50 protein-coding genes (1 of these 50 running past the window's edge) are annotated in these 57080 nt (G+C 69.4%); 25 read left to right on the top strand and 25 right to left on the bottom strand.

Going from position 1 to position 57080, the window contains the following annotated elements; genetic code table 11:
• Positions 1-874 carry the final stretch of a DNA polymerase III subunit alpha gene (gene dnaE / locus K9U41_RS02235; protein WP_282639233.1) on the top strand. It extends 2573 nt beyond the left edge of the window, so the window shows 874 of its 3447 coding nt (coding positions 2574-3447); its start codon lies beyond the left edge, outside the window; its stop codon occupies positions 872-874.
• A gap of 310 nt (positions 875-1184) precedes the next feature.
• Positions 1185-2213 (top strand): AI-2E family transporter, encoded by a 1029-nt coding sequence (locus K9U41_RS02230; protein ID WP_282639232.1) that lies wholly within the window; start codon positions 1185-1187, stop codon positions 2211-2213.
• Here the strand turns inward: K9U41_RS02230 and K9U41_RS02225 are convergent.
• Positions 2200-3225, bottom strand: coding sequence for a DUF1835 domain-containing protein (locus K9U41_RS02225; RefSeq protein ID WP_282639231.1), 1026 nt, complete (start codon positions 3223-3225; stop codon positions 2200-2202). The two genes, K9U41_RS02230 and K9U41_RS02225, sit on opposite strands and share 14 nt — an antisense overlap.
• Positions 3226-3296: 71 nt before the next feature.
• On the bottom strand, positions 3297-3749 hold the full coding sequence (gene queF, locus K9U41_RS02220; protein ID WP_282639229.1) for a preQ(1) synthase: 453 nt from the start codon (positions 3747-3749) through the stop codon (positions 3297-3299).
• Positions 3750-3997: 248 nt separating this feature from the next.
• On the opposite strand from queF, the gene eno reads away from it, so the two are divergent.
• Positions 3998-5281 (top strand): phosphopyruvate hydratase, encoded by a 1284-nt coding sequence (eno, locus tag K9U41_RS02215; RefSeq protein WP_282639228.1) that lies wholly within the window; start codon positions 3998-4000, stop codon positions 5279-5281.
• Between the two features lie 51 nt (positions 5282-5332).
• Here the strand turns inward: eno and K9U41_RS02210 are convergent, their stop codons facing one another.
• From K9U41_RS02210 to hemB, 6 genes are all read right to left on the bottom strand, one after another.
• Entirely contained in the window at positions 5333-6370 is a 1038-nt protein-coding gene (locus tag K9U41_RS02210) for a 3-hydroxyacyl-CoA dehydrogenase NAD-binding domain-containing protein (protein WP_282639227.1), read from the bottom strand.
• A 119-nt stretch (positions 6371-6489) separates the two neighbouring features.
• Positions 6490-7173, bottom strand: coding sequence for a MarC family protein (locus K9U41_RS02205; RefSeq protein ID WP_282639226.1), 684 nt, complete (start codon positions 7171-7173; stop codon positions 6490-6492).
• 20 nt (positions 7174-7193) lie between these two features.
• Entirely contained in the window at positions 7194-7943 is a 750-nt protein-coding gene (locus K9U41_RS02200) for an arginyltransferase (protein ID WP_282639225.1), read from the bottom strand.
• Between the two features lie 80 nt (positions 7944-8023).
• On the bottom strand, positions 8024-8569 hold the full coding sequence (locus tag K9U41_RS02195; RefSeq protein ID WP_282639224.1) for an RDD family protein: 546 nt from the start codon (positions 8567-8569) through the stop codon (positions 8024-8026).
• 91 nt (positions 8570-8660) lie between these two features.
• Positions 8661-9926, bottom strand: coding sequence for a threonine ammonia-lyase (locus K9U41_RS02190; protein ID WP_282639223.1), 1266 nt, complete (start codon positions 9924-9926; stop codon positions 8661-8663).
• Between the two features lie 22 nt (positions 9927-9948).
• Positions 9949-10998 (bottom strand): porphobilinogen synthase, encoded by a 1050-nt coding sequence (hemB, locus tag K9U41_RS02185; protein WP_282639221.1) that lies wholly within the window; start codon positions 10996-10998, stop codon positions 9949-9951.
• 224 nt (positions 10999-11222) lie between these two features.
• Here hemB and K9U41_RS02180 point away from each other — a divergent pair, with 224 nt between their 5' ends.
• Genes K9U41_RS02180 through K9U41_RS02170 form a run of 3 tightly spaced genes read left to right on the top strand, consistent with a single transcriptional unit; the run spans position 11223 to position 13423 of the window.
• Positions 11223-12293: an enoyl-CoA hydratase/isomerase family protein gene (locus K9U41_RS02180; protein ID WP_282639220.1), complete on the top strand. Its 1071-nt coding sequence runs from the start codon at positions 11223-11225 to the stop codon at positions 12291-12293.
• Positions 12290-12721 (top strand): DUF6163 family protein, encoded by a 432-nt coding sequence (locus tag K9U41_RS02175; protein WP_282639219.1) that lies wholly within the window; start codon positions 12290-12292, stop codon positions 12719-12721. Before K9U41_RS02180 ends, K9U41_RS02175 begins: the two co-directional genes overlap by 4 nt.
• Positions 12722-12757: 36 nt before the next feature.
• The gene (locus K9U41_RS02170; protein ID WP_282639218.1) at positions 12758-13423 is read left to right on the top strand and encodes an O-methyltransferase; all 666 of its coding nucleotides are present in this window, start codon (positions 12758-12760) and stop codon (positions 13421-13423) included.
• A gap of 206 nt (positions 13424-13629) precedes the next feature.
• Here K9U41_RS02170 and K9U41_RS02165 read toward each other — a convergent pair whose 3' ends face one another.
• The 3 genes from K9U41_RS02165 to K9U41_RS02155 all read right to left on the bottom strand — a co-directional run bounded on the left by K9U41_RS02165 (position 13630) and on the right by K9U41_RS02155 (position 15224).
• Positions 13630-13917 (bottom strand): helix-turn-helix domain-containing protein, encoded by a 288-nt coding sequence (locus tag K9U41_RS02165; protein ID WP_282639217.1) that lies wholly within the window; start codon positions 13915-13917, stop codon positions 13630-13632.
• A 179-nt stretch (positions 13918-14096) separates the two neighbouring features.
• Positions 14097-14792, bottom strand: a complete 696-nt coding sequence (locus K9U41_RS02160; protein WP_282639216.1) for an SDR family NAD(P)-dependent oxidoreductase — start codon at positions 14790-14792, stop codon at positions 14097-14099.
• A 99-nt stretch (positions 14793-14891) separates the two neighbouring features.
• Positions 14892-15224, bottom strand: a complete 333-nt coding sequence (locus K9U41_RS02155) for a Rieske 2Fe-2S domain-containing protein (RefSeq protein ID WP_282639215.1) — start codon at positions 15222-15224, stop codon at positions 14892-14894.
• Positions 15225-15404: 180 nt separating this feature from the next.
• Here K9U41_RS02155 and K9U41_RS02150 point away from each other — a divergent pair, with 180 nt between their 5' ends.
• Together K9U41_RS02150 and K9U41_RS02145 are read left to right on the top strand one after the other, a co-directional pair.
• Positions 15405-16229, top strand: a complete 825-nt coding sequence (locus K9U41_RS02150) for an indole-3-glycerol phosphate synthase TrpC (protein ID WP_282639214.1) — start codon at positions 15405-15407, stop codon at positions 16227-16229.
• Positions 16230-16383: 154 nt separating this feature from the next.
• Positions 16384-16611, top strand: a complete 228-nt coding sequence (locus tag K9U41_RS02145; RefSeq protein WP_282639213.1) for an FmdB family zinc ribbon protein — start codon at positions 16384-16386, stop codon at positions 16609-16611.
• Positions 16612-16703: 92 nt separating this feature from the next.
• Here K9U41_RS02145 and K9U41_RS02140 read toward each other — a convergent pair whose 3' ends face one another.
• Positions 16704-18341: a PEP/pyruvate-binding domain-containing protein gene (locus K9U41_RS02140; RefSeq protein ID WP_282639212.1), complete on the bottom strand. Its 1638-nt coding sequence runs from the start codon at positions 18339-18341 to the stop codon at positions 16704-16706.
• Positions 18338-20278 (bottom strand): hypothetical protein, encoded by a 1941-nt coding sequence (locus tag K9U41_RS02135; protein WP_282639211.1) that lies wholly within the window; start codon positions 20276-20278, stop codon positions 18338-18340. The genes K9U41_RS02140 and K9U41_RS02135 overlap by 4 nt, the downstream gene beginning before the upstream one ends.
• A 238-nt stretch (positions 20279-20516) precedes the next feature.
• Between K9U41_RS02135 and recQ the strand changes: the two genes are divergently transcribed.
• Positions 20517-22340 (top strand): DNA helicase RecQ, encoded by a 1824-nt coding sequence (gene recQ / locus K9U41_RS02130; RefSeq protein ID WP_282639209.1) that lies wholly within the window; start codon positions 20517-20519, stop codon positions 22338-22340.
• 29 nt (positions 22341-22369) lie between these two features.
• Here recQ and K9U41_RS02125 read toward each other — a convergent pair whose 3' ends face one another.
• On the bottom strand, positions 22370-22858 hold the full coding sequence (locus K9U41_RS02125; protein WP_282639208.1) for a CinA family protein: 489 nt from the start codon (positions 22856-22858) through the stop codon (positions 22370-22372).
• 235 nt (positions 22859-23093) lie between these two features.
• Here K9U41_RS02125 and yajC point away from each other — a divergent pair, with 235 nt between their 5' ends.
• Genes yajC through K9U41_RS02100 form a run of 5 tightly spaced genes read left to right on the top strand, consistent with a single transcriptional unit; the run spans position 23094 to position 27492 of the window.
• Positions 23094-23441 carry a preprotein translocase subunit YajC gene (yajC, locus tag K9U41_RS02120; RefSeq protein ID WP_138398576.1) on the top strand — a complete coding sequence of 116 codons (348 nt, stop codon included), beginning with the start codon at positions 23094-23096 and terminating at the stop codon, positions 23439-23441.
• Between the two features lie 37 nt (positions 23442-23478).
• Positions 23479-25086 (top strand): protein translocase subunit SecD, encoded by a 1608-nt coding sequence (gene secD, locus K9U41_RS02115; RefSeq protein WP_282639207.1) that lies wholly within the window; start codon positions 23479-23481, stop codon positions 25084-25086.
• A 13-nt stretch (positions 25087-25099) separates the two neighbouring features.
• Positions 25100-26188: a protein translocase subunit SecF gene (gene secF / locus K9U41_RS02110; protein ID WP_282639206.1), complete on the top strand. Its 1089-nt coding sequence runs from the start codon at positions 25100-25102 to the stop codon at positions 26186-26188.
• A gap of 4 nt (positions 26189-26192) precedes the next feature.
• On the top strand, positions 26193-26573 hold the full coding sequence (locus K9U41_RS02105) for an Mth938-like domain-containing protein (protein WP_282639205.1): 381 nt from the start codon (positions 26193-26195) through the stop codon (positions 26571-26573).
• A gap of 7 nt (positions 26574-26580) precedes the next feature.
• Positions 26581-27492, top strand: a complete 912-nt coding sequence (locus K9U41_RS02100; protein ID WP_282639204.1) for a phytoene/squalene synthase family protein — start codon at positions 26581-26583, stop codon at positions 27490-27492.
• A gap of 47 nt (positions 27493-27539) precedes the next feature.
• On the opposite strand, the gene K9U41_RS02095 is transcribed toward K9U41_RS02100, so the two are convergent.
• From K9U41_RS02095 to uvrA, 4 genes are all read right to left on the bottom strand, one after another.
• Positions 27540-28643 carry a serine/threonine protein kinase gene (locus K9U41_RS02095; protein WP_282639203.1) on the bottom strand — a complete coding sequence of 368 codons (1104 nt, stop codon included), beginning with the start codon at positions 28641-28643 and terminating at the stop codon, positions 27540-27542.
• 9 nt (positions 28644-28652) lie between these two features.
• A complete protein-coding gene (trmFO, locus tag K9U41_RS02090; RefSeq protein ID WP_282639202.1) occupies positions 28653-30068 on the bottom strand; it encodes a methylenetetrahydrofolate--tRNA-(uracil(54)-C(5))-methyltransferase (FADH(2)-oxidizing) TrmFO in 1416 nt (471 codons plus the stop codon).
• Positions 30069-30281: 213 nt separating this feature from the next.
• Complete coding sequence (locus tag K9U41_RS02085) at positions 30282-30443, bottom strand: DUF1127 domain-containing protein (RefSeq protein WP_081437109.1); 162 nt, start codon at positions 30441-30443, stop codon at positions 30282-30284.
• A 511-nt stretch (positions 30444-30954) separates the two neighbouring features.
• The gene (gene uvrA, locus K9U41_RS02080) at positions 30955-34110 is read right to left on the bottom strand and encodes an excinuclease ABC subunit UvrA (RefSeq protein ID WP_282639200.1); all 3156 of its coding nucleotides are present in this window, start codon (positions 34108-34110) and stop codon (positions 30955-30957) included.
• A gap of 550 nt (positions 34111-34660) precedes the next feature.
• Here uvrA and ssb point away from each other — a divergent pair.
• From ssb to K9U41_RS02065, 3 genes are all read left to right on the top strand, one after another.
• Positions 34661-35212 carry a single-stranded DNA-binding protein gene (gene ssb, locus K9U41_RS02075; RefSeq protein ID WP_282639199.1) on the top strand — a complete coding sequence of 184 codons (552 nt, stop codon included), beginning with the start codon at positions 34661-34663 and terminating at the stop codon, positions 35210-35212.
• Positions 35213-35532: 320 nt separating this feature from the next.
• Positions 35533-38277 carry a DNA gyrase subunit A gene (gene gyrA / locus K9U41_RS02070; RefSeq protein ID WP_282639198.1) on the top strand — a complete coding sequence of 915 codons (2745 nt, stop codon included), beginning with the start codon at positions 35533-35535 and terminating at the stop codon, positions 38275-38277.
• Between the two features lie 210 nt (positions 38278-38487).
• Positions 38488-39099 (top strand): LysE family translocator, encoded by a 612-nt coding sequence (locus tag K9U41_RS02065; RefSeq protein ID WP_282639197.1) that lies wholly within the window; start codon positions 38488-38490, stop codon positions 39097-39099.
• 225 nt (positions 39100-39324) lie between these two features.
• On the opposite strand, the gene glk is transcribed toward K9U41_RS02065, so the two are convergent.
• A complete protein-coding gene (gene glk, locus K9U41_RS02060) occupies positions 39325-40293 on the bottom strand; it encodes a glucokinase (protein WP_282639196.1) in 969 nt (322 codons plus the stop codon).
• Positions 40294-40552: 259 nt separating this feature from the next.
• Here glk and K9U41_RS02055 point away from each other — a divergent pair, with 259 nt between their 5' ends.
• The 3 genes from K9U41_RS02055 (at position 40553) to K9U41_RS02045 (ending at position 41909) form a co-directional block, all read left to right on the top strand.
• Positions 40553-40801, top strand: coding sequence for a hypothetical protein (locus K9U41_RS02055; RefSeq protein ID WP_282639195.1), 249 nt, complete (start codon positions 40553-40555; stop codon positions 40799-40801).
• Positions 40802-41019: 218 nt separating this feature from the next.
• Positions 41020-41382, top strand: a complete 363-nt coding sequence (locus K9U41_RS02050; protein ID WP_282639194.1) for a hypothetical protein — start codon at positions 41020-41022, stop codon at positions 41380-41382.
• Positions 41379-41909, top strand: a complete 531-nt coding sequence (locus K9U41_RS02045; RefSeq protein ID WP_282639193.1) for a hypothetical protein — start codon at positions 41379-41381, stop codon at positions 41907-41909. Before K9U41_RS02050 ends, K9U41_RS02045 begins: the two co-directional genes overlap by 4 nt.
• A gap of 59 nt (positions 41910-41968) precedes the next feature.
• Here K9U41_RS02045 and K9U41_RS02040 read toward each other — a convergent pair whose 3' ends face one another.
• Genes K9U41_RS02040 through K9U41_RS02030 form a run of 3 tightly spaced genes read right to left on the bottom strand, consistent with a single transcriptional unit; the run spans position 41969 to position 44546 of the window.
• Positions 41969-42400, bottom strand: a complete 432-nt coding sequence (locus tag K9U41_RS02040) for a GDYXXLXY domain-containing protein (protein ID WP_282639192.1) — start codon at positions 42398-42400, stop codon at positions 41969-41971.
• Positions 42397-43524 (bottom strand): DUF4401 domain-containing protein, encoded by a 1128-nt coding sequence (locus tag K9U41_RS02035; protein ID WP_282639191.1) that lies wholly within the window; start codon positions 43522-43524, stop codon positions 42397-42399. The genes K9U41_RS02040 and K9U41_RS02035 overlap by 4 nt, the downstream gene beginning before the upstream one ends.
• The gene (locus K9U41_RS02030) at positions 43521-44546 is read right to left on the bottom strand and encodes a DUF2157 domain-containing protein (protein ID WP_282639190.1); all 1026 of its coding nucleotides are present in this window, start codon (positions 44544-44546) and stop codon (positions 43521-43523) included. The genes K9U41_RS02035 and K9U41_RS02030 overlap by 4 nt, the downstream gene beginning before the upstream one ends.
• Before the next feature lie 62 nt (positions 44547-44608).
• On the opposite strand from K9U41_RS02030, the gene K9U41_RS02025 reads away from it, so the two are divergent.
• From K9U41_RS02025 to K9U41_RS02005, 5 genes are all read left to right on the top strand, one after another.
• Positions 44609-45178 (top strand): hypothetical protein, encoded by a 570-nt coding sequence (locus tag K9U41_RS02025; protein ID WP_282639188.1) that lies wholly within the window; start codon positions 44609-44611, stop codon positions 45176-45178.
• A gap of 182 nt (positions 45179-45360) precedes the next feature.
• Positions 45361-47631, top strand: a complete 2271-nt coding sequence (locus K9U41_RS02020) for a caspase family protein (protein WP_282639187.1) — start codon at positions 45361-45363, stop codon at positions 47629-47631.
• Positions 47631-49331, top strand: coding sequence for a CHAT domain-containing protein (locus K9U41_RS02015; protein ID WP_282639186.1), 1701 nt, complete (start codon positions 47631-47633; stop codon positions 49329-49331). Before K9U41_RS02020 ends, K9U41_RS02015 begins: the two co-directional genes overlap by 1 nt.
• Positions 49328-51775 (top strand): hypothetical protein, encoded by a 2448-nt coding sequence (locus tag K9U41_RS02010; RefSeq protein ID WP_282639185.1) that lies wholly within the window; start codon positions 49328-49330, stop codon positions 51773-51775. The genes K9U41_RS02015 and K9U41_RS02010 overlap by 4 nt, the downstream gene beginning before the upstream one ends.
• 282 nt (positions 51776-52057) lie before the next feature.
• Positions 52058-53359 carry a serine protease gene (locus tag K9U41_RS02005; protein ID WP_282639184.1) on the top strand — a complete coding sequence of 434 codons (1302 nt, stop codon included), beginning with the start codon at positions 52058-52060 and terminating at the stop codon, positions 53357-53359.
• Positions 53360-53377: 18 nt separating this feature from the next.
• On the opposite strand, the gene K9U41_RS02000 is transcribed toward K9U41_RS02005, so the two are convergent.
• From K9U41_RS02000 to K9U41_RS01990, 3 genes are all read right to left on the bottom strand, one after another.
• A complete protein-coding gene (locus tag K9U41_RS02000; RefSeq protein WP_282639183.1) occupies positions 53378-55519 on the bottom strand; it encodes a caspase family protein in 2142 nt (713 codons plus the stop codon).
• Positions 55516-56406, bottom strand: coding sequence for a hypothetical protein (locus tag K9U41_RS01995; RefSeq protein ID WP_282639182.1), 891 nt, complete (start codon positions 56404-56406; stop codon positions 55516-55518). The genes K9U41_RS02000 and K9U41_RS01995 overlap by 4 nt, the downstream gene beginning before the upstream one ends.
• Positions 56407-56417: 11 nt before the next feature.
• Positions 56418-57080: CHASE2 domain-containing protein (locus K9U41_RS01990; protein WP_282639181.1), on the bottom strand; the 663-nt coding region annotated here is incomplete at its 5' end.

Here is a 57080-nt window from a genome sequence, read left to right as displayed (position 1 = left end):
CGATTTCGCGTCGCGCCTGCCCGTGAAGCTGGTGAACAAGCGCACGCTGGAAAGCCTGATGGCCGCCGGCTGCTTCGACGTGCTGGAGAAGAACCGCGCCCGGGCGTTTGCCGCCATCGAATCCATCGTGGCCGAGGCGCAACGGGTGGAGGCGAACGCCCAGTCGGGACAGAACGACATGTTCGGCTCCGGCCCCACGGCGGCCTCCCTCCCGATTCCGGAGGTGGCGCCCTGGCTACCCTCGGAGCGGCTGCAGAGGGAATATGATTCCATCGGCTTCTTCCTCACCGGCCATCCGCTGGATGACTATGCCGATGCGCTGAAGAAGATGCGGGTGCAGTCCTTCGTCGATTTCTCCCGCGCCGTGCGCTCCGGGGCGGCGGCGGGACGGCTCGCGGCCACCGTGGTGTCCAAGCAGGAGCGGCGGACCAAGTCCGGCACCCGCATGGGCATCGTGGGCCTCTCCGACCCCTCGGGCCATTATGAGGCGGTGATCTTCTCCGAGGGCCTCGCCCACTATCGCGACCTGCTGGAGCCCGGCACGCCCCTGCTGATGATGGTCGCGGCCGAGCTGAACGGCGAGGATGTACGCGTGCGCATCAATTCCTGCGAGAAGCTCGATCCCGTCACCACCCGCCACCAGAAGGGCCTGCGCATCTTCCTGCGCTCCCCCGAGCCCATCGAGGGCATCGCCCGCCGCCTGGCGGACGGCAGGGCCGGGGATGCGGGAGCGGGCGAGATCAGCCTCATCCTGCTGGTGGAGGATGCGCGGGCCGAGGTGGAAGTGAGCCTGCCCGGCAAATATCCCATCTCCCCCCAGATCGCCGGGGCCATCAAGGCCATTCCGGGCGTCGTTTCGGTGGAGGCGGCGTAGGAACGCGCGGCCCTGCCGGTTCGACTGGGCACGCTCCGAATCCTCTCCCGCGTGCAAGAACTCTACGAAAGTCCCCCTCTCCCCTTGCGGGAGAGGGCCGGGGTGAGGGGTGTGCCGCGATCCTGGGCAGACAGGCGTTTTCTCGCGGTGGGAACCCCTCACCCCCAACCCCTCTCCCGCAAGGGGAGAGGGGGCAGGGACGTGCGGCAGACACGCCACGGTCGACCCCGGCGTTCACCCGCCCATGTGCGGCGCCGTGCATTCGGGCTATACAGGCCGCACGGCGCTACCCCCCGGCGAGAGAGACAACATGGCTTCCGACTGGCTCGTGGCGCGGCGCGTCGCCGTCGCCTGCATCGTCCTTGCCCTCGCCTATTTCTCTTTCAAGATCACCGACGTGATCCTGCAGGTGTTCGCGGCCGTGCTGGTGTCCCTGGCCCTGCACGCGCTGGCGGAGCCGTTCGCCCGCCTCACCCGCTTTCCCGAGCGCTATGCGGTGTTCCCGGTGGCGCTGCTGGTGTTCGGCGGCATCGGGCTCACCCTCTATCTGTTCGGCTCCACCATCCAGGTGCAGGTCGCCGAGCTGATCAACGAGCTGCCCGCCGCCTGGAAGGCCTTCGAGCAACGCTTTCATCTGGAAGGCATGAGCGACGACCTGCTGCGCCGGGCCGAGGCATCGGCACCCTCCGGCGAGACGGTCATCTCGGCGGTGCAGGGCCTGACCTCCAACGTCTTCCAGGTGGTGCTCGGCAGCTTCCTGGTGATCGTCGGCGGCATCTATTTCGCCGCCGCGCCGGACCTTTACCGGCGCATGTTCCTGTCGCTGTGGGCCGAGCCGGAGCGGCCGGCGGTGGCGCGACGGCTCGCCTCCGTCTCCGAGGACCTGCGGCACTTCCTGAAGGCGCAGCTCATCGCCATGGTGGTGGTGGGCGTGCTCACCTTCATCGGCCTCACCATCGTGGGGGTGCCCTCGGCCCTGGCGCTCGCCCTGTTCGCCGGGCTCGCCGAGTTTGTGCCCATGATCGGCCCGGTGGTGGCGGCGGCGCCGGCCGTGCTCATCGCCCTGACGCTGGGGGTGGATTCGGGGCTGTGGACACTGCTGGTCTTCGTCATCGTCCAGCAGTCGGAGAGCAACGTGATCACCCCGCTGCTCCAGCAGCGCATGGTGTCGCTGCCGCCGGCGGTGACGCTGTTTGCGGTGGTGGCGTTCGGCAATGTGTTCGGCGCCCTCGGTGTGGTGCTCGCCACGCCCCTCACCGTGCTCGCCTTTGCCGCCTTCAAGGCCCATGGCGAGATGGAGGCGAAGCCGGAGCCGGTTTCCGAACCTAGTTCGGCATGACCAGGGTGCCGGAGGTCCGGTCGAACCGCCACATGGCGCCGGGCATCAGATGGGTGCCGCCGATGGAGCGATCCACCGCATTCTGGCAGGCATGGTCGAAGCTGCCCTTCAGCGCCGCGGCCCCGGTGGGCGTGAGCGCGATCTCGGCCGTGGCATAGGCGCGATAGGAGCGCTCGGCCGCGCTTTCGTCGCCCGGGGAAAAGTGCATGCCCGCGGCCTCGCTGGAGCGGAAGGGCAGGCCGAAAATCAGCGGCTCATGGGCAAAGGCAAGCCCGTCGAGGCGCAGGAAGAAGGGCAGGTCGGCGAGGAACTGGGCCTCGTCCATGGAATGGACCGCGGCATAGAGGTGGGCCACCTTCATGGGCCCGTCCTGAAGATGCCGCAGGATGCGCTCTTCCGTGAGCGACAGCCCGCTCCTGGGCGCCGGAAGCTCGGCGATGAGCCGATGGAGCGCCGGCGCCAGATGGGGCAGCACCTCATAGACGCGGGACACCTGCGACCTGGAGAGGAAGGCCGCGAGCGGCCGCGGGGTGGGAGCGGTGAAGGCCGCCCAGGCCTCCCGTGCGGTTTCCAGCTGGAGGTGGGTGACCGGCGTGCGGTGCGCCTCCAGGGCGCGCATCTCGTCCGGCCCCATGACGCCGAGATAGTGGGAGGCCTGCACCAGGCTCAGCCCCATGCGCTCCGGCTCGTGGGCGAAATAGGACAGCAGCTGGATCAGCTGGAGCTGGTCGAACAGGTCATGCTCGAACCACAGTTCCACTTGCGCGTAGGCGACATGCACCTCCACCTGCGCGTCGCGGTGGGCAAAATCCGCCCGCACCTCGTCGAACGGCAGGCCCAGCGCCTGGGAGAGGAAATCGGCGCGCACGTCCGACACCTCCTCCAGGTCGGTGCCCGGCGGAACCGGCCCGTCGTGGAGCATGTCCTGCCAGGGCACGATATGGCCCCTGATTCCCGCCGCGCGCAGCTGCTCGGCGGCAGAATCGCCATTGGTGACAATGAGCTTCGGCATCACCCGTGCCCTCCGTCCTCCCCGGTCCGCTCTGGTGTCGTCTGGCGTCGGCGGCTCCGGACGGGACAGCTTCACCCGCGACCGCGGTAGGGCGCAACCCCCGTATCCGGCAACCACACGCCCTCGGCCAGTTTTCCGGTCTGCCAGAACACGTCGATGGGGATGCCGCCGCGCGGATACCAGTAGCCGGCGATGCGCAGGAAACGGGGCGTGAGCAGGTCCACCAGCCGCTTGCCCACCGCCACGGTGCAGTCCTCATGGAACGCGCCATGGTTGCGGAAGCTGCCGAGGTACAGCTTGAGCGACTTGGATTCCACCAGGAACTGGTCGGGCACGTAGTCGATGACGATATGGGCGAAATCCGGCTGCCCCGTCACCGGGCACAGCGAGGTGAATTCCGGGCAGGTGAAGCGCGCCACATAATCCACGTCCGGGTGCGGGTTCGGCACGCGGTCGAGCACCGCCTCCTCCGGCGAGGCGGGCAGGGCGGCACTGACGCCGAGCTGGAGCGGGCGATCGGTCATATCTCTTGATCCTGCGTCGGAAGAGCGGGTGCTCTACCCGCGCCGGCCGCACTGTTCAACTGCCGTCCGGCCGATTTGCGGCGGCGTGCGCCTTCGCCCCCTTCGCAGGCGCAATAGATCGCGCTAGAAGCGGCACGCCCGCAAGGCTGGGGCTTTGGGCATCCCGGGTGCGGACGGGCAGGGGGCGAGGGCAATGCTTGCCCTTTGCTGCATTGCACCGCACGGCACGACGCAGGGAAGGAGTCTTCATGACCGCCATCGTGGACATCATCGGACGCGAAATTCTGGACAGCCGCGGCAATCCCACCGTGGAAGTGGACGTGGTGCTGGAAGACGGCGCCCTCGGTCGCGCTGCCGTGCCCTCGGGCGCATCCACGGGCGCCCATGAGGCGGTGGAACTGCGCGACGGCGACGCCAGCCGCTATCTCGGCAAGGGCGTCGGCATGGCGGTGGACGCGGTCAACGGCGAGATCTTCGACGCCATCGGCGGCTATGAGGCCGAGGACCAGGCCCACATCGACGCCGCCCTCCTGGCGCTCGACGGCACCCCCAACAAGGGCCGCCTCGGCGCCAACGCCATCCTCGGCGTGTCCCTCGCTGTGGCCAAGGCCGCGGCCGAATCCAAGGGCCTGCCGCTCTACCGCTATGTGGGCGGCGTGAATGCCCGCGTGCTGCCGGTGCCCATGATGAACATCATCAATGGCGGCGCCCATGCGGACAACCCCATCGACTTCCAGGAATTCATGATCCTGCCCGCCGGTGCGCCCTCCTTCGCCGAGGGCCTGCGCTGGGGCGCGGAGATCTTCCACACCCTGAAGAAGGGCCTGAAGGACGCCGGCCACAACACCAATGTGGGCGACGAGGGCGGCTTCGCCCCCAATCTCGCCTCCGCCGAGGCGGCGCTGGAATTCGTGCTCAAGGCCATCGAGAAGGCCGGCTTCAAGCCCGGCGAGGACGTGTATCTCGGCCTCGACTGCGCCTCCACCGAGTTCTTCAAGAACGGCGTGTACAATTACGAGGGCGAAGGCACGGTGCGGGACATCGAGTCCCAGGTGGCCTACCTCGCCGAGCTGGTGGCCAAGTATCCCATCGTCACCATTGAGGACGGCATGGCCGAGGACGACTGGGTGGGCTGGAAGCTGCTCACCGACACCGTCGGCTCCAAGTGCCAGCTGGTGGGCGACGACCTGTTCGTCACCAATGTGGAGCGCCTGTCGCGCGGCATCAAGGACGGCGTGGGCAACGCCATCCTGGTGAAGGTGAACCAGATCGGCTCCCTCACCGAGACGCTGGACGCGGTGGAAATGGCCCACAAGGCCGGCTATCGCGCCGTCATGTCCCACCGCTCGGGCGAGACCGAGGACGCGACCATCGCCGACCTCGCGGTGGCCACCAATTGCGGGCAGATCAAGACCGGCTCGCTGGCCCGTTCCGACCGCACCGCCAAATACAACCAGCTGCTGCGTATCGAGCAGGAGCTGGGCGATAGCGCCCGCTACGCCGGCAAGGCCGCGCTGAAGGCGCTGGCCTGAGTCTCAAGCTGCAGCACCCCTCTTCCCTGCCCGGGAAGAGGGGTGCTGCCCTCAGTCCACCTTGTGCACCGCCACCGGATCGCTGGCGGGAAAGCTCTCTTCCAGCGCCTCATCGAGCCGCGCGTTCAGGTCCTGCTTCTCCTCGACCGCATCATGCGCGTGCTTCAACGCCACGATCTGCGTCAGCAGGGTATCGCGCCGCTGCGCCAGCTCGGCGATGGAGCGGCCGGCGGCTTCCGCCTTCACACCTTCAACCAGCGTGGCCTGAAGCTCCGGCGTCATGTTCGGCGCGCCGAGATCGTCCCACCAGGTCTCCACCGCCGGCAGCAGGTGGTGGATGAAATGGGCAAGGCCGCCTTCGCCGCCGCCCAGGTGGAAGGTCATGTGCTGGCCCATGAGCGCCCAGCGCAGGCCGGGGCCTTCGCAGACGGCCGCATCCACGTCCGCCACCGAGACCACGCCCTGCTCCACCAGGTGGATGGCCTCGCGCCACAGCGCCGCCTGGAGGCGGTTGGCCACGTGGCCGGCGACCTCCTTGTGGATCTCGATGGGGTGCTTGCCCATGGCGCGGTAGAAATCCATAGCGGTGTCGATGGCGGCGCGGCTGGCCTTCTCGCCGCCCACCACCTCCACCAGCGGAATGAGGTGCGGCGGATTGAAGGGGTGGCCGATGATGCAGCGCTCGGGATGGCGGCAGCCCTCGGCGATGCGGCTCACCAGCAGGCCGGAGGATGAGGAGGCGATCACCACCTCCGGCGGCAGCACCGCGTCGATGGCGGGGAACAGCTTCTGCTTCAGCTCGTAGCGCTCGGGCGCGTTCTCCTGAACGAAGTCGACGCCCGCCACCGCCGTCACCGGGTCGGGCTCGAAGCGCCAGCTGGTGGGGTCTATCCACGCCTCTCCGCCGAGTTCCATGAGGATCGGCCAGGCGGCGGAGATGAGGCGCTGGGTGGCCTCGGCCGCCCCGGGCGCGGGGTCGCTCACCACCACGTCGAGCCCGCGCGACAGGAACAGCGCGGCCCAGCTCGCGCCGATGGTCCCGGCTCCGATCACGGCGACGCGGCGGATGGGGTGGTTCGGTTGGGACATGGGGCACTCCTGCCTGAGGCTTCGGGGATTCCCGGTCTTCTAGCAGGGGGCGGGGCAGACCGGCATAGCTGCGACGGTATGACTGCCCTGTTCGGCGGGAGGCCTCAGCGCACCTGGCCTCAGCGTCCCGGGATCTCGCCAAGCAGGTCCCGCGCGCCGAGCCAGATGATCTGCACGCCGATGGCGAACAGGATGAAGGCGAACAGCCGCACCAGCACATTGGTGCCGTTCTTGCCCAGCACCCGCTCGATGGTGGGCGCCTCCCGGAAGGCGAAATAGACGGTGAGCGCCACCGCGATGAGCCCCGCCACAGCCCCGATGAGGGACGACAGGGACATGACCAGATCGGTCTCGAAGGTGGACTTGTGGCTGGCGGCCAGCGCGATGGTGGTGGCGATGGAGCCCGGCCCCACCGTGAGCGGCAGGGTGAGGGGATAGAAGGCCTGGTCCTTGGCGTGGGCCTCGTCCAGCGGCGTGCCGTCGGCGCGCTTGGCCGGCTCGTCGCCCTGATGCAGCAGGTTCCAGCCCACCGAGGTCACCACCACGCCGCCGGCCACCCGCAGCACCGGCAAGGTGATGCCGAAGAACAGCAGCACCTGCGCGCCCACGATCAGCGAGCCCAAAAGCAGCAGGAAGCCGTAGACGGCCACGCTGCGGGCCAGCAGCTCCCGCGTCTGCGCGGTGCAGCCGCGCACGAAATTGAGGAAGATCGGCGCCCCGCCGAGCGGGTTCACGATGGGGAAGAGGGCCGCGAAGACGGCAAGGAAGATGTTGACGGAATTGCTGAAATAGCCCACGCGCATGCCCCCGGCGCCCCGCAGGGCTATTTCTCCACCCGCTCCCAGCCGTGCGGCGTCAGGCGCTCCTGGGGCAGGTAGCGGCGCTTATAATCCATCTTGCGCGAGCCCTGAACCCAATAGCCGAGATAGACGTAGGGCAGGCCCATCTGCCGCGCCCGCGCGATGTGGTCGAGGATCAGGAAGGTGCCGAGGGAGCGGTCGTGCACCTGGGGGTTGTAGAAGGAATAGACCATGGACAGGCCGTCCGTGAGCACGTCCGTCAGCGCCACCGCCATGAGGTCACCGGTGCCGCGGGGGATGATACGGCTGTCCGGCCCGCGCTTGCGGTATTCCACAAGACGGGTGTGGACATGGGTGTCCTCCACCATCATGGCGTAGTCGAGCACGCTCATGTCGGCCATGCCGCCGGTGCCGTGGCGGCCGCTGACATAACTGCGGAACAGGGCGTATTGCTCGGACGAGGGAGTGGCCGGCTTGATCTGGCCGATGAGGTCCGCATTGTCCGCCAGGACCCGGCGGAAGCTGCGGCTTGGGGTGAAGTCGTCCACGCAGATCCGCACCGAGACGCAGGCCTTGCAGCCCTCGCACGCCGGGCGGTAGGCGATGGACTGGCTGCGCCGGAAGCCGCCCTGGGTGAGCACGTCGTTGAGGCTGGCGGCCTTGTCGCCCACAAGGTGCGTGAACACCTTCCGCTCCTCCCTGCCCGGAAGGTACGGGCATGGGGAAGGGGCCGTCAGATAGAATTGCGGTGTATCGCGCGGGTGCTCGCTCACGACGCTCGTGCCTCAGGAAAAGACAGCATCGCCGCTGCGCGGGACGAGGTCAAAGGCGAAGGTGTGCCTGCGGCTAAAAATCAAGGCCGGCGCCGCAGGGCGTCCGCGCGAAGGGTGTTGTTCACCACCACCGTTCCGACGAGGAAATCGTGCAGCAGCCGGCGCCGGTCGTTGAACAGGGCAACCAGCAGCACGAACGGAGTGAAGATGGAGACCGACACCCAGAAGCACACCGCATGCACCGCGGCCAGCACCGAATAGCAGGGCGCGCCGTACCAGGTGCGCATCTCCAGGTCCATGAGTCGCATGCCGAGGGTGGCCGAGGCCGGCGAGCCGAGGGTGATCGCGTTGTAGGCGAGCGCCGCGATGACGAAGGTCGGCCAGACGAACAGGAACGCGATCCAGCTCAGGCCGAAGGTGACCAGCCCCATCAGCAGGACGAGGACATAAAACAGCACCACCCCGCCGAGGATCAGGATGGCATCGACCAGAAAGGCCACGAGCCGGCGGGAAAGCACGCCCTCGAAATATTCCGGCTGGGTCACCGGATCATAGGCGCTGGGACGCGCACCGTCCGGATAGCCATAGGACGGCGGCTGGCGGGACGTGTCGCTGGTGTTGCTCATGGGTCGAAGGCTCCTTCCGACACCTTTAATTGGTGTGGGCCGGCCTGCGGCGCAAGATCGCGGCATCACCAGTCCGCGCCGCCCGCGCAACTCACCAATCGGCGCCACCCGCCCCCAGCCGCTGGACCGGCAGGCCCTCGCCTTCCAGCGCCTGCTGGATCAGCTCGGCATGGGCCTGGTCGCGGGTCTCCACGGTGAGGTCGAGCCGGGTGCCCTTGGCCGGCACGTCGAGGAAGGTGCGCCGGTGGTGCACCTCCAGGATGTTGGCGCCCAGCTTGCCGAGCAGCGTGGCGATGCGCCCCAGCATGCCCGGCCGGTCGAGGATGGTCAGGCGGAACGAGACGATGCGCTCCTCCCGCTCCAGCTCGCGCAGGAGAATGCCGGCGATCATGCGCGGGTCGATGTTGCCGCCGGAGACCACCAGCCCCACCGTCTTGCCGCGGAACCGCTCGGGCTCGGCGAGGAGGGCGGCAAGGCCCGCGGCGCCGGCGCCTTCCGCCAGCGTCTTCTGGTGCATGAGGAAGGCGTTCACCGCCCGCTCCAGCGCGGTCTCGTCCACCAGCACCACATGGGGCACCAGGCGCCGCACCACCTGCGATGTCAGCACGCCCACGTCGCGCACCGCGATGCCCTCGGCCAGCGTCGGCCCGCCGCAGGGGCGCGCCTCGCCGGTCATGGCGGACCACATGGCGGGATAGAGCTGGGCCTCGACGCCCACCACCTGGGTCGCCGGCGAGCGCCCGGCGAAGGCCAGCGCCATGCCGGCGATGAGCCCACCGCCGCCGATGGGCACCACCACGGCGTCGAAGGCCGGACCGTCCTCCATCATCTCCAGCGCCAGCGAGCCCTGTCCGGCGATCACGTCCACATCGTCATAGGGGTGGACGAAGACGCGGCCCTGCGCCTTGGAGATGCGGGTGGCCTCCTCGAAGGCGTCGGCCACGGTCTCGCCGTACAGCACCACCTCGGCGCCGAAGGCCTCGGTGGCGGCCACCTTCACCTGCGGTGTGGTCTCCGGCATGACGATGAGGGTGGAAATCTTCAGCCGCGTGCCGTGATAGGCCACCGCCTGGGCATGGTTGCCCGCCGACATGGCGACAACGCCTCGCCGCGCCTCCTCCGGCGTGAGGCGCGCTAGCTTCACCAGCGCGCCGCGCTCCTTGAACGAGGCGGTGACCTGGAGATTCTCATACTTCACATACACGTCCGCGCCGGTGAGGGCGGACAGGCGCGGCGCATGCAGGGTGGGCGTATGCAATACCGCGCCGCTCACCAGCGTCCGCGCCGCCTCCACGTCCGCGAGGGTCACGGGAAGGTCGCCGTTAAGGTCGCTTTTGGCGACGACGGGGGCTGTCATCTGGTCTCTCCCGGCGCGGGCTTCAGCCCTGCGCGGCCAGCCGCTCGGCGACGCGCGGCGCGAAATAGGTGAGGATGCCGTCGGCGCCGGCGCGCTTGAAGGCCAGCAGGCTCTCCGGGACGATGCGGTCGCCGTCCACCCAGCCGTTGCGGATGGCGCCCTCGATCATCGCGTACTCGCCGGACACCTGATAGGCGAAGGTCGGCAGGCCAAAGGCCTCCTTCAGCCGGTAGACGATGTCGAGATAGGGCAGGCCGGGCTTCACCATGAGCATGTCGGCACCTTCCTCAACGTCGAGGGCGGCCTCGCGGATGGCTTCCAGCCCGTTGCCGGGGTCCATCTGGTAGGTGCGCTTGTCGCCGGAGAGGGTCTTGGCGGTGCCGATGGCGTCGCGGAACGGGCCGTAGAAGGCGGAGGCATACTTGGCGGCGTAGGACATGATCTGCACGTCGGTGAAGCCCGCCGCATCCAGCCCGGCGCGGATGGCGCCGATGCGGCCATCCATCATGTCGGAGGGGGCGATCACGTCGGCCCCGGCCTCAGCCTGCACCACCGATTGCCGCACCAGGATTTCCACGGTCTCGTCATTGAGGATGCGCCCGTCCTCCAGCAGCCCGTCATGGCCGTGGCTGGTGAAGGGGTCGAGCGCCACATCGGTGATCAGCCCGATCTCGGGGATCTCGGCCTTGATGGCGCGCAGGGTCTGGCAGACCAGATTGTTGGTGTTCAGCGCCTCGCTGCCCACCGGATCGCGCAGGGTGGGGTCCACATAGGGGAAGATGGCGAGAGCGGGGATCCTGAGCCTGGCGGCCATTTCCGCCGCGCGCACCGCCTCGTCCACGGTCAGGCGCTCCACCCCCGGCATGGAGGGGATGGGGGCGCGGGTGGCGGTGCCGTTCATCACGAAGATCGGCCAGATCAGGTCGTCCACGGTGAGGGTGTTCTCACGCACCAGCCGCCGCGCCCAGTCGGTCTTGCGGTTGCGCCGGGGGCGGTGGACCAGGTCGAGGCCTTGGGTCCGGGCCAGCTCGGCTTCGGAAACGGGACGGATGCGGGGCGTGGTGAAGGCCATGGTGCGCTCGTTGTTCAGGGGCGCCCGTCTGCGGGCGCACTGGGATGCTTATACCCGCCCGGGCACTGCCCCGCGAGGGGCGCGGAACCTTGGGGGATCCGGGCGGCATGTGCAGCCGCGCACGGCGGAGGTGCGCGCAGTCGCGTTGACGGTGCCCAAGGCCGCGTCTAACCCTGCCGGGGGAACCGCTCAGCGGCAAAACGGCGGCAAAGGGGAGAGGCGCAGTGACAACGGAACCTGAGGTTCTGCTGGAAGAGAAGGGCGCGGCCGGCATCATCACCCTCAACCGGCCCAAGGCGCTCAACGCCTTGAATCTTCCCATGGTGCGCGAGATCCTGCCCCGCCTGCGGGCCTGGGCGAAGGATCCCGCCGTCACCCGCGTCGTCATCAAGGGCGCCGGCGAAAAGGCCTTCTGCGCCGGCGGCGACGTGCGCTCCATCTACGACCAGGGCCTGAGCGGGCGCGCCGACGAGGCCCTCGGCTTCTTCCGCGAGGAATATGTCCTCAACGACTATATCGGCAGCTTTCCCAAGCCCTATGTGGCGCTCATCGACGGCATCTGCATGGGCGGCGGCTTCGGCCTCTCCGCCCATGGGGCGCACCGGGTGGCGGGCGACCGCTATCTGTTCGCCATGCCGGAGGTGAACATCGGCCTGTTCCCGGATGTGGGCGGCACCCATGTGCTGCCGCGCCTGCCCGGCGCCTTCGGCGTGTTCCTGGCCCTGACCGGCACCCGCATCCGCGCCGCCGAGGCTTTCGCCTGCGGGCTCGCCACCGATGTGGTCCCCTCCAGCGCCTTCGCCGCGCTGGAGGAGGCCCTCGTGGCCGGCGGCGACGTGGAGCAGATTCTGGCCGACCATCGCATCGATCCGGGGCCGGGCGCCTTCGCCGACCGCGCCGATTTCATCGCCGACGCGTTCGGCCGCCCCGACGTGTCCGCCATCCTTGCCGCGCTCGATGACGCGGCGGCGGCCGGCGGGACCCATGGGGAATTCGCCGCCGCCACCGCCCGCGAGATGCGCCTTCGGTCCCCCACCAGCCTGTGTATCGCCATGGAGCAGATGCGCCGGGGCGGGGCGCTCGACCTCGGCGCCTGCCTGAAGCTGGAACTGCGGGTGGTGACACGCGTCATGGCCGGCCACGACTTCTACGAGGGCGTGCGCGCCGTGCTGGTCGACCGCGACAATGCGCCCAAATGGCAGCCCTCAAAGCTCGATGAGGTGGACAGCGCCGTCATTGCGGCGCATTTCGATCCCATCCCCAGCGAACTGGAACTTCTGGCACCCGGTGCATGAGCCATTACGATCCCATCGATGCCAGCGCCCGCGCCCAGTGGGAAAACCTGACGCCCTGGCGGCGGCGGCTGTTCCTGTTCCTGCGCGGCGTGGCCGCCTTCCTGCTCATCGAGGGCATCATCCACTGGGCGGTGATCCTCGGCATCGGTGACGGACCGGAGAGCCGGTTCGAGGCCATGCCCATGGCGGCGCAGGCCGCCATCGTCTGGGCCGCCATCGTCGATCCCATCGCCGGGGTCGGGCTGTGGCTGAGGGCGGGGTGGGCGGTGGTGCTGTGGCTCATCGCCACACTGGCGCAGGTGGTGCTCGGCGCCTGGGCGCCGGCGGGCATGACCCGGCTGCTGCTGTTCACCCTGGTGGAACTGGCCCTGGTGGTGGCCTATGCGGTGCTCTCCATCCGCGCCGCGCGCGAAAGCGACCAGGACTGACGCACTGAACTCCCCGGAACGCACGGAGACAGGACCATGAGCGCGACCCTCTGGGCCGAGATGGACGCCTATATCGTCGAGCGCCTGCTGCCGGACGATCCGATACTGGAAGAGGCGCTTTCGGCCTCCTCCGAGGCGGGGCTGCCACCCATCTCCGTGTCGGCGGCGCAGGGGCAGATGCTTCATCTCTTCGCCCGCATGATCGGGGCGAAGCGCATCCTGGAGATTGGCACCCTGGGCGGCTACAGCGCCATCTTCCTCGCCCGCGCCTTGCCGGCGGACGGCAAATTGGTGACGCTGGAATTCGAGCCGCGCCACGCCGAGGTGGCGCGCGCCAACCTCGCCCGCGCCGGCCTTTCCGACAAGGTGGACCTGCGGGTCGGCCGGGCCATCGACACCCTGCCGCAGCTGGAGGCGGAAGGGCAGGGGCCGTTCGACCTCGTCTTCATCGACGCCGACAAGCCCAGCAATCCGGACTATCTCCACTGGGCGCTGCGGCTGTCGCGTCCCGGCACGGTCATCATCTGCGACAATGTGGTGCGCAGCGGCCATGTGCTGGATGCGCAGAGCACCGACGCCAACGTCATCGGCGTGCGGCGCCTCTTCGACCTGGCGGGCGCCGACCCGCGCCTGTCCGCCACCGCGGTCCAGACCGTGGGCGCCAAGGGCTATGACGGCTTCGCTTTGCTGCTGGTGGAGTGAGGCCTCACCCCCGCGCGGCGCCTGTGCGAAGCCTTTTCGGCATCGGTCAAAGACCGAGGCCGTTGGGAGAAGGGCGCCGGAAACAACGGTCCCGGCGCGCGGGCCTCAGGACCAGCTGCCGAGATAGGCCAGCGTGGCGATGACCAGGATGATCGCGACAAGAATCCAGTGCCGCGCGGCGACTTTGTGAAGGATCATGGCTCGGCTCAGTCGTCGTTGGAGGCGTTGAGGTCTTCGGTGCGCAGGCCCTCGTTCTTCGGCACGACCTGCACGCCGATGGCGCCGCCGTTGAGGAACGCCACCCCCTCCGCCGCAAGCACGTTGCACAGGCGGGTGCGGGTCGAGGCCAGTTCGTCCAGCACGCCCGAATCCTGCTCCACCACCTTCACCGTCGGAGCGGTGACGCCGGCGCGGTCCGCCAGTTCGCTGCGCGACCAGCCGAGCAGGGCCCGCGCGGCCTTGATCTGGCGTCCGCTCACCAAGGAATGCGCCAAGTGTCCTCTCCCCGTTCAAGCCGGCCCTTCGCAGGTCCCGCCGGCCACGCCCGTTCGGCGCAAAGGCAAAAGAGACCCCGGGATGCGTCAGCAAGGCCGGGATCTCTGCAAGAGGGGAAACATGGCATGCCCGCAGGCCACCCACAACGCTCCGCAGGAGCGCCGAGCGCGCGGGCCGATCAGAATGTCTCGACCCAGGGGCGCAGTTCCATTTCCGAGGTCCAGGCGGAGCGATGCTGGCGGTGCACGGCCAGATAGGTCTCGGCGATGGCGGCGGGATCGAGCCACTTGTCCGGCGGCCCTGCCTCCCCCTGGGTCGCCCAGGACGAGGCGATGCCGCCGTCGATGATGAAATGGGCCACATGGATGCCGCGGGGTCCCAGTTCCCGGGCCAGGCCCTGGGCGAGGGCGCGCAGGGCGAACTTGGCCATGGCGAAGGGCACCGAGTGGGGCATGGACTTCACGCTGGCGGTGGCGCCGGTGAAGAAGATGGAGCCGGTGCCGCGCTGGAGCATGCGCCGCGCCGCCGCCTGCGCGGTGACAAAGCCGGCGTAGGCGCCGACCGCATAGGTGTCCATCACGTCCACCGGGTCCAGCACCTCGATGGGGCCGCGATAGCGCGTGGCGGCGTTGAAGACCACGAGGTCGGGCGTCCCGAAGGTCCGGTCCACCTCGGCGAACATGGCCTCGACGGCCGGCGGGCTCTGCGCATCGGCGGAGATGGCATGCCCGCCGGTCTCCGCCACGAGGGCGGCGAGCTTCTCCACGTCGCGGGCGACGAGGACGACGCGAAAGCCGTCCTTGGCGAGCCGACGGGCGAGGGCGGCGCTGAGGCCCTTGCCGGCGCCGACGATAACGGCGGTTTCCTCTGTCACGGCTCAAACTCCGGGTTGGACCGTTCCGCCCCGAAGCGGTGCGCTCCCGGCAGAAGGACGGCCTCTGTCTCGATCAGGTCAGGGATCACCCGGTCCCGCTCAGGGGGCCGCGAAGAGGGGCGCGACGCCCTCGGTGTCGATATAGACGATGCCGTCCTCCACCTTCACCGGGTACTGCGCGAGCGGGCATTCCTTGGGCTCGATAGGATCGCCGCTGTTGAGGTCCCAGGTCCAGAAATGGAGCGGGCAGGTGATCACGGTGCCGTCGAACTCGGCCTCGTTGAGCGGCGTGTTGGAATGGGGGCAGACGCCTTGGAACGCCTTGATTTCCCCATCCTCGGGCCAGGCCAGGACAATGAGGTGGCTGTCGGCGATCACGAGCCGCATGCCACCTTCGGGCAGGGTTTCTGCTTTGCAGACGCGGGTGAACATCTCAAAAAATCTTTCGGGCGAACAATATCAACCACGATCGCTCATCATGGCGCCCGAGGGAAGAGGAAACCATGCCGCGCCCCAACCGCGACGGTGGCGAAGCGCGGCAAAATCTGGGAAGTTCAAGGGGCTTTTTTCGCGCCGGGGCGCCTTTGCCCCGTTGAAGACGGACGTTCCTTCATGATTTTGCCAGACGCCAGCCCGCTCAAGCCCTTCATCCTCCAGCGCCGCGACCAGCTCGCGAAGGCCAAGGTCCGCCGCTCCTTGGGCCAGATCCAGGGCAAGGTCGGCGATATGCCCATGACCCGCGGCTTCCAGGGCGCCCTTGCCGCCTCCTTCAAGACCAACGGCGCGCCGGGCATCATCGCCGAGCTGAAGGGCGGCTCGCCGTTTGATTCCTCGTTCCGCACCATGGTGCCCTACAAGCCGTTGGCCGAGGATTTCGAGGCGGTCGGGGCCGCGGCGCTGTCGGTGGCGGTGGAGCGGCAGGCCTTCCGCGGCTCCTATTCGGACCTCGCCACGGTGCGCGACGCGGTGGACATTCCGCTTCTGGCACAGGACATCATCTTCGACGTCTACCAGATCCTCGAGGCGCGCCTCGCCGGCGCCGACGCGGTGATGCTCTCCGCCGCCCTGCTCGGCCCGCAGCTTGCCGAATTCCGCGAGCGCGCGGCCTCCGTCGCCATGGATGCGCTGGTGCAGGTCCACACCCCGCAGGAGGTGGAGGCCGCGCTGGCCGCCGGGGCGGATTTCATCTGCGTCAGCAACCGCAACATCCACACATTCGAGCTGGTGCCGGGTACCTGCGAGACGCTGATCCCGCTCATTCCGGCCGACAAGGCGCTGGTGGTGGCGGAAGGCGGCCTTGGCACCGCCGCCGACCGCGAGCGGCTCGGCGCCGCCGGGGCCAAGGCCCTCCTCATCGGCACGGCGCTGATGAAGGACGAGGACCCCGCCGGTGTGCTGGAACAGGTGCTGGGCATCGAGACCGAGGCCGCGGACTGATCTGGCCTATTTCCTGCTTGTCACACAAGACGCAGCCGCACCGGGCGACGACGGTGCGGCGCGCGACCGCGCGTCCTTGATGTAATCGCACGTCAAATCAATGATTTGCGGGCATTGCACCGGATGTGAACGTGGCAGGAACGGAGGTTCGGCGGTGCCGCTCTACAATTTTCATTGTCCCGATTGCGACAAGGATACCGAACTGCTCGTGGGCGCGTCGGAAACGCCCCTCTGCCCGTCGTGCGGGGGGCAGAAGATGGAGCGGATGATCGGCCGCATCGCGCCCGACGGCAAGCTGGCCGCCGCCGCCAAGGTGTGGCGCGCCCAGGCGGCGCGGGAGGGGCATGCGAGCAATTTCAGCCCCTCCGAACGCAAGCGCTAGGTTCACGCAAGCGCCAGGTCCGCGCCGATCAGCCTGCACCGCAAGCTGATCGGCGAACGCGCGCGCTCTGAGAATTTGTGCGCGATTGGCCGCTATCCCGCGCGCGCCGTCCAGCCCGCCACCGTGGCGAGGTCCGCCTCGGGACGGTCCACGACACTCTCGCGGCGGCCGACGAAGACCGTTCCTTCGTCGCCGTCCAGGGACAGCCAGTCCCCCTCCCGGACCTCCGTGGGCCCGAGGCGGGCGCTGCGGGCGTCGGGATCGATGACGAGGGCCGAGCACCCCACCACGCAGACCCGCCCGAGCTGGCGGGCAACCACCGCCGCGTGGGCGGTGCGCCCGCCGACGCGGGTGAGCACGCCGGCCGCCAGCGCCATGCCGGCGATGTCGTCGGTCGCCACGTCCGGCCGCACGAGAATGACGGGCTCTCCGCCCTCCGACAGGCGCCGGGCGGCGTCCCCGTCAAAGGCAATCCGGCCACTGACCGTGCCCGGAGAGGCGGCGACGCCCCGTGCGGCCACCTCCGCCGTACCGGTGAAGCGCGTGGCCCCCACCTGCGACAGGTCGAGGCCGTCGAGCAGGGCAAGGCCTTCCGCCTCGGTCCGCATCCCCTCGGCCACGAGGTCCACCGCGATTTTCAGCGCCGCGCGGGGCGTGCGCTTGGCGGAGCGGGTCTGGAGGAAGAACAGGCGGCCGTCCTCGAAGGTGAATTCCACGTCCTGCACGTCGCGATAGGCCGCCTCCAGCGCGCCGACCCCATCGGCAAGCTGCGCCGCCACATCTGGCAGCATGGCCTGGAGCCGGCCGAGCCCCACCGGCTGGCGGCGGCCCGACACCACGTCCTCGCCCTGGGCCTCGAACAGCATGTCCGCATAAAGGCCCGGCGCGCCCGTGGCCGGATCGCGGGAGAAGGCGACGCCGGAGCCGGAGCGGGCGCCGGCATTGCCGAACACCATGGCCTGCACCGTCACCGCCGTGCCGGACAGGTCCTCCAGATGGTTGATACGCCGATATTCCTGCGCCTTGGGCGCATCCCAGGAGCGGAACACGGCCTCGGCCGCCGCCCGCAGCTGGTCCATGGGCTCCTCGGGGACGGCGGCGTCGAAGCGCTCGCGGGCGAGATCGAGATAGCGGCCGCCCAGCCGGTCCAGCGCTTCGGGATCCAGCTCCCGGTCGGATGCAACGTCCTCCGCCGCCAAAACGGTGCGCAGCACCTCTTCGAACGGGCCGCGCGGCAGGCCGGCCACCACCTCGCAATAGCCCTCGATGAAGCGGCGCCGGCAATCGGCCGCAAGCCGCGGATTGCCGTAGAGGCGCATGAGGCCGCGGGTGGTCGCGGCGGTCATGCCCACGTCCAGCACCGTCTCCAGCATGCCGGGCATGGACTTTTCCGCCCCGGACCGCACCGAGACGAGCAGCGGCCGGCGCCGGTCGCCGAAGCCGCGCGCGGTGACGCGTTCGAGATAGGCGATGCCCTGGTCCAGCAGCGCGCCGATGCGCTTTTCCGCATGCGCCTTGCCGCACAGGGCGGTGGAGAGCACGAAGGCCGGCGGCACGTTGAGGCCGAGGGCGTTCATGCGCCAGAGCTGGGCCGCCTTGGAGCCGAAGGCGTGGGCCGACAGGGGCTCGGTGTCCCCGCCGGGACCGATGAAGCCGATGAGGGATGAGGCCGCCCCGTGGGAGCCGTGGGGGTGGTCCGCCTCGGACAGGCGCGCGCTGAGGGTCGTCACGATCCCACCTCCTCCAGGACACAGGCTCGCAGCGCCAGGGCGGCGCGGGCGAGGTGGTCGGTGCCGGTCTCCATGGCGCGGGCGACCTCCATGGTCGCCACCAGCGCGGACGCCGGCACCGGTGCCGGGTCGCCGAGGGCCGCCGCCAGAACCCGGCGATGGGCGGCATCGGCGCGGCGCTCGCCTTCCATCACCGCGTCGATGGCTTCAAGGGCATCGGTGATGTCCTCGCGCCGGCCGGCCGGTCCCTCGCAGGCGGCGGCAACCGCGCGCACCAGGTCGCCGCAGCAGGCCATGGCCACGCTCACCAGCTCCGCGAGGGGCGCGGCGGTGTTCGTGGTCTCCCGCCGGGACTGGGTGCCGAGCAGGAAGGCGGCTTCCTCGAACGCGTCGGTCGCCTCCTCCACCCATTCGGTGAGCGGCAGGAAGCGCCGGCCCCGGCCGAACGGCCCGCTCGCCAGATCGCGGGCCGCCAGCACCTGCCGGTCGGCCTTCTCCTCCAGCCTTTTGGCCCGGCGCTGGAAGGCGGTGCGCACGCCATCCCCCCCGTCTCCGGGCTCGTCGAGGGCTTGGGCGACCTCGGCGGCCAGCATCCGGGCAAGGCCGAGCTGGGTGAGCGCCAGGGCCAGCACCTCCTGCTCGGCCGAGCCGAAGCTGCGGGCCAGTTCCGCGCGGACCTCGTCCTTGATGAGCCGGACCGAGCGCTGGGCGCCGAGCCCCTCGCTGGTGAGGCGCAGCACCTCGGCGAGCAGCCGCGCCACCGCGCCGGCGCCCAGAACCCGGTCGAGGCGGGCGCCATAGGGCACGCGGCCTTCGGCGCTGCGGCGGACCGCATCGAAGATCAGCTCCGCCCCGCCCAGCTCCAGGAAGGCCCGGTGACCGAAGCGGGCGCGCGCGGCATCCGTGAGGAGGCGGATGGCCGTGGCCTTGTCCACGAAGGTCTGGAGCGCCTTGCGCGCCTTGTTCCAGTCGATGAGGAAGACGAGGTGCGCGCCCACGGCATCAAGGAAAGCATCCAGATCGGCCGCGTCCCGCGCCGCATAGCGGCCGGTCACCAGGAAGAAGCGCCCGCCGTCGGCAAGGCCCTCCACGCTGCGTTCGGCGAGCGGCGTCCAGGTGGCGGAAAACTCCCGGAACAGGGAGATGAAGAACTTGGCCCGCGAGCGGTGCACGTCGGTGTAGGTGACGGTGACGTCAAGCCCCTCCACCGCCACGATGATCACGTGCGCGTCGGTGGTGCCGATGTCGTTCTGCAGAATGAGGCGCGCGCCCGAGCGGCTGGCCGTGGTGTCGAGCCCGGGATGGCCGAAGGCGAGGCGGCGGGTGCGGTTGAGCCCGGCCATGAAGGCCTCGATGCGGGCATGGTCTTCCGCCAGCACGCCGAGCGCGCGGGCACCGGCAATGGTCTCGGCGGCGATGGCGGCGGACAGCTGGTTCAGCGCCTTGTGCAGGTCCATGACGAGAAGGTGGGCGCTGTCCTCACCGCCGCGGCGCGCGGAGGTGAGACGCACCAGGGCGGTCTCCTCCAGCACGTCACCGGCGATGCCGGCGAAGGGCGCGCGCAAGGCGGCGAGGCGGCCGGAAAAGCCTGGCGCCGCAGGAGTGCGCGCCGCGTCGAGGGGCGCGGCCATGGCGGCGATGTCGTCGAGGATGGCCTCCACCAGCCGGTGGGCGCCGGGAATGGCGTAGCCGCCGCCGTCCACCAGCTGGGCGCCGGCCACGGTCGCATCAAGCCCGTCCTCGGCGGCGCCGGCGGCACGGGCCTCCGCATCCATGAGGCGGACTGGGCGCAGCGGCGCCTTGGCGTGGGCCACGGCTTCCTGAAGCGCGGTCATGCGCAGCTTCGCGCGGTCGTTGGCCTGGAGCGCCGCCTCGATGAGGGCGGGAAGCAGCAATTCACCTTCGCCGAGCTCTTCGACGATCTGGGATTTTCGCATGGCACCGCCTTCCCCTGCCGGATCGGGTCCGGCGCGCGACTTGGGAATCCGGCTCGCATGGGGCGGCACGGCCCTTTCGGGCCGATGGAGCCGGATCGTCAACCCGGCTGACTACGACCGGATTGCAACAGTTCGACGACAGCGCCGCGTGTCATTGCGCGCCTCAAGCTGTAGCGCGGCAGCTGCAGCGCGGCCTTGGCCCGCATTGCCCGCGCGGCCGACGGGTCTATAAGGCGCCATGCCCGCCATTGAAGCCGCCCCTGATTCCGATCCGCTCCGCGTCCTGCGCCATGTCTTCGGCTACGAGGCCTTTCGCGGGCATCAGAAGGAGATCGTGGAGCATGTGGCGGCGGGGGGCGACGCCCTGGTGCTGATGCCCACGGGCGGCGGCAAGTCCTTGTGCTATCAGGTGCCGGCGCTGGTGCGGCCCGGCACCGCCATCGTCGTCTCTCCGCTGATTGCGCTGATGCACGACCAGGTGCAGGCCCTGCGCCAGCTGGGCGTGAAGGCGGCCATGCTCAATTCGTCGCTTGCCCCCGGCGAGGCGCGGCAGGTGGAGCGGGCGCTCGCCATGGGCGACCTCGATCTGCTCTATGTGGCGCCCGAACGGCTTCTGACCGACAGCTTCCTCACCCTGCTGGATGGTGCGCGCATCGCCTTGTTCGCCATCGATGAGGCCCATTGCGTGTCCCAGTGGGGGCACGACTTCCGGCCCGAATACCGCCAGCTCACGATCCTGCACGAGCGTTTCCCCGGCGTGCCGCGCCTGGCGCTCACCGCCACCGCGGACGGGCCCACGCGCCGCGAGATCATGGAGCGGCTGGCGCTGGACGAGGGCAAGGTCTTCCTCTCCTCCTTCGACCGGCCCAACATCCGCTACCGCATCGAGCCGAAGGCCAATCCAAGGGCGCAACTGCGGGCCTTCCTCGACGCCCACGCCGACGAGGCGGGCATCGTCTATTGCATGAGCCGGGCGAAGGTGGAGGCCACCGCCGAGATCCTCTCCACCGAGGGCCGCACCGCGCTGCCCTACCATGCCGGCCTCGACGCCGACACCCGCGCCCGCCACCAGGACCGCTTCCTGAAGGAGGAGGGGGTGGTGATGGTGGCCACCGTCGCCTTTGGCATGGGCATCGACAAGCCGGACGTGCGCTTCGTGGTCCATCTCGACCTGCCCAAGAGCATCGAGGCCTATTACCAGGAGACCGGCCGCGCCGGCCGCGACGGCCTGCCCTCCGAAGCGCTGCTGCTCTATGGCGTGGAGGACGTGGCCAAGCTCATCCAGTTCGTGGAATCCTCCGACTCACCGGAAGCGAGGAAGCGCGTGGAGCGCGGCAAGCTCGATGCGCTGCTCGGCCTGTGCGAGACCGCGAGCTGCCGCCGTCAGGTGCTGCTGAAATATTTCGAGGAAGACCTCCCCGAGCCCTGCGGCAATTGCGACACCTGCCTCTCGCCCCCGCGCACCTTCGATGGGACGCAGGCGGCGCAGAAGCTCTTGTCCTGCGTCTACCGCACCGGCGAGCGCTTCGGCGCCGGCCATGTCATCGACGTGCTGCGCGGCGACGCCAACGAGAAGGTGCTGAAATTCGGCCACGAGAAGCTCTCCACCTTCGGCATCGGCAGGGATTTCTCGCGGGACGAATGGCGCGCCATCGTCCGCCAGCTGGTGGCCATGGGCCATCTGTGGGTGGACGTGGAGGGCCACGGCAGCCTCGGCCTCACCGAGAAATGCCGCGCCGTGCTGCGCGGCGCCGAGAAGGTGGAGCTGAAGGCGGAGGCGCGCACGCGCCCGGCCCGCGTCACCGGCGGCGCGCGCGGGTCCGGGCCGGTGCTGTCGGACCCGGCGGACGAGGCCCTGTTCCGCAAGCTCAAGGCGCTGCGGCTGGAGATCGCCCGCGCCCAGGGCGTGCCGCCCTATGTGATCTTCCACGACACCACGCTGATGGCCCTGGCCGAGCTGAAGCCCGATTCCATGAAGGCGCTGGGCATGATTTCCGGCATCGGCGAAGCCAAGCTCACGCGCTACGGCACCCAGTTCCTCGCCGTGATCGCGGACGGGTAGGGCGCCCGCGCGAAATCGGACTGTCCGCGTCAGGACGCCGCGCGGGCCAGCAGGTCGAGCGCTTGCAGCACGGAGAAGCGGCGAATCTCGCCGCGCCCGATTTCGCCGAAGCGCTTTTCAAGGTGCTCCACGGTGCCGTCCCTGCGGGCGCAGGCGAAATGCACCAGACCCACCGGCTTTTGCGCCGAGCCGCCGCCGGGGCCGGCAATGCCGGTGATGGCCACCACCGCATCGACTCCCGCCGCCTTCAGCGCGCCCTGGGCCATGGCGCGGGCGGTCTCCTCGCTGACGGCGCCATGGGCGGAAAGCGTCGCCTCGGGAACGCCGAGCATGGCCATCTTGGCGGCGTTGGAATAGGTGACGAACCCCCGGTCCACCACGTCGGAGGAGCCCGGCACCTCCGTCAGCGCCCCGGCCACGAGGCCGCCGGTGCAGGATTCGGCGGTGGCGAGGGTCAGGCCGCGGGCGCGGAAGGCTTCGAGAACCGCGACGGCGCGGCCATAGGTTTCCTCGTCCATGGGTTGGTCTCCTTTGCGCCGCCGGCGCCGGCGGCCCGTCCCGGCAGGCGGTATCAGCCTATCCGGAGGCTGCCCGGCACGTCGGTCCGGCGCGCCGCGGGCCTGGCCTTTTCAACAGTTCCGTGATTGCCCCGGCCCCTCGTTTGCATTCGACGGGCCGGCCGCTATAGTCCCGCCGCCCTGCCGGAGCCCCGGTGCGGCACGGATTCCCACCACCGACTGAACGAGGACGCAAATGTTCATTACGCCCGCTTTCGCCCAAGGCGCCACGGGAGCCGGCGGCGGGGCCGACATGCTCATTCAGCTTGCTCCGTTCCTGCTCATCTTCGTGGTGATGTACTTCCTGATCCTGCGGCCGCAGCAGAAGCGCGCCAAGGCCCACCAGGAAATGGTCGGTGCCCTGCGTCGCGGCGACGTGATCGTCACCGCCGGCGGCCTCGTGGGCAAGGTGACCCGCGTGGTGGACGAGGCGGAGATCGAGCTTCAGATCGCCGACAATGTCCGCGTGCGGCAGCTGCGCACCCAGATCGCCACCGTCCGCGCCAAGGGCGAGCCGGCCAAGGACGAAGCGCCCGCGGCGTGAGCTGCCGCCCGATTCCTTTTTGAGATAAACGCGCGACATGCTGCACTTCTCCCGCCTCAAGACCACGGCGATCCTCCTCACCATCGCCGTGGGACTCTTGTTCGCGCTGCCCAACGTCCTGCCCCAAAGCGCGCTGGCGTACCTGCCCACGTGGCTGGCCTCCAGCCGCGTGACGCTGGGGCTCGACCTGCAGGGCGGCTCGCACATCCTGCTCGAGGTGGATGGCACGGCCCTGCGCAAGGAGCGCACCGAGCAGGTGCGCGACGAGATCCGCCGCGTCCTGCGCGACCAGAAGATCGGCTATTCCAACCTCGCGCTGCGCGACACCTCGGTGAGCCTGCGCCTGCGCGATCCCGCCGACACCCAGAAGGCGGTCGCGGAACTGCGCAAGCTGGCGGCGCCGGTGACCAACGCGCTGTTCGGCAATTCCTCCGGCGAGATGGACATCCTGGTCTCCTCCGGCTCCGACGGCGCCGTGACGGTGCAGCTGAGCGAAGCCGGGCTCAACGCCCGCATGCGCTCGGCGGTGGAGCAGTCCATCGAGATCATCCGCCGCCGTATCGACCAACTCGGCACGGTGGAGCCCAATATCCAGCGCCAGGGCCTCGACCGCATCCTGGTGCAGGTGCCCGGCCTTCAGGACCCGCAGCGGCTGAAGAACCTGCTGGGCCAGACCGCCAAGCTCTCGTTCCGCATGGTGGACCAGTCCATGTCGCCGCAGCAGGCGCTGGAAGGCCGCCCGCCGCCGGAATCCGAAGTGCTGCAGGGCCAGGACGGCCAGCCCTATCTGGTGGAGAAGCAGGTGCGCGTCTCCGGCGAGGACCTGGTGGACGCCCAGCCGGGCTTCGACCAGAACTCCCGCGAGCCCATCGTCTCGTTCCGCTTCAACAACAACGGTGCCCGGCGCTTCGCCGCCACCACCCAGGACGCGGTGGGCCGCCCCTTCGCCATCGTGCTCGACAATCAGGTGATTTCCGCCCCGGTGATCCGCGAGCCCATCCTCGGCGGCTCGGGCCAGATCTCCGGCTCCTTCACCGTGCAGCAGGCCAACGACCTCGCCATCCTGCTGCGCGCCGGCGCGCTGCCCGCCCCGCTGAAGGTGGTGGAGGAGCGCACCGTGGGACCGAGCCTCGGCGCCGATTCCATCCATGCCGGCAAGGTCGCCGCCTATGTGGCCACCGCTTTGGTGGCGGTGTTCATGATCGCGGTCTACGGCCTGTTCGGCCTGTTCGCCCTGGTGGCGCTCGCCGTCCACATCATGCTCATGTTCTCGCTCCAGTCGATCCTGGGTGCGACGCTGACCATGCCGGGCATCGCCGGCGTGGTGCTCACCATCGGCATGGCGGTGGATTCCAACGTCGTCATCTTCGAGCGCATGCGCGACGAGGCGCGGGAAGGCCGCTCGGCCATTTCCGCCATCGACAAGGGGTTCGTGAACGCGCTCGGCACCATCCTCGACGCCAACATCACCTCGCTTGCCACCGCCGTCATCCTGTTCCTCATGGGCGGGTCCGGCCCCGTGCGCGGGTTCGCGGTCACCTATATCCTCGGCCTTCTGACCACCATGTTCACTGCCTATACCCTGACGCGGCTGATGATCGCCTATTGGGTGAAGTGGCGGCGGCCGGCAAAGCTGCCCATCTGAAGGTCCGCCGCACATGCCCTTGATCGATTACATTCCGGCGCAGACCAACATCCACTTCATGCGCCTGCGCCACTGGACGTTCCCGTTCTCGGCGGCGTTGTCCATCATCGCCGTGGTGCTGTTCGCCACCTATGGCTTCAACCTGGGCATCGACTTTCGGGGCGGCACCCTGATCGAGGCGCAGACCAGCCAGCAGGTGGCCGACATCGGCGCCCTGCGCGAGCACCTGACCGACCTCGACGTGGGCGACGTGCAGATCCAGGAATTTGGCTCGCCCCGCGACGTGCTGATCCGCGTCGGCGCGTTCGGCACCACCGATGAGGCCCAGCAGGCCATCATCACCAAGGTGCGCGACGTGCTGGGCGCCGAATACACCGTGCGCCGCGTGGAAACGGTGGGTCCGAGCGTGTCGGGCGAACTGGTGCGCCAGTCCATCCTCGCCCTCGTGCTCGGCGCGGTGGCGGTGCTGGCCTATCTGTGGTTCCGCTTCGAGTGGCAGTTCGCCGTGGGCGCCATCGTGACGACGATGCACGACATCTTCGTCACCCTGATGATCTATTCGGCCTTCGGCATCGATTTCGACCTCACGTCGATTGCGGCCATCCTCACCATCATGGGCTATTCGCTCAACGACACGGTGGTGGTGTACGACCGTATCCGCGAGATGCTGCGCCGCTACAAGAAGCTGCCGCTGCCGGAACTGCTCGACATCGCGGTGAACGCCACCTTCTCGCGAACCATCATCGTTTCCACCACCACCTTCTTCGCCACCCTCGCCCTTTATTTCTTCGGCGGCGAAGTGCTGCGCGGCTTCTCCCTCGCGATGACCGTGGGCGTGGTGATCGGCACCTATTCCACCATCTTCGTGGCGGCGCCCATCCTCATCCACCTGGGCCTGCGCTCCTCGACCGTCGCCGGCCCGACCAAGAGTGAGCCGGAAGCGGTGCTGGGCGTGGACGAGGCGGCCAAGCTCTCCGAGGTGGAAGCCGAGGTCGCGGAAGAGCCGGTCGCTCCGGCTCCGGCCAAGACCTCCGGCAAGGTGGGCGCCAAGGGCTCTGCGAAGGGCGGTAAGCGCCCGCCTGCCCGTCCCGCCAAGGCGTGATGCGGTGGCAAGCCCGCCCGGCGCGCCCTTCTTCCCCCGGCAGGTCACCATAGACGGCTATGGGGACAGCTTTTTCCACTTCGCCAGCATGTCCCATGCCGGCTCCATCCTGGCTCTGCCCTCGGGCATCCGCCCCTGGGGTCCGGCGCGGATGGCCGAGGTGGATCCGGCCGCGCTGGCGCCGATCCTCGCCGAGGCGGGGGCCTTCGAACTGTTGCTGCTCGGCACCGGCCGCGACCCGGCGCACCTGAAGGAGCCGCTGAAGCAGCTCCTGCGCGAGAAGGGCCTGCGCTTCGAGCTGATGCCGACCGCAAGCGCCGCCTCCACCTACAATGTGCTGCTCGGCGAGGGCCGCCGCGTGGGCGCGGCCCTCATCGCCGTCTGATCCGGCCATGGCGGACGAGATCGCCCCCGACGGCACCGCGCTGACCGCCGCCGATCTTGCCGCCGCCTATGCCTATTGCGCCGAGCAGGTGCGGGCGCAGGACCGCGACCGCTTCCTCGCCGCCCTGTTCGCGCCGGAGGACAGGCGCCAACACCTCTTCGCCCTCTATGCCTTCAATCTCGACGTGGCGCGGGTGCGCGAGGTGGTGCGCGAGGCGCTGCCCGGCGAAGTGCGTCTCGCCTGGTGGCGGGAGGTGATCGAGGGGCAGGGGCGCGGCGAGGTGGCGGGCCATCCGGTGGCCGCCGCTCTCCTCGACACGGCGGAGCGCTTCGCCCTGCCGCGCGCCAGCCTGACCGCGCTGGTGGATGCGCGCATCTTCGACCTTTACGACGACCCCATGCCCACGGTAGCGGACCTGGAGGGCTATGCGGGCGAGACCGCCTCCGCGCTGCTCCAGCTCTCCGCGCTGGTGCTGTCGCCGCAGGCCTCGGCCAGAACCGGGGACCTGTCCGGACACGGCGGCGTCGCCATCGCCATGACCGGGCTCATGCGCGCCTTCCCCATCCATGCGGCGCGAGGCCAGTGCTACCTGCCCCTCGACCTCCTGGCCCGCCACGGCATCGGGCGGGACGAAGCCGTGTCCGGCAAGGTTTCGCCCCAGCTGCTGGCGGCGCTTGCTGAGTTTCGCGCCGTGGCGGCTCGGCACCTTGCGGCGGCGCGGGGCGCGGCCGAGCGCCTGGGTCCGGCAGCGGCCATCGCCGCGCCTTTTCTGCCGCTGGCCCTGGTGGCGGGCGATCTCAAGGCGCTGGCGCGGGTGAACGACCCGTTCGGCGCCGTGGCCGGGCTTTCACCTTTCCGACGCCAGTTCGCGCTCTGGCGCGCGGCGCGCCGTGCGGCCGCGGGGAAGGTCTGGTTCTGAACTGAAGTCGGGACGCACAGCGCCGCGCGGGCCTGTCGCCTCGTACCTCACGCCGCCGGGCGGGTGATCCGGTCCGTCAGGTTGAGCCGGCCGCGGGCGATTTCCGCCACCTGAAGGCGAACCGCCTCCGAGCCCGCCAGCACGTCGAGCATCTCGATCTGATTGCGGGCAATGAGCAGCAGCAGGTCGTCCCGCACCACGCCGTCGGCGCCGTGGGGCAGGGCCTCCACCAGCTGGAGCTGGTCGAGATGGGGCCGGTCTGGCAGCGCCTGTGCCAGATGCGCCCGCAGCGCCTCCACCGTCACCGGCCCGCGCGTGGCAACGAAGGCATAGAGCCCCACCTTGCCGCCCAGGGTCTGGAAATCGGCCATGTGCACCTCGGCCACGGCCGGGTGGGCGGCCAGCGCCGCGGCGATGCGCGGGGCCACCTGCGTCACCCGCGGACCACGCCCCTCCGTATCCGAATAGGACATGAGCCGCCGGGTGACGAAGCGGTAGACCTTCTTGCCGGTGGCCATCCACATCCGGGTGGGCAGGCTCTTGGTGGCCAGCACCTTCTTCTCGCGCGGCGTGAGCGCCTGCGGGCAATAGGTGCGCTTGTGCTTCAGCAGATGGCGAATGTCCTCATAGGCCAGCACCCGGCCGATCTTCCAGCGCCGGCTGATGGGCAGGGCCAGCTGGAAATCCATGAGCCAGGCTTCGCCATCGGCGCCGCGCAGCCAGTTCTGCTGCTTGGCGAGGTCGTTGTGGACGTAGCCGGCCGCATGCAGGGTATGCAGCGCCGCGCGGGCAGAGCGGAAAAAGTGAAGGTCGCCGGTGGGCCGCGCGATCTGCAGCGGCGCGCCCTCCACCCAGCCGCGCACCAGGAAGCGATGGCCCACGGCCAGCAGCGGCGTGGTCACGCCGGTCCTGGTGACACGCTCCAGCGCCTTGACCTCGAACGCCGCGAGGCGACGGGCCAGCGGCCCGAGCCACAGCGATACCTCGTTCCAGCGCCGGCGCACGGCGGGCCACTCCCGCCCGTTGCGGTCGGTCCACACGCCGCGCTCGACCGTGGAGAACACGTCGCGCTTCAGCACCGTGTCCACGGCGAAGCGGGCCGGATCGGCGTGGTATTCCACGGGGGGCGGCGGGCTCGAAATGCGCGGCATTGGCGCGTCTTAAGCCGCCCGGGCCGGCGTGTCGAGCCACGCCGCCATGTGGGCGAGGGCGCGGGCGGCCATGGCCTTCTTCTTGGCGAGGGTCTTCTCCGCACCGCGCAGGCGCTTGCCGGGCTCGGCGCGGGGGGCTTCCTCCAGCGGCGGGAACAGGCCGAAATTGATGTTCATGGGCTGGAACGAGCGCGGCGCCCCGGCCTCCTCCGCCTCCACATGCCCGCCGGTGATATGGGCCAGCAGCGCGCCGTGGGCGGTGGTGAGCGGGGGCGGGACGATCATCTCGCCGTGCCGCTCGGCGGCGGCGAAGCGCCCGGCCATGAGGCCCACGGCCGCGCTTTCCACATAGCCCTCGCAGCCGGTGATCTGCCCGGCGAAGCGCAGGCGCGGATCGGCCTTCAGCCGCAGCGTTCCATCAAGCAGGCGGGGGGAGTTCAGGTAGGTGTTGCGGTGCAGGCCGCCGAGCCGCGCGAACTCCGCGTTTTCCAGCCCGGGGATGGTGCGGAAGACGCGTGCCTGCTCGCCATGGCGCAGCTTGGTCTGGAAACCCACCATGTTGTAGAGCGTGCCCAGCTTGTTGTCCTGCCGCAGCTGCACGATGGCATAGGCCTTCACGGTCGGGTTATGCGGATTGGTGAGGCCCACGGGCTTCATGGGGCCGAAGCGCAGGGTCTCGCGGCCGCGCTCGGCCATGACCTCGATGGGCAGGCAGCCGTCGAAATAGGGGGTCTTGGCCTCGAAGTCGCGCATGGGCGCCTTCTCGCCGGCAATCAGCGCATCCACGAAGGCATGGTACTGCGCTTCATCCAGCGGGCAGTTGATGTAGTCCGCCCCGGTACCCCCCGGTCCCGGCTTGTCGTAGCGCGACTGGAACCAGGCCTTGCCCATGTCGATCGAGTCGAAGTGCACGATGGGCGCGATGGCGTCGAAGAAGGCCAGCGCCGTCTCCCCGGTCAGCGCCAGGATCGCCTCGGCGAGCGCGGGGGAGGTGAGGGGGCCGGTGGCGAGGATCACCTGGTCCCATTCGGCCGGGGGCAGGGTGGTGAGTTCCTCCCGCCGGATCTCGATGAGCGGGTGGTCTTCGAGCGCCTGCGTGACGGCGTGGGAAAAGCCGTCCCGGTCCACCGCCAGCGCGCCGCCGGCGGGCACCTGGTTGCGGTCGGCCGCAGCGAGGATGAGCGAGCCGGCCCGCCGCATCTCGGCATGGAGCACGCCCACCGCATTGCCTTCCGGATCATCCGAGCGGAACGAATTGGAGCAAACCAGTTCCGCTAGGCCGTCGGTGAGGTGGGCGTCGGTGGTGCGCTGGGGCCGCATCTCGTGCAGCACCACGGGGACGCCGCGGGTCGCGATCTGCCACGCCGCCTCGGATCCGGCGAGACCGCCGCCGACAACGTGGACGGGGTCGGCTGACTTGGGCATTGCTCCTCCGCTCCGCCGGGGAAGGGGGCCTTGAGGCCGGGGGCGCGACGGGAGACGCCATGTGCCACAGGCGTGCCGACGACTTCAACCCCTGCCGATGTCATCACCTGCTGGGCGGGCGGGCCGCGAAACCGGCCGAAAAACGAAAATGGCCCCGCAAGGGGCCACTATCGACGTCCGGCCCCATGGGCCAGGCTATGTCTTCTTCGTCAATCAGACAGCGGCGGAGGCGTGCCGGGCGAGGGCACGGATCTCGCTGCGCGACACGTTGATGTCCGCGAGGCTGCGATCGTCGAGCTTGGACAGCTCAGTGACAGTGCGATTATACGTCTGCCACCGGCGGAACTGGCGAGCCAGGAAACCCCAGAGCAACATTGGTCTTCTCCACTTTGCGGAAACGTCTCTCTTGCTTCCGCGACTTTCCCCTCCTAGATACGCTCCCTCGCTGCAATGCAGTAGAGCCGATCATGCATTGCAGCATTGCGAAGTGTGCATGGAGCATGGCCGGCTGAGCTTTCCCCGCAGGGAGGCCGAAAGCGGCTGCGGCTGACCCCATAGCGCATGTGCGCGTGGCCGATGGGCAAGACCGTCCAATCACAGACCTCCGATCACACGCGAAGCCTCACATCTCGCGTTAGATGTGAGGCTTCGCGTGTGATCGGTTCGGAGCGCAGCGTTGACGAGGGCTTTCCGGCTTCCGCGAGGGTCGTCGCAGAAAGGGTCCGCTCCGGATTTCAGCCTGCGCGCCGCCGTGCTTGCGCATCCGGCTTGCTCAGACGGACCCCTGACAAAAGGTGCCGGGCGGAATGCCCCGGCAATCGCGGGCCTGAAACATCGGGCCGCCCCGGCCGACCGGAGCGCGGCGCCGAACCCCTTCCAAAGGAACCTACTCCGCAGCCTGCCGACGCCGGCCACGGGCGCGGGGACCCGCCTTGGCCGGTGCTGCGCCGACCTCGACAATGGCCTCCGTAACCTTTGCCTCAGGTTGAGCATCTGCCGCAGGTTCAGCATCCACCGGTTCCTCGCCTGCCGGTGCCCTTCCGATATTCGCCTTACGGGCTCCAGCCTTCCGCGAGGACGCCTTTTCGGTCGATGGCGCCTTCACCGATGGCGCCATCGGGGCAGCCTTGGCCATAGGACGCCGCGCCAGGACTTCCGCGAGGAAGTGTCCGGTGTGGGAGCGCGGGTGCTGCGCCACGTGCTCCGGCGTGCCCGCCACCACGATCTCGCCGCCCCCGTCTCCCCCCTCCGGACCGAGATCGAGAATCCAGTCGGCGGTCTTGATGACCTCCAGATTGTGCTCGATCACCACCACGGTGTTGCCCTGCTCCACCAGTTCATGCAGCACTTCGAGCAGCTTTTTCACGTCGTGGAAGTGCAGGCCCGTGGTGGGCTCGTCGAGGATGTAGAGGGTGCGTCCGGTGGCCCGCTTGGACAGCTCCTTGGAGAGCTTCACGCGCTGCGCCTCGCCGCCGGAGAGCGTGGTCGCCTGCTGACCCACCTTGATGTAGTCGAGCCCCACGCGATGCAGCGTTTCCAGTTTTTCACGGACGGAAGGCACCGCCTTGAAGAATTGCGCACCTTCTTCCACAGTCATGTCCAGCACATCGGCGATGGACTTGTTCTTGAAGGTGACATCAAGGGTTTCGCGATTGTAGCGTTTGCCCTTGCAGACGTCGCAGGTGACATAGACGTCCGGCAGGAAGTGCATCTCGATCTTGATGACGCCGTCGCCCTGGCAGGCTTCGCAGCGCCCACCCTTCACGTTGAAGGAGAAGCGCCCGGCCCCGTAGCCGCGCGCCTTGGCCTCCGGCAGGCCGGAGAACCATTCGCGGATGGGCGTGAAGGCGCCGGTATAGGTGGCCGGGTTCGAGCGCGGGGTGCGGCCAATGGGGGATTGGTCAATGTCGATCACCTTGTCGAGGTGCTCCAGTCCCTCCAGCCGGTCGAACGGGGCCGGGGCCTCGCTGGCGCCATTCAGCCGCCGCGCCACGGCCTTGTACAGTGTGTCGATGAGGAGGGTGGACTTGCCGCCCCCCGATACCCCGGTGATGCAGGTGAACAGGCCGAGTGGGATCTCCGCCGTCACGTCCTTCAAATTATTGCCCCGTGCGCCCGAAAGCCTGAGCATGCGCTTCGCATTGGGCTTGCGCCGCGCCGGCACGCCCACGGACAGCTGGCCGGTGAGGTACTGGCCGGTGAGGGAATTGGGATCCGCCAGGATCTGCGCCGGGGTGCCCTGGGCGACGATGCGCCCGCCATGGATGCCGGCGCCGGGGCCCACGTCCACCACATAATCGGCGGCGAGGATGGCGTCCTCGTCATGCTCCACCACGATCACCGTATTGCCGAGATCGCGCAGGTGCTTCAGCGTGTCCAGAAGGCGCGCATTGTCGCGCTGATGAAGGCCGATGGAAGGCTCGTCCAGCACATAGAGCACGCCGGTCAGGCCCGAGCCGATCTGCGAGGCGAGGCGGATGCGCTGGCTCTCGCCGCCGGACAGGGTGCCGGAGGCGCGGGCGAGCGTGAGATATTCAAGCCCCACATCCAGGAGGAAAATCAGCCGCTCGCGGATCTCTTTCAGAATCCGGCCGGCGATCTCGTTCTGCTTGTCGGTGAGTTCGCCCGGCAGAGCCTCGAACCACGCCGACGCCGCCCGCACCGAGAGTTCGCCCACCGCGCCGATATGCTTGCCGGCCACCTTCACGGCGAGGGCTTCCGGCTTCAGGCGATAGCCTGAACAGGCCTTGCAGGGGACCGTGGAGAAATACTTGGAGATTTCCTCCCGTGCCCAGTCGCTGTCCGTCTCCTTCCAGCGCCGGTCCAGGTTGCGCACCACGCCCTCGAAGGTCTTGGACGTCTCGTAGGCGCGCATGCCGTCGTCATAGGCAAAGGTGATCTTCTCGGCGCCCGAGCCGAACAGCAGCACGTCCCGCGCCTGTTCCGGCAGGTCGGCGAAAGGCACATTGAGCTTGAAATGATAGTGCTTGGCCAGGGCATCCAGCGTCTGGCCATAATAGGGCGAGGTGGATTTCGCCCACGGGGCGATGGCGCCCTGCTTCAGCGAGCGCATCCGGTCCGGCACGACGAGGTCGGGATCAATGGTCTGCTCGACGCCCAGGCCGTCGCAGGCCGGGCAGGCGCCGAAAGGATTGTTGAAGGAGAACAGGCGCGGCTCGATCTCCGATATGGTGAAACCGGAAACCGGGCAGGCGAACTTCTCCGAGAACAGGATGCGCCGCGGCTCCCCCGCCTCGTCCTTCTCGTCGGCATACTCCGCCACCGCGATGCCGTCGGCCAGGGCGAGCGCCGTCTCGAAGCTGTCGGCGAGACGCGCGGCGAGATCGGGACGCACCACGATGCGGTCCACCACCACGTCGATGTCGTGCTTGATCTTCTTGTCTAGGGTGGGCGCTTCCGCGATCTCGTGGAAGGTGCCGTCGATCTTCACCCGCTGGAAGCCCTTCTTCATCCACTCGGCGAGTTCCTTGCGGTACTCGCCCTTGCGGCCGCGCACCACGGGCGCGAGCAGAAAGAGCCGCGTGCCCTCGGGAAGGGCCAGGGTGCGGTCCACCATCTGGGAGACGGTCTGGCTCTCGATGGGCAGCCCGGTGGCCGGGGAATAGGGTACGCCCGTACGCGCCCACAGGAGGCGCATGTAATCGTAGATCTCGGTCACGGTGCCTACGGTGGAGCGCGGATTCTTGGAGGTGGTCTTCTGCTCGATGGAAATGGCCGGCGACAGGCCGTCGATCTGGTCCACGTCCGGCTTCTGCATCATCTCCAGGAACTGCCGGGCGTAGGCCGAGAGGCTTTCCACATACCGGCGCTGGCCCTCGGCATAGATGGTGTCGAAGGCCAGCGAACTCTTGCCTGAGCCCGAAAGCCCGGTGAACACCACGAGGCTGTCTCGCGGGATCTCGAGGTCCACGTTTTTCAGGTTGTGCTCGCGCGCGCCGCGCACCGTCAGGGTGCGAGCGTCCCGGCGGCCGGCGATGTCAGGAGCGGAAACCGCCCGCGTGGGAAATGCGCGATCAGACATGGAATTCCGGTGGCGCCCACGGGCGCGAAAGGATCAGGACAGAACGGTGGTCGCCTGGACCAGGGCGGTGGGGGGCCATACGCAGCGCGCGGCGCGCGGGATCACCGCTGGATAGAACTCACGGCCAGCACCTGCCACCCCCCGGCCCATGTGCCAATCCGGCGTCCATGCCGATAGCTTATGGTCAGGCACGCCGCCATCGTTATCCGTCCGCACGGTAATGAAATCCGATCGCAGCATTTCGAATTCGCTCGTGGTCATGACCGATGATGTAGGCGGTCGCGTGCAATGCGGTAGGGAACATATCAGGAACTTTTTCGTTCGGCCAGCCAAAAATCCGGCCTCCACACCACGTGCCGACGGAAGATGACGCTTGCATCCGGTCGGCTGAAGCGATAGGAACACATCATGAACATCGGCAAATTACCCATGATGGCGCCCGCTTCAGCGCGGTTCATCATGGGGACAAGTCGGCTTTGGGCTGGCCCCCTGCGCCGCGGGCGCTAGGGTGCGGGCGGATGATTGGTGACCACGAGCGAGGAGCAGCAGGATGGCCGGCAGCGTCAACAAAGTGATCCTGGTTGGCAACCTCGGCCGGGATCCGGAGGTGAAGTCTTTCCAGAGCGGCAATCGCGTTTGCAACCTCACGGTCGCCACGTCCGAAAACTGGAGGGACAAGGCTTCCGGAGAGCGACGGGAAAAGACCGAGTGGCACCGCGTCGTGATCATGTCTGATAATCTTGTGGGGATCGCCGAGCGCTATCTCAAAAAAGGGTCCAAGGTTTATCTTGAGGGCCAGCTTGAAACGCGCAAGTACGAGAAGGACGGGCGTGAGGTCTACACCACCGAGGTGGTGCTGCGGCCCTATCGTGGCGAGCTGACTTTGCTCGACGGCCGTGGCGAAGGGGCTGGGGCGGGTAGCGACGACTATGCCGGCGGCTCCGATTTCGGGTCGGCCAGCCCCATGGGCGCAGGCTATGCCGGCGGTTCAAGCGGCGGCCGCCGAGTGTCCGGCGGCTCAACGGGGTCTTCGGGCGGAGCGGGCGGCGCTTCGGGTGGGGGCCGCCCGGCGGCTGATCTCGACGACGAAATTCCGTTCTGAAGCCTGCTGGCGCCTCGCCGTCGAACTGCAGCGACCGGGGTTGGGGGTAGTGGTCGAAGCTCATTCCGGGAGCCGTTCTTCGACCGGCCGAACGCGGATCGTGGTGTCTGTAGGCCACCTTCCGCGGCAAGCTGTTTGCCGCTCCTGAAGGCGGCATTGACGCAAAAGGGTCAAATTGCGGGTCGGTTCCGCAATAAGCCCTCGACAAGTCATTGACAATGAAAGAGAAAAAAACATTGCGCCGCGGTGGTTTCGCTGGCGTCGCGGGGGTGAATCGGCTAGAAGGAAGCACTGCGTTCCACGATTGAGAGTGTTGACTTTTGGCCGATTCCGAGACGCCGAAGCCCGGCGGCGAGCCGCCGTCCGACATCAGGCCCGTTTCCATCACGGAGGAGCTGTCGCGCTCCTACCTCGACTATGCGATGAGCGTCATCGTCGCCCGGGCGCTGCCCGACGTGCGCGACGGCCTGAAGCCGGTGCATCGGCGCATCCTGTTCTCCATGCACGAGAACGGGTACGAGTGGAACAAGTCCTATCGCAAGTCGGCCCGTGTGGTGGGCGACGTCATCGGCAAGTATCATCCGCACGGCGACCAGTCGGTCTATGACGCTCTTGTGCGCATGGCGCAGACGTTTGCCATGCGCCTGCCGCTGGTGGATGGACAGGGTAATTTCGGCTCGGTGGACGGCGATGCCCCGGCGGCCATGCGCTACACCGAGGTGCGCCTGGAGAAGGTGACCAACGCCCTTCTGGACGACCTCGACAAGGACACCGTCGACTACCAGGACAATTACGACAATTCCGAGCACGAGCCGACCGTCCTTCCGGCCAAGTTCCCGAACCTCTTGGTCAATGGTGCCGGCGGCATCGCGGTGGGCATGGCCACCAATATCCCGCCGCACAACCTCGGCGAGATCGTCGATACCACGGTCGCCTTGCTGGACGACCCGATGCTGGAGCCCGAGGCGCTGCTGGACCTGCTGCCCGGCCCGGATTTCCCCACCGGCGCGCTGATCCTCGGCCGCACCGGCATCCGCCAAGCCTATCTTACCGGGCGCGGCTCCATCCTGATGCGGGCCAAGGTCGCCATCGAGACCATCCGCAAGGAGCGCGAGGCGCTCATCGTCACCGAAATTCCCTATCAGGTGAACAAGGCGACGATGATCGAGAAGATGGCCGAGCTGGTGCGCGACAAGCGCATCGAGGGCATCGCCGAGATCCGCGACGAGAGCGACCGGGACGGCATGCGCGTGGTCATCGAGATCAAGCGCGACGCCCAGGCCGACGTGGTGCTGAACAACCTCTACCGCCTGACGCTGCTGCAGACCTCGTTCGGCGTGAACATGGTGGCCCTGTCCGGCGGCAAGCCGGGCGTGCTCACGCTCCACGACGTGCTCACCGCCTTCATCGCCTTCCGCGAGGAAGTCGTCAGCCGGCGCACCAAGTTCCTGCTGCGCAAGGCGCGCGACCGGGCTCACGTGTTGGTGGGCCTTGCCATCGCCGTGGCCAATATCGATGAGGTGATCCGCCTCATCCGCACCGCGCCGGACCCGGCGAGCGCCCGCGAATCCCTGATGGCGCGGGACTGGCCGGCCAAGGACATGGCCCCCCTCATCGCGCTCATCGCCGATCCGCGCCACAAGCTCGGCCCGGACGACACCTACCGCCTGTCCTTCGAGCAGGCCCGCGCCATTCTCGACCTGCGCCTGCAGCGCCTCACCGCCCTGGGCCGCGACGAGATCGCCGAGGAGCTGGACAAGCTGGCGGTTGAGATTGCCGACTATCTCGACATTCTCGCCAGCCGCCCGCGCATGCGCGCCATCATCCGGGCCGAACTCATCGCCATCAAGGAAGAGTTCGGCACGCCGCGGCGCACAGAGATCGTGGAAGGCTTCGGCGACCTGGAGGACGAGGACCTCATCCAGCGCGAGGAGATGGTGGTGACCGTCTCCCACGCCGGCTACATCAAGCGCGTGCCGCTTTCCACCTACCGGGCGCAGCGGCGCGGCGGCAAGGGCCGCTCGGCCATGCAGACCCGGGACGAGGATTTCGTCACCCGCCTGTTCGTCGCCTCCACCCACGCGCCGGTGCTGTTCTTCTCCTCCAAGGGGCAGGTCTACAAGCTGAAGGTGTGGCGCCTGCCGCTGGCGGCGCCGCAGGCGCGCGGGAAGGCGCTCATCAACATCCTGCCGCTGGAGCAGGATGAGCGCATTACCTCCGTGGTCCTGCTGCCGGAGGATTCGGACGAGAACCAGCGCCTGCAGATCATGTTCGCCACCACCGGCGGCACCGTGCGGCGCAATGCGCTGACCGATTTCGCGCAGGTGAACCGCAACGGCAAGATCGCCATGAAGCTCAACGAGGGCGAGGCCATCGCCGACGTGGGGCTGTGCACGGAAGACGACGACGTGCTGCTGACCACGGCGGCCGGCGCCTGCATCCGCTTCCCGGTCACCGAGGTGCGGGTGTTCAAGGGCCGCGACAGCGTGGGCGTGCGTGGCATCCGGCTGGAGGATGGCGACACCATCATCTCCATGGCGATCATCGGCCACGTGGACGCCTCGGCAGAGGATCGCCTCGCCTACATCAAGCGTCGTCGCGCGCTGGCTGGCGAAGCCACCGAGGCCGGCGAAGTGGAAGCCGAGGAGGGCGCCAGCGGCAACGGCCATCTCGGCCAGGAGCGCTACGCCGAGATGGGGGCGAAGGAGCAGTTCATCCTGACCGTCTCCGAGAACGGCTACGGCAAGCGCACGTCGTCCTACGAGTATCGGGTGACCGGCCGCGGCGGCAAGGGCATCGTCGCCATGGCGGTGAACGAGCGCAACGGCCGCCTCGTGGCCTCCTTCCCGGTGGAGGACCAGGACCAGATCATGCTGGTGACTGACGGCGGCCAGCTCATCCGCTGTCCGGTGGACGGCATCCGCATCGTCGGCCGCGCCAGCCAGGGCGTCATCGTGTTCGACACGGCGGAGGGCGAGCGCGTCGTCTCCGTGGAGCATATCAGCGACGATGCCGGGGCGGAGAACGGCGACGGCGAGGACACGGGCGAGGCATCCGAGGCCTAGAGCAAGTGTCCGATCAGCTTGCATCGCTAGCTGGTCGGACACCGTGTTCTCTTTCTTGTATCGCCCTACAAGGCGGGGACCCACGAGGGCCGGTTGGCGGCCGCGGCATTGCGTCTGGATGTCGTCGCACGGCTGAAGCCGTTCCTGGTCAAAGCGTTTCCGGTCAATGCGTCAGAGGGCGACGGGCTGCCACCGGATCGGGAGATGGCAATGATAGCGGCGGATAGCCTTGCCCTGTTCGTGCTGGCATGCGTCGCGCTTGCCGCGACGCCGGGGCCGAACGTGGCCCTCATCGTCGGCACCAGCCTCAAGCACGGGCGGCGGGCCGGCATTCTCACCGCCACCGGCGTCAATGTGGGGCTCATCGCCCAGCTTGCGCTCGTGGCGGCGGGCCTGGCCTATGTGGTGGAGACCTTCTCCCGCCATTTCGATCTGGTGCGCTATGCGGGGGCGGCCTATCTCGTCTGGCTCGCGGTGCTGCAATGGCGCGGGGCAGGAGCGGGACGGCAGGCGCCCACGCCATCCGCCCGCGCCGCTTTCGGGCGGGGGCTGGCGGTGGCCTTCGCCAATCCCAAGACATTGCTGTTCCACGCGGCTTTCTTGCCCCAGTTCATCACCGACAAGGCCGATCCCGTGCCGCAGATCGCGCTGCTGGCGGCGGTGTTCGCAGGCATCGCGCTGGTGGGCGACGTTTTGTGGGCCGTGGTGGCCGACAAGGCCCGCGCCGCGCTCGCCGGCCGCTTCACCCGCATCGCGGATCGGGTGTCCGCCGGCATTCTCGTGGGCGGGGCCGCGCTGCTCCTGGCGGCGGGGCGGCGCTAGCGCATATCCGGTGAACCCCCATTCAGCGGATATGCTCCAACTCTTTGTTTTTAGGCAATTCCAGACGCAAAACCGCTGCACACTTCTGCGGAAATCGCGCTAGAGCGTTTTCGAGCGAAGCAGATACCGGTTCGCGTAAAGAAAACGCGTCAAAACAAGACTCTAGGGCGATTGCCGTGAGCCAATGCGAACCGAAATCGCGCTCGGGCGCGTGCCGATCAGCCCTCACCGCGTATGCTGCTCCGCGAAGGCGGCCGCCGCGCCATAGAGCCCGGGCTGGGGATGGGTGATGAGGCGGACCGGGATGTCCTCCATCCGCTGCGCGAACCGGCCCTTGGCGGAAAAGCGGCTGGCGAAGCCGGACTGCGGGATCAGGTGCGCGATCCGCGGGGCGATGCCACCGGCGATCACCACCGCCTTGGCGCCCTGCACCAGGGCGATGTCGCCGGCCACCGCGCCGAAGCTCAGGCAGAAGCGGTCGAGGGCGGCGGCGGCGAGGCCGTCCTTGCCCTCCGTCGCGAGCGCCCACAGGGCCTTGTCGTCCAGTTGGTCGATCGGGCACCCCTCGATGGCGGCGAGCGCCTCGTAGATGTTGACCAGGCCCGGACCGGAGACGATCCGCTCCACCGACACGCGCGGATAGCGCTGGCGCAGGCGGTGCAAAATCGCCTCTTCCAGGGAATCGAGCGGGGCAAAATCGATATGCCCGCCCTCGCATTCGATGACGTGGTAGCGGCCGTCCTGGCGCAGCACATGGGCGACGCCGAGCCCGGTGCCGGGGCCGATGATGCTGATGACCCCGGTCTCGGGCAGCGGCCGGTCGGAGCCGGCGAAAGGCGCGAACCCCTCCTCGCCGATCTGTGCCACCGCATGGCCGATGGCGCCGAAATCGTTGACCAGCGTCCAGGTGTCCACGTTGAGCTTTTCCGGGATCAGATCCTTGCGGATGATCCACGGATTGTTGGTGAGCTTCAGCACCTCGCCCTCCACCGGGCAGGCGATGGCGATGGCCGCGGCCCGGGGCAGGGGGGTGCCCACGGTCTCGGCAAAGGCCTGCCAGGCGAGTTGGAAGCTGGCATGGTCGGCGGCATGGGTGACCACCGGCGCCCCGAGGGACACCACCCGTCCATCCGCGACCTCCGCGTGTGCGAAGCGGGCATGCGTGCCCCCGATATCGACAGCGACGATCTCCACGCCCGGTGTCCTTTCGCGATGGCCGGCGCTCCGCCTGTGTGGCGTGACGGCGGCCTGTGAGTGGGGCGCCCAATTCCCACGCGCCGGGCTTCTCCGGCGCTTGTTCTACATCGCGCGGGGGCGACGCAGCGTTCCCTTTGCCGATTTACACGGGAGCGGGGCGGATGGCACCCCGTTCGCGGAAGGTTCAGGCGTTATAGTTCTTGATTTGTTCTGATGTCTAGGGCAGCCTCCGGCCATCACATAGGGAGAAACGGCCATGGCGAAGAAGACGTTCTACGTGGTCCAGCCGTTCGAGCTGGGCAAGCGTGGCGCCCTGAAGGCCGGCGCGGCCATGGAAGCCCGCACGGCGGCCGACGCCGAACGGATCGCGCGCCGGATGGCGATCGTGAACGCCGGCGCCATCGCCTTCTCGCGGGATGTGGATCCCGAGTCGGACGATGCTGATCCGCCGGTTCTCATCGCAAGCTTCGGCCAGGTGCCGGACAGCACCCTGGAGGCGGCATAGGCCTGTCTGAAGATCCCGCCGCATTTGAACTGTCTCGTCCGGCGCCTCCGGCCCCCTCAAGGAGGGGGCGCGGGGTTGAGGGGATGGCCAAGCAAGGCTCCGGACCGCGGGGCAGCGGATCGACACCGCCCTGAGCATGTGGAAGGTTCCGCACTCGCCTTCCCGGTTCATCTTGGCACGGAGAGCGAATAGCTGCCATGACACGCGCGCTGAAGCCCATGCCCATCAAGATCATGGCGGATTACGGCTGCCACCCGCTGTGGTGGGACAGCGCAAACGTGGTCTGGAGTGCCTGGGAGGGACAGGTTGGCGACATCGATCCCGCGTCTCTCGGCGTCTCCCAAACCCTGGCAGCGGAGCTTCAGGCGTGGGCTGAACGATACGATGCCCGGCTGAACCGGGACGATCCCGGAAGCACATTCGTCTCGCCGGAAGATCATGCCGCCTTCGACGCCGCCGGTCGTTCACTGGCGCGATGCCTGGCGCAGGAGCTTGGTCCAAGAGCCATCGTCAGATATTGGCGTGATCCCGTCGCGGCTGCGCCTTCTGAGGCAGATCGCACCTTGAGCCGATCCACATGACCTTCATCATCGAAGCCATCCTGAGACTCCTTGGCCTGTTCTATGTGCTGAGCGGCGTGCTGGTGGTGCGCTCGCTCGCGGTTTCGGCGATGGCCGACGCCGCCTATGCGGCAATCATGGGCGGTCCCCCGCATCCGGCGGAGCGCGCGCGGGAAATCTGGCTTGCCGCCGGCTCCGTGCTGATCGGGGCGGGAGGGCTCGCCCTGGTCCTGCTGCTCGACGTAGCGGTGGTGCTGTTCGTGCTGGGGGCGCTCCAGCAAATGGTCTATCTCGTCATCGTCGCCCCGCGCTTTCTTGATCCCCATGACGCGCCGGATGGGGCGGGGCGTGCGAAGACCTGGCAGGCCGCAATCTTCTACCTCGTGGTGACGGCGCTCGTGGTGGCGGCAGCGAAGGCGGGCCTGCTGCGGCCGTGGCAGGATATGCCTGCCTGGCTCCTCGCTGCGGCGGGCGCGGCGGTGGTCCTCGGCGCGGCCTGGACGGTCCGGGCGCTTGGCGTGCGGGGCTCGGTCGGCGCCGCGGACTAGGCCGGACGATGGCGCAACGGCTCGTGCTGCTTCGGCTCTTGGCGCGCCGGCCTCGGCCGTCAGTGCGGCTCGATCTTGCGGGCGTCGGCGTCGGCGAGCCCGACCAGCAGGTGGCGCCCGCTCGCATCGACGCGGAACAGGCCGTACTTCGCCTTCGCATAGAGGTCAGCCTGCCCCTCCTGGAACAGGAAGGAGTGGGGCTCCACCGTCACCCCGTCGCCGGACGCGGCGCGGCGCACCCGGAAGGCCGTCTCGCCTTCGCCGGGGGCACCCGTGCTGCCGAGGCGGCGGAAGCGCCCCACCCGTTGCTCATCAAGCCCGAGGATGATGGTTCCGGCCGGCGCGTCGAGGTGGATCGCCGGGGCGAGGTCCAGGAGAACCACTTCTCCCGAGGCCATCAGCGCCTCGAAATCCCGGACGCTCCAGCCGAGCGTGGCGAGCACCGCGAGGCCGGCGGCAAGGAACAGCGCGCGCCGCGTCGCCGGGCTCATGGCGCCTCCTCCCGATCCCAGCCGGCGCGGGTGATGATCGCCTGCCCAGCGAGCAGCAGCAGGCCGCTGCCAACCAGGGTGGCGGACTTCTCCAGGAACGTCATGTCCCGACCATAGTACCAGAGCACCAGGAAAACCGGCAGCGCCAGCACGCCGACCACCCGCAGCGGCATGTCGTGGAGGGCATGGCCGATGATGAGGACCAGCAATGCGAAGCTGATGCCGGGAGCGCCCGCGAAGCCCAGGAGGACCACGCCGACCGTTGCCGCGGCCAGCGGCGGCCGGACGAGCTTGCCCACCCCACCCGCGGCCCAGGCGATGGTGCCGACCAGCGACAGGGTCAGCACCACCTCGATGACGCGCGGATCCAGCGGCCGCTGGTTCGCCCACAGCCCGGCGTCGCGCCCCGAGGCGAGGATGCAGACGATGGTCCCCATGGTGGCGAGGGCGGCGATCCCGATGGGCCGCAGCGCCAGCGGGACCCGGTGGACGAGGAGGAGAAGCCCCGCCACCGCGGTCGCCGCCGTGAACATGGCGGCAAGGGCCAGGCTCGGATCGCGGCCGAAGCTCCCGCGCCCCAGGACCTCCAGCAGCGCCGAGGCGGCGACGGCATAGGGCGACAGGATGCGGTCCAGCGAGGAGGCGGACACCGGGTAGGTGGCGATGGTCACCGCCAGGATGGCGGCGGTCGGCACCCAGGTCGTGTGCGCGCCCGCGAGCAAGACGATGCCGGAGACGGTCATCACCTTGCCGAGGGCCATGGCGGTGAAGGCGGTCTGGGCGAGGATGTCCCGGCCGATGCCCTGTGCGGCACGCGGGAGGGCGAGGGACAGGCCGATGCCCGCCGCGAGGAACGCCAGGCCCCAGCCCAGGAGGCTGCTGCCGCTGCTGAGCGAGATGATGTCTGCGACCACGAGGAAGGCGAGGAAAAACAGCGTCGCCAGCAGGGTCCCGACGGCGGAGAGGATCTTCAGGTGAAGCGGCGGATGCTCCTCGGCGGCCGCGGCGCGCACTGCCTCGACCACCGCCCCATGGGCCTCCGGCGGCAGCGCGCCGGAAGCCTGCCAGGAGGCCATGAGCGTTTCGGCATCGATGGAGGGCCGGGTGATGGAGGGGCGGTTCATGGCCGGGCCTCCATCCGCCGCGAGACCGCCCTGAGCCATGCGACGGCGGCCGCAAACAAGGCGAGGGTGGCGAGTCCCATCGCGAAAAAAGTCCCCATATGGACGCGCCCGTTGCCGTTCGCGAGCAGCCGGAACAAGGCGAAATCGGCGATGGCGCACCCCGCGAGGGTCACCGCCGCCAGCAGGACCACATCAGGGATCACGTATCGATACAGCGCACCCATGGCGGCAAGGGTGAGCGCGATCAGAGCGAGGGCGCCCCATTCGGCGGGGCCGAAGCCGCCACCTTCCTCGATCAGGAAGAACGCCAGCTGGGTCGCGGCCGCGAGGGCCGGAAGGGCGAGATAGAACCGCGTCCAGCGCGCCGCCGGCCAGGCGAAGCCCCGTGCCGCCAGCGCTTCCCGCGCGCCCAGCGCGATGGCGAAGAGCGCCATCAGGCTGAGGTTGCTGCCGGTGTGGAAGGCCGCGTCGGGTTGCGTCTGGTCCCACCAGGTGACGACGGTCACGGCCGCGACGGCGATCCACACCGCCCATGTGGCTGCGGAACAGGCGAGCAGCGCAAAGGCGAGGGTCAGGCCGGCCCAGGCGGCAAACAGGGTCCAGGCGTCGGCGCCGGTCTGGTAGATCTGGCCCTCAACGGCGAGGAACACGCCCACCAGCATCACCGCCGCCGCCGCGGCCGGCTCGAAGGCCCGCCGCTCGAGCCCGGGGACGAGGACGCCGAGGCAGGCGGCGGCGATGAGCGCGGCGATGGCCCCGAGCTTGGCGAGGGGCGGGATCTCGTTCCAGTTGAAGGCGAAGAAATAGACGATGCCGGACAGCACCAGCGCCGCCCCCACCGTGCCCATGAGCCGCCCGGCCCACAGCCCCCAGCGGCGCGGCGGCTCCATCAAGGCGAGGGCCTCGTCGCGCGCTGCGGCGCAGATGAGCCCCCGGGCGGCCAGCCGGTCCACGCCCGGGCGATCCACCCGGATGCCTGCGAGCGCCACCGGCCCGGCGGGCCTGTCCTCGTTCGTCCGCATGTCCTGTCTTGCCGCCCCCATCATCTGCGCTAACCTCGCGCCAAAATCCAACGAGGTCGATCATGATCCGAGTCGCCTGCACCGCCTTCTTCCTCGTTGGTGCTGCGGTGCCGGCAGCGGCATTGGATTGTCCGCTGGAGCGGGCCGTCTATACGCCGCTCGATGCGGATGACGACTGGAGCGCGCCGGAGGGCATTGCCAACAGCTGGGAGATCACCCATCCGCGCAAGGACGGCACGTCCTCCGACCGGCCCTGGGTGATTCGCCTCGCCGAGAACCGGCAGAGGCTGGCCGCGACGTTCGGCATCGCCGATCCGCCCGGCTTCAGCGCCACCCACGTCTTCATGCTGGCACCGCCGGGCAGGCCGGAGAATGGCCAGGACGGCGGCAGAGATGGAGGCAAGACCGGCGGCAAGCGCAAGGGGTTCAACGCGACCACGGCGCCGTCCGCGCTGCTCTATTATTTCGGCGACGACCTGAAGCGGGTTGATCCCCCGGGCGAGGGCACGCCGAAGGCCCCGCCGCTGCTCCAGCTTCCCGGCCTGTCGAAGGCCTTCTGGACCTGGAAGCGCGACGGTCGAAGCTTCGTGCCGCCGGACGGGCTCTGGAAGCTCACCGGCTGCCGGGACTGAGCTGTTCACCCCACGCGAAATCCCGTGCGCTCCCAACCTCTTCCGGACCGTAAGGCTACGGCCTATAGTCGCGCAAAAGAGGGGGACGGACCGGCCATGGGCGGTTCTCTGACAAGTCGAGGCGCCCTTTGATCGTGCGCGCGGTGGCGAAAGGCGGGCGCAACCGGCGTGGGAGCGGTGGGTTGGCCTGCCTCCTCGTCCCTGCCTGCCTCCTTGCCTGCTTCCTCGTCCTCGCCGCCGGGCTTGTGCTGCCGACCCCTGCCTCGGCGCGCAACCTTGCCCTGCTGGTGGGCGTCGCCGATTATGACGAGCCGAAGATCCGCGCCCTCGCCGGGCCGCGCAACGATGTGATCCTGCTGTGGCGGTATCTCACCCGCCATGCCTTCGACGCCGCCGACATCGAGGTTCTGGCCGAGGGGCTGCCGGAGGCCGCCGATACGCCGCGCCCCCGCGCCGCGCCGGTGCGTGCCGCCATACTGGAAGGTCTCGCCCGCCTCGCCGACCGGGCCGGACCCGGCGACTTCGTGCTGTTCCACTTTTCCGGCCACGGCACCACCCAGCCGGAAGTCGCCGCCGACGGCGTCCAGCCCGAGGCCGGAGGCCTCGACCAGGTTCTGTTGCCCAAGGATTCCGGCCTCTACGATCCGGTGGCGAAGACCATCCGCAACGCCATCGTCGACAACGAGCTTGGCGCCGCGCTCGACCGCATCCGCGCCAAGGGCGCCACGGTATGGGTCGTCATCGATGCCTGCCACGCCGGAACGGTCACGCGCTCGGCCGAGGCCACGCGGGGCGTGGATTCTTCGATCCTCGGGGTGTCGCCCGCGGGCGCGCCGTCGTCGTCGGCAACTGCTCCGGCCCGCGCGCCCGAGCGCAACGGGACGCTGCGCGCGGCTGACGGATCGCCCCCCGGCGGCGCGGGTGGCCTGATCGCCTTCTTCGCGGTCGATTCCTGGACCCCGGCCATCGAGCGGGCCTATCCGGCACCGGCGGAAGGCCTCGCCGGAAAGACGCTCGCCGGGGATGGCCCGCAGGCCACATTCGGCGTGTTCACCTGGCATTTGCTGCGCGCGCTCGAAACCGGGCGCGCGCGCAGCTTCCGCGACCTCGCCCGCCTGGTCTCCCTCGACATCGCGGCGGCGGCGCGCGTGGCCCACGCCCCCCTGCCGGTGTTCGAGGGCGACCTCGACCGCGGCGTGCTCGGCGCGCAGCCGGGTGCGGTTCCGCGCTTCGCCGCGCAGCGCGAGGGCACCGACCTGGTGATCGAGGCCGGTGCCCTGCAGGGTTTCGACGAGGGCTCGGAGATCGCCCTGTTCGACGGCCCGCTGCCGGATGCGCGCCGGCTCGGCATGGCCCGGCTCGCGACCGCCACGGCCAGCGCGAGCCGGGCGCCACTGGCCGACCTGCCGGCGCCACCGGGCGGCCGCACCGACAGCGGCGGCATCTGGGCACAGATGGAGCGTCCCGGCGTCGCCTTCCACTTCCGCGTGGCGGGCATCGACCATCCTGACGTTGCAGGCGTGATCGACCTCGCCTTCCAACCCCGCGAGGGCGTGCCGGCGATCGGTATCGAGCAGGTTGCGCCGGGCCAGCCCGCGGATCTGCGCCTGCACCTCGCCGACGGACAGATCTGGCTGGTGCCGGACGGCGGCCTCCTGGTGCGCGATCGTGAGGCCTACGGCCGCAGCGTCTCGATCCCGGTCGCGACCCCGGCCGAGCTGCTGGCCTCGCAGCTCCGCACCGCCGTGTGGGCCTATGCGCGCGCCGCCAATCTCGTGCGTCTCGCCAGCGTCGCCGAACGGGGCGCGGCCGAAGGAGCGGGCGACATCGATATCAGCCTCGACCGGATCCGGGAGACCGATCCCGAGCGGCTGGCCGATCCGCGACGCAGTTGCGGTCAGGTCTCGCGGGCCTCGCCCCCTCTGCCCGTGGACAGCGGCACAGCGGCGGCCGTGGCCCATTGCGACACGGTGCGCCTGACCATCGCCAACCGCTCCGAACGCGACGTGGATCTCGGCATCTTCTTCCTCGATCCGCTGGCGGGCATCGACGTACCCGTGCGGGACTGGCGTCAGAACGGCTGCATCACCACGCTGCCGGCAAAGGCTTCGGGGCCGGTGGTGTTGCGCACCACGTTGCGCACCTGGGGCAGGAACGGGCCATCGCAGATCGGCCTGCACCGCATCCTCGTCTTCGCCCTGCCGCGCAGCGGCGGCATCCCGCCCTCCCTGTGCCACCTGCTGCAGCGCGACGTGGAAGCGGCGGCGGCGGGTGCCGCGGCCATGCGCGGCGGCGCCGGCCACCGCGCCTTCGTCGATCTGCTGGGACGGGCGGCGCTGGTCGATCCCAGCCTGCGCGCGGCCAACCCGTTCGAGGAGGAGGCCGGCGAAGCAAGCGCGGTGGTGGTGCGGCAGTTCACGCTCGACCTGCTCCCGCCGGAGGCGAGCCGCTGATGCGCCGGGCCGCTCGCCTCGCCCTGCTTGCGCTCGGCGTACTCGGCATGCTCCTGTCGCGCATGGCGCCCGCAATGGCGCAGGACGCCTTGCCGCCTCCGGCGCACTTGCGCGACGAGGCCTTCCAGTACGCCCAGAGCGCCATGCTCACCTCGGCCAGCATGGCGCTGGCCCAGCTCGGGGTGCGTTTCGCCGCCGGTTCGGACGACCTGGCTCGCCTCGTGCGGCAGCGGCAGGATCTCGTCACGGCATGGAAGAGCGCCGACCGGGCGCTCGTGCAGGTCCTCGGAGCAGCGGGCACGGGCAATGAACCGGTGGTGGAGGCGCGCCGCGCGGAGGTTGATGCGCTCCAGGCGCGCATCGCCGAAAGCGACCGCGACATGGCTGTGCGCTTCCCCGCCTATGCCGAACTCTCACAGCCCCAGCCGGTGCCGATCGCCGCGGCGCAGGCCCTGCTGCGGGAGGACGAGGCGCTGGTGCTGGTCTTCGTCGCCACCCGCGAGACCTTCGTCTGGGCGGTGACTCGCGATGCTGCGGACTGGCACCGTGTGCCGGTCGAGCGCGAGGCCCTGATCGCGCAGGTGAAGTCCCTGCGCGCCGGGCTCGATCCGGGCGCGGTGGCGGTGATGCGCTCAGCGCTGCGCGATTTCGGCGACACCGATGTGGAGGGCGCCGATACCGGCATGCGCGTGCGCTTCAGCCGCGCCGCCGCCCATGACCTCTTCCGGCGGATGCTGGCGCCGCTCGACGCCGTGCTGGCGGACCGCGCGCGCATCTTCGTCGTCGCCGAGCGGCCGTTCGATTCGCTGCCCTTCGCGCTTCTGGTGACCGAGCCGCCCACCGGGGACGATACCGACCCCTCCGCGCTGCGCGACACGTCGTGGCTGATCAGGCGGCAGGGCATCGTGACGCTGCCCTCGGTGTCGAGCCTCAAGTCGCTGCGGGCGGCCGCCGCTGGGCCGCCGGCCCCGCTGCCGTTCCGCGGCTATGGCGCCCCGCAGCTCGACGGCCGCCGCTCCCCGGCCCAGGTGGCGAGCAACGCCGCGGATACCGCAGGCACGCTGCTGCGCGGCGGCAAGGTCAATCTGGAAACCGTCCGCAGCCTGGCGCCGCTGCCCCAGACGGAAGGCGAATTGCGCCGGCTGGCCCAGACGCTGGGTGCGGCCCCGGACTCCGTGCAGGTCGGCGCTGCCGCCACCAAGAGCGCGGTCCAGGCGGCCGACCTCTCCCTTTATCGCGTGCTTGCCTTCGCCACCCACGGCCTGCTGGCGGGCGATATCCCCGGCCTGTCGGAACCCGCCCTCGTCTTCACCCCGCCGGAGGCCGACGGCCCGGACGACGGCCTGCTCACCGCCTCCGAAGCGGCCCGGCTGAACCTGTTCGCCGACTGGGTGATCCTGTCCGCCTGCAACACCGCCGGCGGCGACGGCACGCCGGGCGCCGACGGCCTGTCGGGCCTCGCCAGGGCCTTCTTCTATGCCGGAGCCCGCACCTTGCTGGTCTCGCACTGGCCGGTGCGGGACGATGCGGCCGCGCGGCTGACCACCGGAACCCTGGCGGCGCTGCGGGCCGAACCCGACCTGTCCAAGGCGGAAGCGTTCCGCCGCGCCACCCTCGCGCTGATCGCCGATCCCTCGGACCCCACGCTGGCGCATCCGGCGATCTGGGCGCCCTTCGTCATGGTGGGGGAAGGCCGGTGAAGCCCCTCGCGCTGATCGTCGTGTTGGTTCACCTCATGGCCCTGGCCACCGGCGGCCCGGGGTGGTCGCAGACCGCTGGAGCGGGCTCCGCGCAGGCGACGCAGGAGACGGCCGACACGGCGCGTCGGCTGGCGGATATCCGCGACCGTCTGGGGGCGGCGCAAAGCCTGATCGAGGACAACAAGGCAAAGGCGGCCATGGCCTTGCTGCTCCCGCTGCGCGAGGCCCTGGAGGACGAGGGCGATCCGGATCTCCTGCTCGTCCTCTACGATCTGACGGGATATGCCGGCGCCCGGCTCAAGGATCGCGCCGCGGAAATACGCGGGAATGTCCATTCGGTTCTGTTGAATTACCTCACGGCGCCGCTGAACGCCCCCGATACGGTCATCGCTGAACTGACGCTCGCCGAAACCTATCGCCGCCATGATATCGGCACGCTGCAATTCTACGTGCTGATGAACGTGCTGGCGGCGGGAAAGCCCCCACGGGGCGGTGGCGCGCTTTCCGACGATCTGGAGGAAACGCAGGCCATGGCCGCGGCCCTCATGGGGCAGCGCCTGCAAGCCGAGGACCGGCCCGAGCTGGCGCTCTTCTTCTTCCGCCGGGCCCAGGCCCTGGCGCGCAAGGGGCGGATGGACACGGTCAATGCCGGGAAACTCGATACGGTCATCGGCGCGCTGGAGGCACCGGTGGCCGAGCGGGCCGGCAGCCCGCTTCCCGGACCGGACGATTGCATGGGCACCGCCGCGCCGGATGCGGCCCGCATGGCGGCGTGCCGGCAGGCCGCGGACCGCGCCATCGTGACCGGTGATGCCGCCCTGGCGGACAAGATCCTGTCGAATCTCCTGAACGACGTGCCGTCGGGTTCGCTGCGCGAGGAGCGCTACGATGCGGCGCGCGACCTGCTCCTGCTGCGTCAGTTGAACCGCGAGGACCACGATCGGGACCTGCTGGCGAGCGCTGACCTCGTCGCCAACTATCTCGCCAGCATCGGCGAAGCGACGGCGGCCGCTCTCATCGGCGCGCGCATCGCCCGCACGCAGATCGACCTTGGCACCTATGACCCGCGCGTCGTCCAGATGTGCGGCCATATCGCCCGGCGGGCCTTGCGAAACGGCTCCATCGAGCTGGCCCGCCGCATGCTGGCGCTGCAGCGCGCGGCCACTTTATCCGGCATGGCCGAGCCCGACGCACCTCTTTCCGCCGCCGCGCCGGGCCTTCTGGAGCGGCGGCTGACTGCCGCTCTCCTCCAGATCGAAAACGCCCGGATCGCCGCGACCGCCAACGCGCCACGCCTCGCCGCAGCCGAATGGGCCGCTGTCGATCGCCAGGTCGCCACCCTCGCCCTCGACGATTTCGACCGGATCGAACAGCTGACCGTGATCCACTATGCGGGCTTGAAGGACTACGTCTTCCCCACCTATGCCGCCGCCGTGGAATTCATCGGGCGCCTGGCGCGCCGGCTGCCCGGGCAGGACCCCCGCCACGACGAGGCGATCTTGGGCTGGATCAGCGCCGTCGAGGCCTGGTGGGGCGACAGCGCTCGCGCCGACGCGATGGCGGACGAGGCGATCGGCAACATCCGTGCGGCGCCGGAGGGGCGCACCCCGGCGCTGGCCCGCCTGCTGACGCTGCGCGCCGGCATCGTGGAAACGTCGAACCCGGCCCTCACCGTGCGCTTGACGCGCGAGGCCTATGAAATCGTCGCCAGCCAGCCCGGACGCGAAACGGACCGCATCGAGCTTCTGCTCGACATGGCCTCGGACCAGACCGACAAGGGCCTGGCGCTGGCGCTCGTCGCCGAGGCGCAGAAGCTGCGGGAGGCGGCCGGCACCGTCAACCTGCCGACGCAGGTGCGGCTCGACCTGAGGCGCTCCTTCATGGCCTTCGATGACGGCGACCGGGCCTTGGCCCTGCGTCTGGGGGAGGGGGCCGTCGCCAGCCTCGTCGCGGCGGGCAAGGCGGACACTTGGGCCATCGTCGAGCCGGCCCGCAACCTTGCCGGCCTCTACGCCGCCCTCGGCCGCATGGACGACGCACGCAAGACCTATGAAACCTACGTCTTTCCGGCCAGCGATCCCGTCCTTGTCGGCGAGGAGAAGGCCATCTCCGACCAGCTCGGGCTCGCCAACCTGGAATCCTATTACGGCCCGGACGAAAAGACCGTCCGCACCCTGTCGACGCTGCTCGATCGCGCGCGCCGGCGGGTGAAGGCCGATCGCGACCTGGGGCGGCGCATCCTTCGCGCACAGGCGTTCGCCTATCTCGGCCTGGGCGACGGGGCGAAGGCGCGGGAGGCCGCCGTCGACGCCCTGCGGACCCCCAAGCCGCCGGCGACCGACACCATGAGCGCGCGGGAAGACCGCAAGCTGCTTGAGACTCTGGTGGGGGCGGATTGGCTCGGCAGCCGTTCGGGGGACAAGCCTGATGCCGACGGGCGATGAGCTGATCGCCTGTTGGAGCAAGCCGGCACGGCTCCTGCTCCGGCGGGGCCATTTGACGTTCCCGGAATGTCTGACATTCTCGCGGCGTCGTGTGTGGGGAGCCGAATGAAACCAGCAGTCATCGTGGTGCCCGGCGCGCACTGACACCGTCCGTGGAGACCAGGGGCGGCGTTGCCGCAGACGCCCGCTTCTGGGACCCAAGTCCCATCCGGAAGGGATCGGCCTGTCGATCCGTTCTCTCTGCCCCCTTCATCTCTGCCCCGCTCAGCCCGGAGACCCTGAATGCCAGAGGCGAGCACTCGGGCTACTCGGCCCGGAAATCCCCACCGTCGTCACAGAGTGCCTCACATGATGCTCCAGTTGCTTCGACCGCTCGTCCAAAGGCCGGCGCTCCGTTTCGTTGCGCTCTCGGCGTGTCTTTCCGGCGGCGCATTCGCCGCCCAGGCTCAGGTGCCGGGAGAGCAGCTGCGCCTTGAGCAGGCCCCCGCCGCGGTGGGCGCGCGCCCGTCGACCCTGCCGGCATCGGACGACATCGGCCCCGCCGATCGCCCCTCCAGGCCCGGCAGCAATGCCCGCGCGCTGCCCTATGACGCCGCCGGCATCGCGCTCAAGAAGGGCGGGATCCTCAAGAGCGGTGCCAACGAGAAGATCGTCGGCGGGCAGCAGGCTGCGCCGGGCAGCTATCCGTTCCAGGCCGGGATCGTCCGCGTGGCCGGCACCAACGGAAAGGTCACGAATTTCGCCCCCATGTGCGGGGGAACGGTGCTGACGTCGCGCTGGATCCTGTCGGCGGCGCATTGTTTCGTCGAGGGCGAGGGCGGCAAGGTCGACGGATTGCGAAGCACCAAGAACCTGTTCGTCCACGTGGGCAACACCAGCCTCATCGCCGAGGAGGACGAGCGCGACTGGATTCCGATCAAGCGCATCATTGCCCATCCGAAATATGTGACCGGCACCAACGTCAACGACATCGCCCTGGTCGAGCTTGAGCGCGCGCCCCGGCGCAATGTCAAAGTCGAGCAGGTCACGGTGGTGACGCAGGAGTCCGAGCCCACCGAGCTTCCGAACGAGGCCAGGCTGCACATCATCGGCTGGGGCACGACCTCCGAGGGCGGCAGCCCGTCGCCCAACCTGATGGAAACCACGCTGAACGCCGTGGATCGCAACAAGTGCAACCGCGTGCTCACCTCTGCGCTGGTGAACTCGCCGGATGCGCGCAAGGCGATCGAGGATCTCAGCTACGTGTTCAACCTGTCGCCTGCGGGTCGCAGGGCGCTGGAGCAGCAGCTCCCCCAGATCGGCGGCGTGGTGACGCCCCAGATGTTCTGCGCCGGCGCCGCCGTGGACGGTGTGGATACCTGCCAGGGCGACTCGGGTGGCCCGATCCTCAGCCGGAAGGCGGACGGTTCCTTCGTCCAGGTGGGCATCGTCAGCTTCGGCATCGGCTGCGGCCACGCCGAGTTGCCCGGCGTCTATACCCGGCTGGCCCTCTATACGGACTGGATGAGGAAGACCATCGCCACGCCAGCCCCCCCGGCGGCTGCGGCAACCCAGGTGCCCGCCAAGCCGCAGAAGCGCCCCTGAGCGAATCGGCTCCGGACCTCAGGGCTTCACGGGCTGGCTGATGGGCCAGAAGGCAAGGGACAGGCTGGCGCTTTCGAGCGGCAGCCGTCCGCCCCGCGTCGCACCTTCGATCAGGTCGTCGAGCCCCCCCGTCTCGCCGCCGCGGGTGGCCTGGCCGCTCGCATCGTTGAACCCGGTCAGGGCGCACAGCGCGGGCAGGTCCGTTTCGCCTTCGACGAAGGGCACGCCCATGACGAAGACGCCGTTGGTGGTGGTCGGCGCACGTCCGGGCACGATGGCCCGGGGGTGGTAGGGCACCTCGAACACCAGCCGCCGACCGGGCTCCAGCCGGTCCGAGACGGTGAGCCCCATGGGGCAGGTCGGCCGCCGCGCGATCATGTTCCACGCGTCGTCGAGGAAGAAGATTGCCGCCAGGACCGGGCGCGTGCTGCGGTTTTCAACCGTGACCTGCACCTTGTCGCAGAGCTTGACGAGGGCATCTTCGCCCACGGTCTCCGCATTGGCCTTGAACGCGCATTGCCGCGTCGCCGGATCAAGCCCGAAGCGTCGGACCTCGACCGCCACGTCCAGGTCGCCGTTGGCGCTGGTGGCCGCGGCGAGGGCCTGAAGCCGCGAAAGCTGGCGGGCGCGCAGCACGGCGCGGGCAATGGCGGCGGCGGCCGTGTCCGGGTTCGCGTCGGGCGGGATCACCGCCAGCGGCCCGGCCTCCACCGCCAGCGGATCGAGGCCGTCCGGCATGAAGCGCAAGCCGTCCGCCGTCATCCAGGCCACCAGGGTGGGTGCGGTATCGTCAAGCCTTGCGCGCTCCTTCAACGGGCCGGCGAGCGCGGCTTCAAGCCCCTTGCCCATGCGCGCCTGTGCCACCGCGTCCGGCGCGCCGGCGCCGGGCCACGGGCGAGGGTGAGAGATGCCGAAGGCCACCGGGGGCGCGGGGCGCGCCAGGCGCGCGTAGGCGGCCTGCCTGAGGGCCGGGGCGTTCGCCACCGTCGGGCAGCGGGTGGTCGTGGGCATGCAGCCCGGCTTGGCTGCCGCGAGCGTGGCGCGGGTCGCCTCCACGGCCTCGACCATGGCATAGCCCGTGGGCTTTTCGGCGGTGGGCGCGGCGCTGTCGTAGAGCGCCACGACGGCACCGGCCTCCACCCCCTCGATCTGTCCGGCATGCAGCACGCCTGCGCTCACCCGCCAGATCGCGCCCGCTGCGGCGACGGCCGTGCCGGGCAGTGCCCCATCCATGCCGTCGCCCTCGAAACTCGGCGTCTGCCGGGCCTGGAAGGCGGCATCGGCGCGCAGCAGGCGGCCGGCTTCGACCATCATCTGGCGATAGGTGAGCGCGGGAGAGCGCTGCAGCACGTCGGTGAGGGCGGTGGTGAAGATCGAGCCCCAGACGCGCTTGTCCATCGGCGCCCCCGGCGGCAGCGCCACTTCCCGCGCGGTCTCGTTCGGCTGCGAGGCGTAGAAGGCCGTCAGCCTGCCGGAGCCGGGCGGCAGGGCCGGCGCCAGGTCTGCGAGCACCGTGGTCTTCTCGGGCGCCATGGCCGTGGAGGCCGCAAGGCCGATGTCCTCCAGCTCGATCTTCTTGTCGTGGACCCCGTCGCCGATCGCCCGCGAGGCCGATCCGGAGAAGCAGCTGTCGAGAATGAACCAGACATCGGCGCCGCGGGCGCGGATGGCATCCAGGCGTTCGCCGAAATCCGGCCCGGCAATGACGTTGTCGAACCGGTTGCGCGGCCCGCCGGGGGCCGGTGGCGACGCATCGCGGGGGAGGAACACCTGGTCGAGCCCATCCACCTTGAGGCTGGTGCGCGAGGGCTGGCGGGTGCCATGGCCGGACGCATAGAAGATGACGAGGTCGCCCGCCTCCGCCTCCCGTGCGAGGCGCTCCATGCCAGCGAGGATGGCCGCGCGCGTGGGCGGGCCGGACGAGCCTTCCACCCCGTCGGCCAGCACCGCAAGGTCGGCTTCCGCGATGCCGCGCGCTTGCAGCGCCAACCGCATGCGGCGCACATCATTGGCCGGCGCCTTCAACTGCTTCTCTGCGGGAAAGCCCGGATAGTCGGAGACGCCGACCAGCAGGGCGCGTGTCTTCGCCATCGCGGCGGGGGACGCCACGGCGCAGCCGAGGATCGAAAGCGCGACCAGCAGGACGCGGCGCACCCTCATCGCGATGGCCTCTTGCCTTCGGCGAGGCGGACCAGCAATGCCTCGGCGGCGCCGTAGTCTCCCGCCTCCGCGGCCATGGCGGCGGCGTGCAGGTCCCATTCGGCGGGCTTGCGGTCAAGCAGCCAGAGCGCGGTCGCCACCTGGCCAAAGGCCGGCGTCGGCGCGCCTTCGCTGATCCATGCCGGGACGGCGGGCGGCGCCGGGTCCGCGAGAAGGTCCATATGCACCTGCGCGCCCTCTGCATCGCTCACCGAGAGCCGCAGGGGGCCGGCTGCCTCGCGCGGGAGCGCCACGGACGCCGAGCGCCCGCTGGCATGCGTCGCAGCCAGCACGGCGCCGCCTTCGGCCCGGTCGCGGATCTCGACGGTGTAGGGCTTCACGCCGCCCTGCCAGCCGATCCACAGTCGCGTCCCGGGAACCACGCGCTGGGTGACACCTCGACCGATCTGGAGCCGCAATGCCCCCTCGTTGCGCCCGATGAGGTTGACGGTCCGCGCCTCCGGCCGCGCCCGGAACAGCTCCCCGACCATGGCGGCGAATGCGCTGAAGCGCCCGCCGGCCGGAAGCTCGCCCTTGACCGGATGCGGCGAGTGCGCCGCGTCCACGCGCATGTGGCGATCATTCACCGTCTCGATGGCGACCCAGGTGTTGGGCGCGCGCACCACCACCTGGTCGCCGTCGAACAGGGCGCCGCCGATCTGGACCGGGACCTCCTGCCCCTCGCGCAGGATATGGGCGGCCTCGTCGGGCTCGGCGGCGGGCGTTTCGACGCCGACGACATAGCCGGCGGGCGTGCGCATGGCGCCATCCCCGGCCGGTGCCGGAAGGCTCGCGGCAGCCATCAGGGCGAAGGCCAGCACCCCACGGCGCACCCCGGCAAGCAGCATGGCTGTCCTCCTCACGCGACCTCCTCCGTGCCTTGTGCTGCGCGCGGCTTTTCCGGCTTCAGCAGCGCGCGCCATCCCCGGGCGCGCCAATCCTTGCAAAGGGTGAAAAGGCCTTCAAGGGTCGACAGGAACGCCACCATGCCGAGGGCGGCCAGCACGATGTCGCCGGCGGTGGAGGGGGCGAAGATGCGGCCGAGCGCCATCAGCGAGCCCAGCACCGCGACGGCGACGACGACGCTGGCCGCGAGCGCCCGCAGCCGCGACGTGATCGCCATCAGGGCTCCGAACAGCGCCAGCGCGATCAGCGTCGCGCCGGCAGCGCCGAGCGGTTGGCCCGACAGCACGGCGGGCGCCGTCGCGACGGCGTTGGCGACGATCAGGGCCCCGGGAAGGAAGCCGATCGGCGTGAGATGACCGTCCATGCTTTCGGCATGGCTGGCGCCGATGATGACGAACCGGTCGCGCAGCAGGTCGTCGGCCACGGCGCGGGCGGCAACGACGGTCCCGGCCGAGGTCATCAGCGCGCGCGCCGATACGCGGCGGAACAGGGGCACGTTCCGGCCGTCGCGCCGGATGAATTGCGGGGCGGCCAGATCGGGCCCATCGGCGATCAGGAAGGGGATTGCCGCCCGCTGATCCGGATTGCGCGGCCAGGCCGGGGCAGGGGGAGGGGG

It is taken from the genome of Xanthobacter autotrophicus, assembly GCF_029991245.1.
Lineage (GTDB): Bacteria > Pseudomonadota > Alphaproteobacteria > Rhizobiales > Xanthobacteraceae > Xanthobacter > Xanthobacter autotrophicus_C.
This window is presented reverse-complemented; position numbering and strand designations above follow the sequence as displayed.

What these genes read in the sequence shown, in the direction of transcription:
- K9U41_RS02230 (WP_282639232.1), top strand. Translation starts at nt 1,185, where the DNA reads ATGGCTTCCGACTGGCTCGTGGCGCGGCGCGTCGCCGTCGCCTGCATC.
- K9U41_RS02225 (WP_282639231.1), bottom strand. Translation starts at nt 3,225, where the DNA reads ATGCCGAAGCTCATTGTCACCAATGGCGATTCTGCCGCCGAGCAGCTG.
- queF (WP_282639229.1), bottom strand. Translation starts at nt 3,749, where the DNA reads ATGACCGATCGCCCGCTCCAGCTCGGCGTCAGTGCCGCCCTGCCCGCC.
- eno (WP_282639228.1), top strand. Translation starts at nt 3,998, where the DNA reads ATGACCGCCATCGTGGACATCATCGGACGCGAAATTCTGGACAGCCGC.
- K9U41_RS02210 (WP_282639227.1), bottom strand. Translation starts at nt 6,370, where the DNA reads ATGTCCCAACCGAACCACCCCATCCGCCGCGTCGCCGTGATCGGAGCC.
- K9U41_RS02205 (WP_282639226.1), bottom strand. Translation starts at nt 7,173, where the DNA reads ATGCGCGTGGGCTATTTCAGCAATTCCGTCAACATCTTCCTTGCCGTC.
- K9U41_RS02195 (WP_282639224.1), bottom strand. Translation starts at nt 8,569, where the DNA reads ATGAGCAACACCAGCGACACGTCCCGCCAGCCGCCGTCCTATGGCTAT.
- K9U41_RS02190 (WP_282639223.1), bottom strand. Translation starts at nt 9,926, where the DNA reads ATGACAGCCCCCGTCGTCGCCAAAAGCGACCTTAACGGCGACCTTCCC.
- hemB (WP_282639221.1), bottom strand. Translation starts at nt 10,998, where the DNA reads ATGGCCTTCACCACGCCCCGCATCCGTCCCGTTTCCGAAGCCGAGCTG.
- K9U41_RS02175 (WP_282639219.1), top strand. Translation starts at nt 12,290, where the DNA reads ATGAGCCATTACGATCCCATCGATGCCAGCGCCCGCGCCCAGTGGGAA.
- K9U41_RS02170 (WP_282639218.1), top strand. Translation starts at nt 12,758, where the DNA reads ATGAGCGCGACCCTCTGGGCCGAGATGGACGCCTATATCGTCGAGCGC.
- K9U41_RS02155 (WP_282639215.1), bottom strand. Translation starts at nt 15,224, where the DNA reads ATGTTCACCCGCGTCTGCAAAGCAGAAACCCTGCCCGAAGGTGGCATG.
- K9U41_RS02150 (WP_282639214.1), top strand. Translation starts at nt 15,405, where the DNA reads ATGATTTTGCCAGACGCCAGCCCGCTCAAGCCCTTCATCCTCCAGCGC.
- K9U41_RS02135 (WP_282639211.1), bottom strand. Translation starts at nt 20,278, where the DNA reads ATGCGAAAATCCCAGATCGTCGAAGAGCTCGGCGAAGGTGAATTGCTG.
- recQ (WP_282639209.1), top strand. Translation starts at nt 20,517, where the DNA reads ATGCCCGCCATTGAAGCCGCCCCTGATTCCGATCCGCTCCGCGTCCTG.
- K9U41_RS02125 (WP_282639208.1), bottom strand. Translation starts at nt 22,858, where the DNA reads ATGGACGAGGAAACCTATGGCCGCGCCGTCGCGGTTCTCGAAGCCTTC.
- yajC (WP_138398576.1), top strand. Translation starts at nt 23,094, where the DNA reads ATGTTCATTACGCCCGCTTTCGCCCAAGGCGCCACGGGAGCCGGCGGC.
- secD (WP_282639207.1), top strand. Translation starts at nt 23,479, where the DNA reads ATGCTGCACTTCTCCCGCCTCAAGACCACGGCGATCCTCCTCACCATC.
- secF (WP_282639206.1), top strand. Translation starts at nt 25,100, where the DNA reads ATGCCCTTGATCGATTACATTCCGGCGCAGACCAACATCCACTTCATG.
- K9U41_RS02100 (WP_282639204.1), top strand. Translation starts at nt 26,581, where the DNA reads ATGGCGGACGAGATCGCCCCCGACGGCACCGCGCTGACCGCCGCCGAT.
- K9U41_RS02095 (WP_282639203.1), bottom strand. Translation starts at nt 28,643, where the DNA reads ATGCCGCGCATTTCGAGCCCGCCGCCCCCCGTGGAATACCACGCCGAT.
- trmFO (WP_282639202.1), bottom strand. Translation starts at nt 30,068, where the DNA reads ATGCCCAAGTCAGCCGACCCCGTCCACGTTGTCGGCGGCGGTCTCGCC.
- K9U41_RS02085 (WP_081437109.1), bottom strand. Translation starts at nt 30,443, where the DNA reads ATGTTGCTCTGGGGTTTCCTGGCTCGCCAGTTCCGCCGGTGGCAGACG.
- uvrA (WP_282639200.1), bottom strand. Translation starts at nt 34,110, where the DNA reads ATGTCTGATCGCGCATTTCCCACGCGGGCGGTTTCCGCTCCTGACATC.
- ssb (WP_282639199.1), top strand. Translation starts at nt 34,661, where the DNA reads ATGGCCGGCAGCGTCAACAAAGTGATCCTGGTTGGCAACCTCGGCCGG.
- K9U41_RS02065 (WP_282639197.1), top strand. Translation starts at nt 38,488, where the DNA reads ATGATAGCGGCGGATAGCCTTGCCCTGTTCGTGCTGGCATGCGTCGCG.
- K9U41_RS02055 (WP_282639195.1), top strand. Translation starts at nt 40,553, where the DNA reads ATGGCGAAGAAGACGTTCTACGTGGTCCAGCCGTTCGAGCTGGGCAAG.
- K9U41_RS02050 (WP_282639194.1), top strand. Translation starts at nt 41,020, where the DNA reads ATGCCCATCAAGATCATGGCGGATTACGGCTGCCACCCGCTGTGGTGG.
- K9U41_RS02045 (WP_282639193.1), top strand. Translation starts at nt 41,379, where the DNA reads ATGACCTTCATCATCGAAGCCATCCTGAGACTCCTTGGCCTGTTCTAT.
- K9U41_RS02040 (WP_282639192.1), bottom strand. Translation starts at nt 42,400, where the DNA reads ATGAGCCCGGCGACGCGGCGCGCGCTGTTCCTTGCCGCCGGCCTCGCG.
- K9U41_RS02035 (WP_282639191.1), bottom strand. Translation starts at nt 43,524, where the DNA reads ATGAACCGCCCCTCCATCACCCGGCCCTCCATCGATGCCGAAACGCTC.
- K9U41_RS02030 (WP_282639190.1), bottom strand. Translation starts at nt 44,546, where the DNA reads ATGCGGACGAACGAGGACAGGCCCGCCGGGCCGGTGGCGCTCGCAGGC.
- K9U41_RS02025 (WP_282639188.1), top strand. Translation starts at nt 44,609, where the DNA reads ATGATCCGAGTCGCCTGCACCGCCTTCTTCCTCGTTGGTGCTGCGGTG.
- K9U41_RS02015 (WP_282639186.1), top strand. Translation starts at nt 47,631, where the DNA reads ATGCGCCGGGCCGCTCGCCTCGCCCTGCTTGCGCTCGGCGTACTCGGC.
- K9U41_RS02005 (WP_282639184.1), top strand. Translation starts at nt 52,058, where the DNA reads ATGCCAGAGGCGAGCACTCGGGCTACTCGGCCCGGAAATCCCCACCGT.
- K9U41_RS02000 (WP_282639183.1), bottom strand. Translation starts at nt 55,519, where the DNA reads ATGAGGGTGCGCCGCGTCCTGCTGGTCGCGCTTTCGATCCTCGGCTGC.
- K9U41_RS01995 (WP_282639182.1), bottom strand. Translation starts at nt 56,406, where the DNA reads ATGCTGCTTGCCGGGGTGCGCCGTGGGGTGCTGGCCTTCGCCCTGATG.